Here is a 56,353-nt window from a genome sequence, read left to right on the forward strand (position 1 = left end):
CGATCAGCTCCCGCCAGCCGCCGGTCGCGCCGCCGCCGGTCCCGGCGGCGAGCCGCCGGCGGCGACGGCGCAGCCGCAGCAGCGCGGGGACGGAGAGCACCGCCACGACCGCGAGCGCGACCCCGCCGCCCGACGCGGGCCCGGCCGCGGTGCTCGGCGCGGTCGTCGGCTGCTCCTGCACCGGCGCCGACGCGGAGGCCTCGGCGGAGGCGGAGGCCGTGGGCGGCGGCGCGTAGGCGGGCACGGCCCCCTGGCCGGGCGTCGGCTCGAAGCGCACCCAGCCGACGCCGTCGAAGTAGAGCTCGGGCCAGGCGTGCAGGTCGTCGGTCGTCACCGTCCGCGAGGCGCCCGAGCCCTCCGCGTCGCCCGGCTGGTAGCCGACGACGATGCGCGACGGGATGCCGAGCACCCGCGCCATCACGGCCATCGTCGACGCGTAGTGGATGCAGTAGCCCGCCTTGACGCGCAGGAAGGTGGCGATGACGCCGAGCCCGTCCCCGTCGTAGCCGCGTTCCGCGGGCGTCGTCTCGTCGTACGCGAAGGGCGCGCTCCGCAGCCGGTTCTGGATCGCGAGCGCCTGGTCGTAGGCCGTGCCCGCGTCCGCAGTCCAGGCGCGCGCGGTGCTGGTGATGATCGCCGGCACGCGCGCGGGCAGGGCGGTCGACTGCTGGTCGCCGGCCGGGGCGGTCGTCGAGCTGCGCCGCAGCTCCTCCGGCGTCGCGTCCACCACGGCGCTCTCCACCGTGTAGGGGCCGACCCGGTCCCCGCCGTTCCGGATCAGCGTGAGGCCGCGATCCTCCCACCGGAAGTCGGCGCCGCCGAGCCCCGACACCGCCGTGGCCGGGTAGGGCAGGGGCAGCCGCTCGCCGACGGCCTCGGCCGTCGCGGGGGTGATCACGGTGGTGCGGGTGCCGGCGTAGGCGTTCGCGGACAGGCCCGCGGGGTCCGGCGGCTCGGACGAGCGCAGCGGGCGGCCGTCTGCGGGGTTCGGCTGCCAGACGTCGCCGGAGAAGTCCTCGAGCACCGCGAGCCGCAGGTACACGTCCTTGTCGGGCCCGCTCGTGCGGTAGGTGAGCACGTCCGTCGTCGCGCCGCGACGCAGGTTCTCGCCGAGCCGGACGAGCGGGTCGACGTTCGTCCCGAAGAGCGGCGCGGCCGGCCCCGCCGCGATCGACGCCTGCGGCGCCGGCAGCACGACCTGGGCCACGAGCGTGAGCACGACGGCGATCGCGCCGCCCGCGGCGAGCCCGCGGATCCGGGGCGGCGCCCCGCGCCGGCGCCGGTCGGCGGCCACCACCAGCAGCGCGGACGCGGCGACGGCGAGCAGCACCCAGCCGTTCGTGCCGGTCGCGAACGCCTTCCCCGGCACGATGGCGACCGCGAGCACCACGAGCATCCCGGCGATCGGTGCGCCGAGGCCGACCGCGACCGCGTCGACCACGATCGCCACGAGCGCCGCCCCGACGCCCATCACGAGCGCGAGCTCCGGGGTGCCCTGCGCGGGCACGGAGTCGAGCGCGATCTGCCGGAACCCCTGCGCGGACACGTCGAGCAGCGCGCTCGCGCTGCCCCGCGCGCCGAGGTCCAGCACGGTCGCGGGTCCGAGCGTCAGCAGCGTGGCCACGGGCAGCACCGCGGCGGTCGCCAGCATCGCGACGGCCGCGGTGGTCAGCCCGGCGCGGCGGGCGAGCGCCGCGACCGCGAGGACGACGACGACCAGCAGGAGTGAGCGCCACCACCAGAGCGAGCCCTGCACGACGGGAGCGAAGGACAGCATCGCGAGCATCAGCGCCGCGCCCGAGGCCGCGGTCACCGCGCCGGCCCGGTCAGCGCGCACGGGGATCACGCTCCACCGCGAGCACGCGGACGCGCCACCCGCGCGCCGCCTCCGGGGCGGCCGTGCCGACGTCGCCCGTCACGACGGTGATCAGCCCGTCCGCCCCGCGCGGGGGCGGGGCGAGCCGGCGCAGCGACTGCGTCTCCCCCGTGCCGGTGATCAGGTGCACCACCTGCACGTCGCCCGTGGCCGCGAGCGCGGCGGCCTCCGGCGGGTGAGGGTGCGCGCTGCCGCGTCCGACCAGGGCGAGCCGCACCAGCCCCGCCTCCGCCGTGGACGAGGGCGCCTGCCGCCGTCCGGCGACGACGCGGACGGGCGCCTGCCGCGAGCCGAGCTCCGCCACCAGCGAGGCGGCGTGCTCGACGGCCGCCTCGAACAGCGCTGCGCTCGGCCAGGCGGCCTGGCGCGTGTCGAGGACGAGGCCGGTCGCCGCCGTCGGCACCGCGGACTCGGTGCGCACCATCAGCTCGCCGCGGTGCGCGGTCGCCCGCCAGTCGACCGTGCGCAGCGGGTCGCCGCTGCGGTACTCGCGCGCCACGAGGTCGCGCTGGTCGCCGATCGCCCCGAGCACGGAGCCGGCACCGGCGTCCGGGTCCGACCGCCGCAGCGAGGTGGGCGCCTCGACGTCCGAGAGCCGCGGCAGCACGATCACCCGGTCGGTCGGGCCGACCCGGCGGCTGGAGACGACGAGGCGCAGCGGGTCCGTGCGGTGCACGCGCAGCGGGCCGATCGGCACCTCGCCGCGCACGCGGCCGCGCACCTCGTACTCGAGCAGCGTCGCCGGCCGGCCGGGGCGCAGGGCCGGCAGCCGGCCCGAGACGTGCCCCGTCACCGCGACCGAGTGCGGCAGCTGCTCGGACCACTCGAGCGCGCCCGCGGCCGAGCCGCGGAGGATGAGCCGCACCCGCACCGGCTCGCGCTGCAGCGCGATGCCGGGGTCGATCCGGCGCTCGACCTGCACGTCCGAAGGCGCGAGGACGACGACGACGAGCGCAGCGACGACGGCGCCGAGCAGGAACAGGGCGACCGCGAGCAGGGCGGACCAGCCGGACGCGTAGGCCGCGACCATGCCGACCACCCCGCCGGCGACGAAGACGCCGCCCCGGATGGTCGGCCGGGCCGCGCGCAGGCGGTCCAGCAGTGCCCCGCTCCGCATCTACTGCAGAGGGACGGGGACGCCGGCGACGATCTGGGTGACGAGCCGCTGCGCGTCCGCGTCGAGCGAGCCCTGCTGCTCGAAGCCGCTGCGGCGCAGCACGAGGCGGTGGGCGAGCACCGGGCCGGCCAGCGCCTCCACGTCGTCGGGCAGCACGAAGTCGCGGCCGTCCAGCACGGCCGCGGCCTTGGCGGCGCGCAGCAGCTGGAGGCTCGCGCGCGGGCTGGCGCCGAGGCGGACCTCGGAGTGCCGCCGGGTCGCGGCCGTGATGCGCAGCACGTACGTCTCGACCGCCGGCGAGACGAACACCTCGCGGGCGGCTCGGATCAGCTCGGACAGCTCGCCGGCCGCGAGCGCCGGCTCGAGCGCCTCCAGCGGCCGGGTGGCGCCGTGCGAGCGGAGCATCTCCCGCTCCGCCTTCTCGTCCGGGTAGCCCATCGAGATCCGCGCCATGAAGCGGTCCCGCTGCGCCTCGGGCAGCACGTAGGTGCCCTCCATGTCCACCGGGTTCTGGGTCGCGACGACCATGAACGGATCCGGCAGCGGCCAGGTGGCGCCGTCGACGGTGACCTGCGCCTCCTCCATGCACTCCAGCAGCGCCGCCTGCGTCTTCGGGGAGGCGCGGTTGATCTCGTCGCCGACGACGACGTTCGCGAAGACGGCGCCGGGCTTGAACTCGAACCGCGCGACCGACTGGTCGAAGACGCTGACGCCCGTGACGTCGGACGGCAGCAGGTCCGGGGTGAACTGGATGCGGCTGATCGTGCCGCCGGTGGCGCGGGCGAGCGCCTTCGCGAGCATCGTCTTGCCCACGCCGGGCACGTCCTCGAGCAGCAGGTGGCCGCCCGCCAGCATGACGGCGAGCGCCGAGCGGATGACGTCCTCCTTGCCGTCGATCACGGTGGCGACGGCGGCGACGATCCGTTCACCGGCGTCGCGGACCTCCTCCGCGGCTCGGGCGTCCAGCGTGGAGCGGTCCGTCATCGGTGCCTTCCTCGGGTAGCGCAGCCGTCCCACGATAAGCGAGCGGAGCCGCGCAGCGGTGCGGGCGCAGGGACTTCGTAGGTCGCGGGCGGCCGAGCGCGCCCGCGGGGGCGCCCCTAGGCTGACGCCGTGACCGACGCGGCAGGCACCCACCGGGTCCTCACCTTCGTCTGCGCCGACCGGCCCGGCATCGTCCACGCCCTGTCGGGCGCGCTCGTCGATGCGGGCGGCAACATCACGGAGAGCCAGCAGTTCTCGAGCGAGGACACCGGCCGGTTCTTCATCCGCCTGCAGGTGGAGGCGGACGCGACCGCGGAGCGCCTGGCCGCGCACCTCGACCCGGTCGCGCGCCGGTTCGAGGCGGAGTGGCGGATCGACGTCGTCGGGCGCCCGATGCGCACCCTCGTGCTCGTGTCGACGGCGGGCCACTGCCTGAACGACCTGCTGTTCCGCCGGCGCAGCGGCCAGCTGCCGATCGAGATCCCGCTCGTGCTCGGCAACCACCGCGACCTCGAGGGGCTCGCCGACTTCTACGGCGTCCCGTTCGAGGCGCGCGCGGTGACCTCGCCCGAGACGAAGCGCGCGTTCGAGCAGCGGGTCCTCGCCGCGGTCGACGAGCTCGGCATCGAGCTCGTCGTCCTGGCGCGCTACATGCAGATCCTGTCGCCCGAGCTGTGCGAGCGGCTCGCGGGCCGCGCGATCAACATCCACCACTCGTTCCTGCCCGGCTTCAAGGGTGCGAACCCCTACCGCCAGGCGCACGCCCGCGGCGTCAAGCTGATCGGCGCGACGGCGCACTTCGTCACGGCCGACCTCGACGAGGGGCCGATCATCGAGCAGGAGGTCGTCCGGGTCGACCACGCCTCCAGCGCGCGCGAGCTCGTCTCCATCGGGCAGGACCAGGAGAGCCGCACGCTGTCGCGGGCCGTGCGCTGGTTCGCGGAGCACCGGGTGCTGCAGGACGGCGCCCGCACGATCATCTTCCGCTGAGCGCGGCTCGATCCCCGTCCGCTCGGCGCCGTCGCGCTCGACGTCGTGGGCCGGCCGACGGGCGCGCCGCGCCTCGTCGGACGGAGGTCGTGACGCGCACCGGCGGCGAGCAGGCCGCGGTCGGGTCCGGACACCGCACGCGGAGGCCCGGGGTCGCGCTCCTTGCCTCCCTGCGGGCTTCACGGACCGGACCGCCGGCCGTCAACCGGTCGGCAGCGCGGCGTCGTCGTCCGGGTCCGCCAGACCGGGCCCGTCGGAGGCGGGGATCGGGAGCTCGAGGGACGCGATCCGGCGGCGCAGCTCCGCGACCGCGGGCGCGGCGTCGCCCTCGAACGGCTCGTCGTCCTCGTAGACCGTGATCTGGCTCGAGGGCCCGAGCAGCAGCGAGACCTCCTGCAGCCGACCGCCCTCCGGCAGCGCCAGGATCCGGACGGTGTCGGCCCGACCGAGCCGCGCGAGCCGCGCGGCGTAGTCGAGCACCAGCGCGGCCACCTCGCCGTCCGTGCCGACGACGGCGTCCGCGTACGCGATCCGCTTCACCGTCCCGGACCGTCCGGCTCCGGGACGAGGCGCAGCCCCGAGGGCTGGTTCGCCGCGTCCCGGAGCACCCGCAGCCACTCGCGGTTCACCGAGGGCTCCCGGCTGCCGGCGTACTTGAAGGTGATGGGCACGCCCGGCGAGATCCAGATCGACCCGTGGCCGTCGCCGACGCCGGGCTCGTCCTTCCAGCTGAAGGGGAAGGACTCGTGCGCCCGCAGCTTGCCGTAGATGACGAGCTGCAGGTGGGCCAGCGCCCGGTCGTCGATCGGGATCGGCTGGTTCGTGTTGTAGACCAGGGAGCCCATGATGGGGTCAGCCGAGTCGCTTCTGCAGGTTCTCGGCGAGGGTCGCGAGGAACTCCTCGGTGGTCTGCCACTGCTGGTCCGGCCCGACCAGCAGCGCCAGGTCCTTGGTCATCGCGCCGCTCTCGACCGTCTTCACGACGACGTCCTCGAGGGTGTCGGCGAACTCGATGAGCGCCTGGTTGCCGTCCAGCTTGCCGCGGTGGGCGAGGCCCCGCGTCCACGCGTAGATCGAGGCGATCGGGTTGGTCGACGTGGGCTTGCCCTGCTGGTGCTGGCGGTAGTGCCGGGTCACGGTGCCGTGCGCGGCCTCCGCCTCGACGACCTTGCCGTCCGGCGTGGTCAGGACGCTCGTCATCAGGCCGAGGGAGCCGAAGCCCTGCGCCACGGTGTCGGACTGCACGTCGCCGTCGTAGTTCTTGCAGGCCCAGACGTAGCCGCCCTCCCACTTGAGCGACGAGGCGACCATGTCGTCGATCAGCCGGTGCTCGTAGGTGAGCCCCTTCTCGGCGAAGCGGTCGGCGTACTCGGCGTCGAAGACCTCCTGGAACAGGTCCTTGAAGCGGCCGTCGTAGGCCTTGAGGATCGTGTTCTTCGTCGACAGGTAGACCGGGTAGTCGCGGGCGAGGCCGTAGTTGAACGAGGCGCGCGCGAAGTCGCGGATCGACTCGTCGAGGTTGTACATCGCCATCGCGACGCCGCCGCCGGGGCTCTGGAACACCTCGAAGGACTGCGCCTCGGAGCCGTCGTCCGGCTGGAAGCTGATGGTCAGCGTGCCCTGGCCCTCGAACTTGAAGTCCGTCGCGCGGTACTGGTCGCCGAACGCGTGGCGGCCGATCACGATCGGCTTGTTCCAGCCGGGGACGAGCCGCGGGATGTTCGAGATCACGATGGGCTCGCGGAAGATGACGCCGCCGAGGATGTTGCGGATCGTCCCGTTCGGGCTCTTCCACATCTTCTTCAGCCCGAACTCCTCCACGCGGGCCTCGTCCGGCGTGATCGTCGCGCACTTCACGCCGACGCCGTGCTTCTTGATCGCGTTCGCCGCGTCGATCGTGATGCGGTCGTCGGTCTCGTCCCGCTTCTCGATGCCGAGGTCGTAGTACTCGAGGTCGATGTCGAGGTACGGGTGGATCAGCGTGTCCTTGATCGACTGCCAGATGATCCGCGTCATCTCGTCGCCGTCCAGCTCGACGACCGTGCCCTCGACCTTGATCTTGTCCGCCACGCGAGCTCTCCTCTTCGTCATCCGCGCCGTTGCGCCGATCCACAGTACAAGCGGAGCCGATGCGCCTCCTGGGCCCGCGTGCCGCCGGGGCCGCCGCTCGGTAGCCTGAGGGCGTGCCGGACCTCCACCTCGAACCCCTCTCCGCCGCGACGGCCTCCGCGGCGAACGGCCTGACGCTGAAGCCGGGGCAGGAGCAGTACGCGACGCCGGTCTCGCACGTGGAGACCGAGGCGACGATCTCGCCCACCGCGGCGTGGCCGCGGGTGGTCCTCGACGGCGACGAGGTCGTCGGGTTCATCAAGGGCAGTTTCGACATGGACGAGCCGCGCCCGGAGTTCCGCTGCTGCATCTGGCAGATCAACGTGAAGGCCTCCGCGCAGGGCCGCGGCGTCGGCCGGTTCGCCGTGCACGGCCTCGCGGACGAGGCCCGCGCCCGCGGCTTCACGCGCCTGACGGTGATCTACGAGCCCGGCGAGGCCGGCCCGGAGGCGTTCTTCCACCACGTCGGGTTCCAGGACGTCGGCGAGACCGCGTTCGGCGAGACGGTCGCCGCGCTCGACCTCTGACCCTCCCCGCCCCGTGAGCCCGGTCTTCGAGACGAGCGGCGACTACACGGAGGCCGTGCTGCAGGTCGTCGCGACGATCCCGCCCGGCCGCGTCATGACCTACGGCGACGTCGCGTGGGTCTTCGGCCGCCCGGGCGCCCGGGCCGTCGGCATGGTGCTGCGCTACCACGGCAGCGGGCTGCCCTGGTGGCGCGTGATCCGAGCCGGCGGCCACCCGCCGACCGGGCACGAGGCCGCGGCCCGCGCGCACTACGAGGCCGAGGGCACCCCGCTGCTGCCGGCGACCACACCGGCCGGGTACCGCATCGACCTCCCCCGCGCCGCCTGGAACCCCCACGACCGCGCCCTCGAGCAGGAGATCCGACCCGCAGCAGGAGATCCGACGGGCGGATCTCCTGCTGCAGGGCCGACGTCCTGCTGACGGGCTCGCGCCGCGTCAGACGAGGGAGTCGCGCCAGGCCGCGTGCAGCGCGGCGAAGCGGCCAGTACCCGCGATCAGGTCCGCGGGCGGGCCGTCCTCGACGATCCGCCCGTGCTCCATGACGAGCACGCGGTCCGCGATCGCGACCGTCGACAGCCGGTGGGCGATGATCAGCGCGGTGCGGTCGGCGAGCAGCGTCTGCAGCGCCTCCTGCACCAGCCGCTCGCTCGGGATGTCCAGCGAGGCGGTCGCCTCGTCGAGGATCAGCACCGCGGGGTCCGCGAGGAACGCCCGGGCGAACGAGATCAGCTGCCGCTGCCCCGCCGAGACGCGGCCGCCGCGCTTGTTCACGTCGGTGTCGTACCCGTGCGGCAGCGAGCGGATGAACGCGTCCGCGCCGACGGCCCGGGCTGCGGCCTCGATCTCGTCCCGGGTCGCTCCCGGGCGCCCCAGCTCGATGTTGTCCGCGACGGAGCCGCTGAACAGGTAGGCCTCCTGCGTCACCATCACGATCGCGCGGTGCAGGTCCGCGGACGTGAGGTCGCGCAGGTCGACCCCGTCGAGCGTGATCCGCCCGTCGCTCGGGTCGTAGAAGCGGGCGATCAGCTTCGCGAGCGTCGACTTGCCGGCGCCCGTGGAGCCGACGAGCGCGATCGTCTGGCCGGCGGGGACGTCGAGGTCGAAGCGGGGCAGCACCTCGCGGTCGCTGCGGTACGCGAACCGCACCTCCTCGAAGCGCACGCGCCCCTGGCCCTCCCCCTGCTTCGCGAGCGGCACGGCGCGGATCGGCTCCGGGACCGTCGGCCGCTCCTCCAGCACCCCGCTGATCTTCTCCAGCGCGGCCGCGGCCGAGGAGTAGGAGTTGTAGAAGGTCGCGACGTCCTCCATCGGGTCGAAGAACCGACGGGTGTACAGGACGGCCGCGAGCAGCGCGCCGATCTCGAGGTCGCCCCCGAGCACGCGGAAGGCGCCGAACAGCAGCACGGCCGCCACCGCGAGGTTGCCGATCAGCGTGAGGCCCGGCTCGAGCACCGCGAACAGGCGGATCGCCCGAGCGTTGATCGCCCGGTAGTCCTCCGCGAGCGCGCCGTAGTCCTCGTCGTTGCGGCGCTCCTTGCGGAACGCCTGCACCGCGCGGATGCCGGTCATCGTCTCAACGAAGTGCACGATCAGCTTCGCCGAGGCGACGCGGGAGGCGCGGAAGACCGTCTCGCTCGAGCGCTGGAACCAGCGGACGAGGAAGAACAGCGGCACGAACGAGCACAGCAGCACGACCGCGCTGCGCCAGTCGAGCAGCGCGAGCGCGACGAAGGTGAACGCCATGTAGAGCACGCTCATCACGAGCTCGTTGATGCCGCCGTCGAGCAGCTCGCGCATCGACTCGAGGTCGCTCGTCTGCCGCGAGATGATGCGGCCCGACGTGTACTGCTCGTGGAACTCGAGGCTGAGCCGCTGCGTCTGCACGAAGACCCGCTCGCGCAGGTCGAGCAGGATCGCCTGGGCGATCCGCGCGGTCTGCACCGTGTAGGACGCGACCATCACCCCGGCGCCGACGCCCGCGACGAGGTACACGACCACCGCCGCGCCGAGCGGCATCGCGTTCCCGCGCACGAGCGCGGGCAGCCCGGTGTCGATGCCGAAGGCGATGATGGCGGGCCCGATCACCTGCAGCCCCGTGCTGACCACGACGACGAGCAGCGTCAGCGCGATCCGCCACTTCAGCGGCGCGAGCAGGCTGCCGAGCAGCCGCAGCGAGCGCCGGCGCAGGGCCTTCCGCTCGTCGCGGTCGAAGTCGCGCCGGTCCTCGCCGCGGACGCCCGTCACGGTGCTCATGCGTCCACCTCCTGCCGTTCCTGCCCGGCCTCGCGCTCGTCCTCGAGGCTGGAGATGACGAACCGGTAGCGCTCGCTGGTCGCGAGCAGCTCCGTGTGGGTGCCGACCGCGAGGATGCGGCCGTCCTCGAGCAGCGCGACCCGGTCGGCGAGCTGCACGGTCGACGGCCGGTGGGCGACGATCAGCGCCGTGGTCCGGGTCAGGACCCGCCGCAGCGCCGCCTCCACCAGCGCCTCCGTGTCCACGTCCAGCGCGGACAGGGGGTCGTCGAGCACGAGCACCGCCGGGTTCGCGGCGACGGCGCGGGCGAGCGCGAGCCGCTGGCGCTGCCCGCCGGACAGCGACAGCCCCTCCTCCCCGATGACGGTGTCGAGCCCCTGCGGCAGGTCGAGCACGAAGTCGGCCTGCGCGATGTCGAGCGCCTCCCGCAGCGCGTCCTCGCCCGCGTCCGGGCGCCCGAGCAGCACGTTGTCGCGCACGGAGGCGCTGAACAGCGTCGCGTCCTCGAACGCCAGCGCGACGTGCGTGCGCAGCTCCTGCCGGGTGAGGTCGCGGATGTCGACGCCGTCGAGCAGGACGCGGCCGCCGGTCACGTCGTACAGGCGGCCTGCGAGCTCGACCATCGTCGTCTTGCCGCTGCCGGTCAGCCCGACGAGCGCCATGGTCTCCCCCGGCTCGACCACGAGGTCGACGCCGTCGAGCAGCGGGGAGTCGGGCGCGTCCGGGTAGGCGAAGCGCACGCCGGCGAACTCGAGCCGCCCGTGCGCCTCCGCGATGCGCTTCGGCTGCTCGGGGTCGGCGACCGCGTTCTCCTCGTCGAACACCTCGTACAGGCGGTCGGTGGCCGCGCGGGTGTCGAACAGCATCGACAGCAGGAAGCCGATGGACTCGAGCGGGAACCGCAGCACCGTCGCGGTCGCGAAGAAGGCGACGAGGCCGCCCGCCGTGAGCGCCCCGACGCTCGCCTGCCACACACCGACGAGCAGGCACAGGGCGAACGCGACGTCCGGCACGAGCAGCAGCCACAGCCAGATGGAGGCGACGGCACGCGCCTTCTCCAGCTCCGTGCCGCGCAGCTGCTCCGCCTGCTCGATGAACTGCTTCAGCGCGGTCCGGCCGCGGCCGAACGCCTTCAGGACGCGGATGCCGTGCACCGACTCCTCGACGAGGGTCGCGAGGTCGCCCTGCTGGTCCTGGCTGCGGCGGGCGACCACGTGGTAGCGGCGCTCGAACCGGAAGCCGTTGATCCACAGCGGGATCGAGCAGACGGCGAACACGATCGCGAGCAGCGGGTTCAGGAAGCCGAGCACCACGATGCCGACGACGATCGTGATCACGTTCACGACGAGGTAGACGAGCCCGAACGCGATGAAGCGGCGGATCAGGCCGAGGTCGGTCATCGAGCGCGACAGCAGCTGGCCGCTCGGCCAGCGGTCGTGGAACGCCACCGGCAGGTCCTGCAGCTTGTGGTACAGCGCGCGGCGCAGGTCGATCTCGACACCGGTCGCCGGCTTGACGATCCAGAGGCGCCGGGCGGTGTACAGCGCGGCCTCGAGCACGCCGAGCACGGCGACGAGCCCGACGGCCCAGCCGATGGCGGCGACGTCGCGGTCGGCGAGCGGGCCGTCGACGAGGAAGCGCAGCACCTGCGGGATGGCGAGCGTGACGAGGGACGCCGCGAGCGCCATCACGGCGGACCCGATCAGCCGGCTGCGCGCGGGGCGGACGAACGGCCCGAGGCGCGCGAGCGCCTGGAGCGTGGAGGGAGGACGGACGGGATCGGACACAGGGGGTTCCCTTCGCGGCGGACGCCTGGTCGGCGGCCGTGGACGCGGTCGTTCGGGGGCGCGGCGATGACCGCGAGAGGGAGGCTGCGACGGACGCAGCCCGGGAGGGACCTGAGCGGGCGCGGGGTCAGACGACGCGCGGGCGGAGGGGGAGGGCGAGTTCGATGGCGGGCGTGATCACAGCGGCCTCCTGTCCCTCGACGGCCGGTGTCCCGGTCGGGCCGCGATCATCCCCGGCAGGACGCCGTGGACCGCGATCGCGACAGCCTTCGATCCTAAGCCCGTTCTCGGAGCCCGCACAATGGTCGATGTGAACGCGCACTCCCGCTGCGCGCCGCGCCGCGCGGCCCCGCCCCTCGCCGGTCGAGCCGCCGCCCCGCCCTCGCCGGTCGAGGTGCGACGCAGGAGCCTCGAGACCACCCGGCCCCGGGGGTGCCGGGCGGCCGCAGCGACCGCGGGGTCAGTGGAGGAAGTGGCGCTCGCCCGTGAAGTACATGGTGACGCCCGCGGCCTCGACCGCGGCGACGACCTCGGCGTCCCGCACGGAGCCGCCGGGCTGCACGATCGCCTTCACGCCCGCGCGCAGCAGCACCTCCGCGCCGTCCGCGAAGGGGAAGAACGCGTCGGAGGCGGCGACCGAGCCCGCGGCGCGCTCCCCCGCCCGCCGCACGGCGAGCATGCACGAGTCGACGCGGTTCACCTGGCCCATGCCGATGCCGACGGACGCGCCGCCGGAGGCGAGCAGGATCGCGTTCGACTTGACCGACCGGCAGGCGCGCCAGGCGAAGGCGAGGTCCGCGAGGGTCGCGTCGTCCGCCGCGGGCCCGGCGGCGAGGCGCCACGTCCCGGGATCGACGACGTCGAACCGGTCGGGCTCCTGCACCAGCATCCCGCCCGACACCTGCTTGACGTCGCGCCGCGGCCGCTCGAAGCCGTCCGGCAGCCGGAGGATCCGGAGGCTCTTGCGCTGCTGCAGCACGGTGATCGCCTGCGGCTCGTAGTCCGGCGCGACGATCACCTCGGTGAAGATGCCGGCGACCGCCTCCGCCATCCCGAGGGTGACCGTGCGGTTCGCCGCGATCACGCCGCCGAACGCGGAGACGGGGTCGCAGTCGTTCGCGAGCCGGTGGGCGGCGGCGATCGGGTCGACGGCCCGGGGCGGGGCCACGGCGATGCCGCAGGGGTTCGCGTGCTTCATCACGGCGACGGCGGGCTCGTCGAAGTCGAGCGAGGCGCGCACGGCGGCCTCCGCATCGACGAGGTTGTTGTAGCTGAGCGCCTTGCCGGACAGCTGCGCCGCCTGGGCGATGCCCCGGCCGTCCGGCTCGCGCTGCAGCACCGCCGCCTGGTGGGCGTTCTCGCCGTAGCGGAGCGGGGTCTCGGTGTAGCGCCGGGTCTCGGAGCGCAGGTCCGCGCCGCCCGCGAACCAGTCCGCGATGGCGCGGTCGTAGGCGGCGATCCGCTCGAACGCGGCGGCGGCGAGCGATCGGCGCTGCGCGAGCGTCGTCCCGCCCGCCTCGAGCGCGCCGCCGATCAGCGCGTAGTCCTCGGGGTCCGTGACGACCGCCACGTTCGCGAAGTTCTTGGCCGCGGCGCGCACGAGCGCGGGGCCGCCGATGTCGACCTGCTCGATCACGTCCTCGTCGGCGGCGCCCGAGGCGACGGTGCGCTCGAAGGGGTAGAGGCTCGAGACGACCAGCTCGAAGGGCGCGATGCCGAGCGCGCCCAGCTGCTCCGCGTGCTCCGGCCGGCGCAGGTCGGCGAGCAGCCCCGCGTGCACGGCGGGGTGCAGCGTCTTCACCCGCCCGTCCAGCGACTCGGGGAACCCGGTCACCTCCGCGACGTCGACCACCTCGAGCCCGGCCTGCCGGAGCGTCGAGGCCGTCGAGCCGGTCGAGACGAGCTCGACGCCCGCCGCGGCGAGGCGGGCGCCCAGCTCGGCGAGGCCGGTCTTGTCGCTGACGGACAGCAGCGCGCGGCGGACGGGGACGAGGTCGCGATCGGTCACGCGGACTCCTTCAGCTGGATGCGGCCGGTCGCGACGCCTTCGACGACGTCGGCGAGCAGCCGTCGCTCGACGGGCTTGATGCGCGCGTGGAGCGTGGACTCGGTGTCGCCGGGCAGCACGGGGACGCGCTCGCGGGCGAGGACGGGGCCGCTGTCGACGCCGTGGTCGACCGCGATGACGCTCGCGCCCGTCTCCGCCGCGCCGGCGGCGAGGGCGTCGCGGACGGCGTGCGCGCCGGGGAACTCGGGCAGGTAGGCGGGGTGGGTGTTCACGAGCCGGGGTGCCAGCGCGTCGACGACGCCCTCCGGGAGCAGCCGCATCAGGCCGGAGAGCACCACGAGGTCGGGCGCCCAGGGCCGGATGGCCTCGAGCAGCGCATCGCCCCACGCCTCCCGCGAGTCGTACTGCGGCCACGGGGTGACGAAGGACGGCACGCCGAACTCGTCGGCGTGCACTAGCCCGGTCGCGTCGCGGTCGGCGCCCACCGCCACCACGTGGGCGGGGAAGGCGGGGTCGTCGCAGCGCTCGAGCAGCGCCCGCAGGTTGCTGCCGCCGCCCGAGATCAGGACGACGAGGCGCAGCACGGTCGCCGAGCCTACTGGTCGGCCTCCGGCGGCTCCGGCGGCTCCGGCGCCCGGACCACGGCGGCGCCGAGGATCGCCGGCAGGCCGATCTCGACGGCGGCGAGCCCGGCGGCCAGCAGCGGGTCGGTGCCGACCACGCCGAAGCGCCCGGGCCCCGCGGCGCCGGCGGTGGCGAGCGCGAGCAGCCCCATCGCGGCGCCTGCGGTGAGGCCGGCGAGCGCGCCGAGCGTCAGCGAGGGGGTCCGCACGCCGGACCGCCGTGCGAGCACACCGGCCGCGAAGCCCGCGAGCACGGGCAGCAGCAGCGCGACCGCGGCGACCGGGCCGGGGTCGGCGGGGACGAGGCCGAGCACGGCCAGCCCGGGGAGGGGGCCGACCTGCGTGGCGAAGGCGCTGGTCGCCGAGCCCGCGCCGAGCGCGATCGGGGCGCCCGTGGTCCAGGCGGCGCCCCAGACCACCAGCGTCGGCAGCGCGAGCGCCTGCGCGGCCGTGAGCACGAGCCCGCCGAGCGGCCCGGCGTCGAGGCCCTCGTAGAGCGCGACCACGTCGGCGAAGCGGGCGAGGAGCAGCAGCGCCGTCCCCGCCGCGGCCGCGGCGAGCAGCAGGCCCGTCCCGGCGAGCCCCGCCCGCACCCCGGGGGGCAGCGGCGCCGCGGACCGGGTGCGCCGCAGGGCCGCCAGGGCGACCACTGCGACCAGAGCGCTCGGCAGCACGACCGCCTGCCAGGCGACCGGTCGCGCCTCCGGCGACGTCCCCACGAGCAGCAGCCCGGCTGCGCCCGCGGCGGTGCCGGCGACGACCCCGGCCCAGGCGGCGAGCGGCGCCGCGGTCCCGGCCGCGCGCCGACCCGCGCGCACCGCGGCGGCAGCGGTGACGAGCGCGGGGCCGAGCACGGCGACCGTCGCGGTGAAGCCGGGGAACCGCACGTCCACCCCGTGGCCCAGCAGCTGGAGGACCGCGGCGGCACGGATCCAGGTCGTCCAGTCCGTCGGCGCGCCGAGTCCCGCCCAGGCGAGCACGCCGAGCGCCGCCAGCACGGCGAACGGCAGGGCGATGCCGAGCGGGCCGTCGACGGCGCCGAGCAGCGCCGCGCCGACCACGCGCCCGCGACGGAGCGCGGGGCGCGGCGGCGCGGGCGGGGCCTCGAGGGTCGTGGTCACGATCGGGCGAGACTACGGTCGGCCCGCGCCCGCTCCGCGGATGCGCCGCGGCCTGTCCCGACCGCGGGGCGACCGCGTCAGCCGCCGACGACCTCGCGCATGAGCGCCGCGGTCTCGCTGGGGGTGCGGCCGACCTTGACGCCCGCGGCCTCCAGCGCCTCCTTCTTCGCCTGCGCCGTGCCCGCGGAGCCCGACACGATGGCACCCGCGTGCCCCATCGTCTTGCCCTCCGGCGCGGTGAAGCCCGCGACGTAGGCGACGACCGGCTTCGTCACATGGGCCTTGATGTACTCGGCGGCCCGCTCCTCGGCGTCGCCGCCGATCTCGCCGATCATGACGATCGCCTTCGTCTCCGGGTCCGCCTCGAACGCCTCGAGCGCGTCGATGTGCGTCGTGCCGATGATCGGGTCGCCGCCGATGCCCACCGCGGTGGAGATGCCGATGTCCGACAGCTCGTACATCATCTGGTAGGTCAGGGTGCCCGACTTCGACACGAGCCCGATCGGCCCGCTGCCGGTGATCGTCGCGGGGATGATGCCGGCGTTCGACCTCCCCGGGCTGATCACGCCGGGGCAGTTCGGGCCGATGATCCGCGTCGCGCCGCCCTTCTGCTTCGCGAGCGCCCAGAACTCGGCGGAGTCCTTCACCGGGATGCCCTCGGTGATCACGACCGCGAGCGGGATGCCCGCCTCGACGGCCTCGACCACGGCCGACTTCGCGAAGGCCGGGGGCACGAAGATGACGCTGGTGTCCGCGCCGGTGGCCTCCATCGCCTCGCGCACGGTGCCGAAGATCGGCAGGCTCTCGCCGCCGATCTCGACGGTCGTGCCCGCCTTCCGCGGGTTCACGCCGCCCACCACCTTCGCGCCGGAGGCGAGCATGCGCGTCGCGTGCTTGGTGCCCTCGGACCCGGTGAGGCCCTGGACGATGATCTTGGTCTCGTCGCCGATCAGGATCGACATGCTGCTGCTTCCTCTTCCTCGATCAGTGGGCGGCGAGCTCGGCGGCCCGGTCGGCGGCGGCGTCCATCGTGTCGACGACGGTCACGAGCGGGTGCGCGGCCTCCGCGAGGATGCGGCGCCCCTCCTCGACGTTGTTGCCGTCGAGACGGACGACGAGCGGCTTGTCCGCCTCGTCGCCCAGCTTGCCGAGCGCGCCGACGATGCCGTTCGCGACCGCGTCGCACGCCGTGATGCCGCCGAAGACGTTCACGAAGACGCTCCTCACCTGCGGGTCGCCGAGGATCACGTCGAGCCCGGCCGCCATCACGTCGGCCGACGCACCGCCGCCGATGTCGAGGAAGTTCGCCGGCCTCACGCCGCCGTGCTTCTCCCCCGCGTAGCTGACGACGTCGAGCGTCGACATCACGAGGCCCGCGCCGTTGCCGATCACGCCCACCTCGCCGTCGAGCTTGACGTAGTTGAGGTCGTGCTCCTTCGCCTTCGCCTCGAGCGGGTCCACGTCGCCCGCGTCGGCGAGCGCCTCGTGCTCCGGGTGGCGGAACGCCGCGTTGTCGTCGAGCGTCACCTTGCCGTCGAGCGCGATGACCTCGCCGGTCTCGGTGAGCACGAGCGGGTTCACCTCGACGAGCGTCGCGTCCTCGTCGCGGTACACGCTCCAGAGCGCCTCGAAGACGGGGGCGACCTTGTCGACCAGCTCCTCGGGGAACTTCGCGGCGACCGCGATCTCGCGGGCCTTCTCGGCGGTCACGCCCTCCAGCGGGTCGACCTCGATCCGGGCCAGCTCGTCGGGGCGCTCCACCGCGAGCTCCTCGATCTCCATGCCGCCGGAGTAGGAGGAGAGCGAGAGGTAGCTGCGGTTCGCCCGGTCGAGCAGCACCGAGAAGTAGAACTCCCGGTCGATGCGCGCGCCGGCGGCGATCATCAGGCGCTTCACGACGTGGCCCTTGATGTCGAGGCCGAGGATGGCGCGAGCCGCCTCCTCCGCCTCGTCGGGCGACTTCGCGACCTTGACGCCGCCCGCCTTGCCCCGCCCGCCGGTCTTCACCTGCGCCTTGACGACCGTCACGCCGCCGAGGCGCTCGGCCGCCGCACGGGCGTCCTCCGGCGTGTCGGCGACGACGCCGGCGAGGACCGGTACGCCGTAGCGCTCGAACAGATCACGGGCCTGGTACTCGAAGAGGTCCATCGACGCGCCTCATCTCCCTCGTGTCGCGGAACGGACCGACCCTACCGGGGGCTCATCGCGCGCTTCCTGACGCGGGACCGTTGCCGCGTCAACCCCGGCGGGGTTACGGTTCGAAGGTGGCGGGAGAGCTGACCAACGGCGAGGCGTCGACCTGGCGGCTCATCCAGCGCCTCGCGGACCTCGCGACCGGCATCGTCGAGCAGCAGATCCGCAGCGCGGCCGACCTGTCGACCGCCGAGTTCGAGGTGCTGCGCTGCCTGGTCGCGGCGCCCGACGGCCAGCTGCGGCAGGCCGAGCTCGCCGCGGGCCTCGGCTGGGACAAGAGCCGCCTCTCGCACCAGCTGACGCGGATGGAGCACCGGGAGCTGCTGGAGCGCCAGAAGTCCGGCCGGATCCACGCCGTGACGGTCACCCGCTCGGGCGTGCAGAAGTTCGAGATGGCGGACGGCGCCCACGTCGCGGCCGTGCGCATGCTGCTGCAGGAGCACCTGTCGACGGCGGAGCGCGAGGCCCTGCAGCAGACCGCCGTGCTCGAGGAGCCGGTGCCGGCCGTCACGGCCCGGGAGGAGACGGCCTCCCCCGAGCGCACCGCCGCGTCGCGCCCCGCGCTCCGCGTCCGCACGACCTGACGCTCCCCTCCGGCCGCCGCGTCCCGCCGCCCGACGACGAGGCGCTGAGGCGGCGCCACGGCGAGCGCTTCCTGCTGACGCACTCGCCCGGCGGCGGGGATCAGTCGTCGGGGATGAGGCGCTTGCCGAGCCCGACGGCGGCGTCCGCGGTGTAGCCGAGGCGCTCGTAGAAGGCGGTCACGGCCTCGTTGCCCGAGCGCACCAGCACGTTGGTCTTCGGGCAGCCGAGCGCGAGCAGGCGCGCCTCCACCTCCGCCATCAGCAGCCGGCCGATGCCCGTCCCCTGCCGGTCCGGCGCCACCGCGACGTAGTAGACCCAGCCGCGGTGCCCGTCGTAGCCGGCCATCGCGGTGCCGACGAGCGCACCGGCGTCCTCGGCGACCAGGAACAGGTCGCGCTGCACCCGCTTCTTGCGGTCGATGTCGCGGTGCGGGTCGTTCCACGGGCGCACCAGCCCGGCGGCGCGCCAGAGCGCGACGACCGCGTCCTCGTCGGCGTCGGCGAACGGCCGGATCAGCATGCGACCGCGGGCCGGGGTGGTCCCTTCGAGGGCCTCAGGACACCGCTCGAGGCTCGCTGCGCTCGCACCTCGACCAGCGGGAGGGGTCGCTGCGCTCGCACCTCGACCAGCGGGGCGGGCGGGGCAGGCGGTCTCGGGGTCACAGCTTCGTGATCGGGGCGACCTTGATCAGCAGGCGCTTGCGGCCGGCGGTGTCGAACTGCACCTCCGCGATCCGCTTCGCGGCCACGCCGGTGACCGCGCTGACCCGCCCCTCGCCGAAGTCGTCGTGGCGGATGCGGTCGCCCGGCGCGAGCTCCAGGTCCCCGTTGTCGCGGACCCTGCCCGTGACGCGGTTCGCGCCCCAGTCGGCCTTCGGCCGCTCCGCCGCCGCGCCCGCCCCGGAGGCCGAGGAGGAGCCCCAGGCGAGGCTGCCGGCCACCCGCCCTCCGGCGCCCGGCCCCGTCATCCCCGGCGACTGCCGCCACTCGATCAGGTCCGCCGGCACCTCGGCGAGGAAGCGGCTCGGCGCGCTGACCGACGTCTCGCCGTAGCTGTTGCGCGTCATCGCGAGCGACAGGTACAGCCGCTCGCGCGCCCGGGTGATGCCGACGTAGAACAGCCGCCGCTCCTCCGCCGCCCCGCCCGGCTCGTTCGCGCTCATCCGGTGCGGCAGCAGGTCCTCCTCGATGCCGGTGAGGAACACCGCCTTGAACTCGAGGCCCTTCGCCGTGTGGAGCGTCATCAGCGAGACCGTGCCGGAGGAGTCGTCGAGCTCATCGGCGGCGGCGACGAGCGCGGTCTCCGTGAGGAAGTCGATCAGCTGGCCGTCGGGGTTGTTCCGCTGGAACTCCTTCGTGACCGCGAGCAGCTCCTCGACGTTCTCCATCCGCGCCTCGTCCTGCGGGTCGCGGCTCGCGCGGAGGACGTCGATGTACCCCGACTTCTGCATCAGCAGCTTCAGGACGTCGAAGACCGGGATGGGCGCCATGTCCGGCTCGGGCGGCGCGGTCATCGCGGTCGCCTCGTCGAGCAGGTCGGACAGGTCGGTGATCGCCTTCGCGACCTTGGGGCCGAACCCGATCTCCTTCGCGTGGCGCAGCGCCGCGCGGAAGGTGATCCCGTTCCGCTCGGCGAACGAGGCGAGCTGGGTCTCGGTGGCGGGCCCGATGCCGCGCTTCGGGGTGTTCAGGATGCGCCGCACGGCGAGCGCGTCCGCGGGGTTCGCCACGGAGATCAGGTACGCCATCGCGTCCTTGATCTCGGCGCGCTCGTAGAACTTCGTGCCGCCGAGGATCCGGTAGGGCACGGCCGAGCGGATCAGGATCTCCTCGAGCGCGCGCGTCTGCGCGTTGGTGCGGTAGAAGACCGCCACCTCGCGGTACTCGGTGCCGTCGCGGTGCAGCTGCTCGATCTCGTCGGCGACGAACTGCGCCTCGTCGTGGCCGGAGTAGCCGGTGAAGCCGGTGATCTTCGCGCCCGGCCCGTCGGCTGTGAAGAGGTTCTTGGGCTTGCGGTCGAAGTTGTTCGCGATGACGGCGTTCGCCGCGTCGAGGATCGTCTGGGTGGAGCGGTAGTTCTGCTCCAGCAGGACGACGCGCGCCTGCGGGAAGTCCTGCTCGAACTCGACGATGTTGCGGATGTCGGCGCCGCGGAACGCGTAGATCGACTGGTCCGAGTCGCCGACGACGGTCAGCGAGGCGCCCGGCAGGTTCTGAGCGGGCTTCGTCAGCTCCCGGATCAGCGCGTACTGGGCGTGGTTCGTGTCCTGGTACTCGTCGACCAGGATGTGCCGGAAGCGCCGCCGGTAGGGCTCCGCGACGTGCGGGAAGGCGCGGAACAGGTAGACGGTCTGCGCGATGAGGTCGTCGAAGTCGAACGCGTTCGCCGCCTGCAGGGTGCGCGTGTACTCGCGGAAGATCGTGAGGAACATCGCCTCCTTCGGGTCGGCGAGGTTCACCTCCCGGCTGAACGTCTCCGCGTCCACCAGCTCGTTCTTCAGCTTCGAGATGCGGGCGCCGGCGTTCGCGACCGAGAAGCCGAGCACGTCGGCCTCGTGCTCCTTGATGATCCGCTTCAGCAGCGCGCGGGTGTCGCCGGAGTCGTAGATCGTGAAGCCGCTGGCGTACCCGAACACCTCGGCCTCGCGGCGAAGGATCCGCACGCAGGCCGAGTGGAAGGTCGAGATCCACATCCCGTCGGAGGCGTGCCCGACGAGCTGGCGCACCCGCTCGCGCATCTCGCCGGCCGCCTTGTTGGTGAAGGTGATCGCGAGCACCTGGCTCGGCCACGCCTCGCGCGTCTCGAGCAGCGAGGCGATCCGGTGCGTCAGCACCCGGGTCTTGCCGGACCCCGCGCCCGCGACGATCAGCAGCGCCGGGCCGCGGTGCAGCACCGCCTCCCGCTGCGGCGGGTTCAACCCGTCGAGCAGCGAGGAGGAGGTCGTCGGGAGGGACGTCTGCACCACCTGCACCATGATGCGTCCGATGTTAGGCGGGCCCTCCGACGGCGGCGCGGGCGCCGCCGAGCACGGTCCGCACGAGGTCCGGGTGGTCGGCGAAGACGCCGGTCAGCCCGGCGTCCGCCAGGCGTCGCCAGTGCGCCGCGTAGCGGCCGAACGGGCCGGCCGCGCGGCGGTGCGGCGGCAGGAAGCGGTTCTCGGGGCGCAGCGTCCAGGCCCACACGTCGAGGCCCCGCTCGCGGAGCGGGTGGACGACCCGCGGCCGCGCGAGATGGGTCCGCAGGCTCACGCCGGCGAAGCGCGCGAGCGCGGCCGGGTCGGCCAGGAGGGCGTGGTCGCGCAGGGGCCGGTGGCCGACCAGCGCCACCAGCGGATGGGGCAGGCCGTCGGCGGCGAGCGCGTCGAGGACGTCGTGCTCGAAGCTCTCCACCGTCACCGGCGGCAGGGCCGGAGCCGCGGCGAGCGCCTCCTGCAGCAGGGCGGGCAGCGGCAGCCCGAGCGCGGCGGAGCGGGCCGAGTGCTTCAGCTCGATCACGAGGCCGACCCCGCCGGCACGGGCGATCCCGAGGGCCTCGCCGAGCGTCAGGACGCCCTCGCGTCCGTCGTGGGCGGCGCTGCCGGGGCGCAGCCGCGGCAGCCGCTCCCTGGCGCGCAGGGTCCGCACCTCGGCCAGGGTCAGGTCCTCCGCGAACCACCCGCGCCGGCGCCGGCCGTCGACGACGCGGACCCGCAGCCGGTCTGCCAGCTCCGGCCGGCGCGCCGCGTCGGTGGTCCCGCTCAGCTCCGGCTCGTGCCGCACCACGAGCGCGCCGTCCGCGGTCGGCACGACGTCGACCTCCAGCGCCTCGGCGCCCTGCTCGATCGCGAGCAGCAGCGCGGACCGGGTGTGCTCGGGGCGGTAGCCGCAGGCGCCGCGGTGGGCGATGAGGAGCGGAGCGGGCACGCGCGCGAGGGTACGCCGGGTTCCGCGGATCCATAGGAAGCGCATAGCACGGCGGGCCGCGGCGCGCCGCCCGGATCCGTAGAATCTTGGGCCCGGCGCAGCCTGTGCCGGACCTCACGAGACGGAAAAGGAACCATGGCGAACCCCGCCCTCTCCAACAACCCCGCCTTCAAGAACGGCGACGTCGCCAGCGCGGTCGAGCTGCAGGACCTCTACGAGCGCCCGTCCGCCACCGGCTCCGAGATGGGCCGCATGACCTACGAGGACACCGCGGTCAAGACCGTCGTGCTCTTCGCGGTGCTGCTGGCGACCTCCGCGGTCGGCTGGTTCGTGCCGATCCTCGCCCTGCCGGGCGCCATCGTCGGCTTCGTGCTGGCGATGGTCAACACCTTCAAGCGCGAGCCGTCCGTGCCGCTGATCGTCGCCTACGCGGCGGCGCAGGGCCTCTTCGTCGGCGGCATCTCGGCGATCTTCAACACGCGCTGGGACGGCATCGTCGCCCAGGCCGTGCTCGGCACGTTCATCACCTTCGGCGTGACGCTCGCGCTGTTCGCGAGCGGCAAGGTCCGGGCGTCCAAGCGGGCGACCAAGATCTTCCTGATCGCGATGGTCGGCTACCTCGTCTTCAGCCTGGTCAACGTCGGCCTGCAGCTGTTCGGCGTCACCGGCTCCGCCGAGTTCGGCCTGCGCAGCTACCCGGTGTTCGGCGTGATCCCGCTCGGCGCCCTGCTCGGGGTGCTGGTGATCCTGATGGCGGCCTACGCGCTGGTGCTGGACTTCGACCAGATCCAGCAGGGCGTCCGCCGCGGCCTGCCGGCCAAGTACGGCTGGACCGGCGCCTTCGGCCTGATGGTCACGATCGTGTGGCTGTACGTCGAGTTCCTGCGGCTGATCGCGATCCTGCGCGGCAGCAACTAGCGCCACCGCCTCAGAAGGGGGCCGGGTCCCAGAGGGGACCCGGCCCCCTTCCGACGTCTCCGTGCACCGGATGCGCGGCGCACGGAGCACGTCGCCGCGTCGCCCGCCGGAACCGCCCCGCCCCGGCGACCGGCTCCATACGCTGACGCCCTCCCGCAACGAGAGGCTCCGCGTGACCATCCCCGATCTGCTCATCCCGATCGCCGCCCGGTGGGTGCGGCGGGTGCAGCGCGAGCTCGACCTCGTCCCGACACCGCTCGACTCGCCCCGCCGCTCCGTCGCCGGCCTGCGGGCGGACCGCGTGCTCCTCATCGGCAACGGCCCGGTGATCGGCTTCGGCGTGCGCACCCAGGCCCTGGCCCTGCCCGGCCACCTCTCCCGGCGCCTCGCGACCACGACCGGCCGCGGCGCCGTCGTGGACGTCGTCGCGGAGCGCGGGCTGCTCGTCGATCGCGTGCCGCGGCTGCTGCGGGAGCACCGGCTGTCGGAGTCCGACGCGGTCGTGCTCAGCGTCGGTGCGACGGACGCCGCCGCCCTGACGCCCGTCGACCGCTGGACGGCGGACCTCGAGCGCGCGCTCGACGAGCTGCTCGCCGCCGCCAGCGCGGGCACGGTCGTCGTGGTGCTGCCCGTCGTGCCGCTGCAGCGGACCCGCGGGACGGAGGGGCCGCGCCGGCTGCTCAGCGACCGGCACGCGGCGACGCTCGACCGGGCCACGCGCGACGTGTGCGCACGCCGCGGCGACGTCGTCCTGCTCGAGCCCGCCCCGGACGAGCGGGCACCCCGCACCTCCGGCGACTACGCCGCGCTCGCCGCACGGCTCGCCGCGACGCTCGCGCCCCGCCTCGACGCCCTCGCCGTCGCGGACTCGCCGTCGACCGCCCGACGCCGGCGCCGCGCGCCGGACCCCGAGCTGCTGCGGCAGCAGGCGGTCGACGCCTCCGGCCTCGCCGGCAGCGGCAGCAACGCCGTGCTCGAGCGCCTCCTGCAGCAGGCGCAGGACGTCTTCGGGGCCCAGGCGGCGGCCGTCACGCTGGTCGACGGGGACGACGTCGTGTACAAGGCCGCCGCCGGTCTCGACCGGCGCTCCGCACCGCGCGACATCGCGCCGTGCAACCGCGCGATCCGCCAGGAGGGCCCCTACGTCGTGCCGGACCTCGCCGGGCAGCCGCTCGCCGACGACGGCTGGCGGTTCTACGCCGGCCACCCGCTCGAGGCCCCGAACGGCTACCGGATCGGCACGCTGTGCGTCCTCGGCCGGACCCCGCGCCCGGACGACCTGAGCGCGCTGGAGCAGGTCGCGCTGATCGACCTCGCCGCTCGCGCCGAGGCGGAGCTGTGGCGCCAGATCGAGGAGGGCGCCGAGGGCGCGACGGTGCAGCGGGAGGTGCCGGCGCCGGGGGCTCCGACGCCCGCGGCGCTCAGCCGCGGCTGAGCGCCGCCCGCGTCACTCCCACTCGATGGTGCCGGGCGGCTTGCTCGTCACGTCGAGGACGACGCGGTTGACCTCGGCGACCTCGTTCGTGATGCGGTTCGAGATGCGGGCGAGCAGGTCGTGCGGCAGCCGCGTCCAGTCGGCGGTCATCGCGTCCTCGCTCGACACGGGCCGCAGCACGATCGGGTGCCCGTAGGTGCGCCCGTCCCCCTGCACGCCCACGCTGCGGACGTCCGCCAGCAGCACGACGGGGCACTGCCAGATCTCCTCGTCCAGCCCGGCCGCGGACAGCTCGGCGCGAACGATCGCGTCCGCGCGGCGCAGCGTCTCGAGCCTGTCGCGGGTGACCGCGCCCACGATCCGGATGGCGAGGCCGGGCCCCGGGAACGGCTGCCGCCCGACGATGACCTCCGGCAGTCCGAGCTCGCGGCCGATCGCGCGCACCTCGTCCTTGAACAGGGTCCGCAGCGGCTCGACCAGCTCGAACTCGAGGTCCTCCGGCAGTCCGCCCACGTTGTGGTGGCTCTTGATGTTCGCGCTGCCGGTGCCGCCGCCGGACTCGACGACGTCCGGGTACAGCGTGCCCTGGACGAGGAAGCGGACCGGCTCCCCCGACTCGGCGCCCTCCGCGACCACCTCGGCGGCCGCGCGCTCGAAGGCGCGGATGAACTCGCGGCCGATCGTCTTGCGCTTCGTCTCGGGGTCGGACACGCCGTCGAGCGCGGCGAGGAAGACGTCGGCGGCGTCCACGACCTTCAGGTTGACGCCGGTCGCCGCGACGTAGTCGCGCTCCACCTGCTCGGCCTCGTCCTGCCGCAGCAGCCCGTGGTCGATGAAGACGCACGTGAGCCGGTCGCCCACGGCGCGCTGCACCAGCGCGGCCGCGACGGCCGAGTCGACGCCGCCGGAGAGCCCGCAGACCACCCGCGCGTCGCCGACCTGCGCACGGATGCGCTCGACCTGCTCCGCGATCACGTTGCCCGGGTTCCAGTCTGCCCCGATCCCGGCCGCGGCGTGCAGGAACCCCTCCATCACCCGCTGGCCGTGCGCGGAGTGCCGCACCTCGGGGTGCCACTGCACGCCGTAGATCCCGCGCTCGGGGCTCGCGAAGGCCGCCACCGGCGTCGTGGCGCTCGAGGCGAGCACCGCGAAGCCCTCCGGGGCCTGCGTGACCGAGTCCCCGTGGCTCATCCAGACCGTCTGCTCGTCCGGCTGGCCGCCGAGCAGCGGGCCGTCCGTCGCGCCGTCCGCCAGCCGCACGGCGGTGGAGCCGTACTCGCGCGCCCCCGTCCTCGCGACGGTGCCGCCGAGCTGCTGCGCCATCACCTGGAAGCCGTAGCAGATGCCGAGCGCGGGCACCCCGAGCTCGAGCACGCCCGGGTCGAGGGAGGGCGCGCCGTCCTCGTAGACGCTGGACGGGCCGCCGGACAGCACGATGCCGGCGGGCTGCCGCGCCGCGACCTCGGCCGCCGTGATCGTGTGCGGCACGATCTCGCTGTAGACGCCGGCCTCGCGCACGCGCCGGGCGATCAGCTGCGCGTACTGCGCCCCGAAGTCCACCACCAGGACCGGGTGGGCCTCGCCGGGCGGCCGCTCGGGCGGAGGGACGGAGGAGTCGCTGCTCGTCACTCCTGCAACCCTACGGCGACCGGGATCGAGTCGGTCGCACCCGAAGTGCTAGGCTCGCGCGGGTTCGAGTCAGGCGCACACGAAGGGGCGGGCCATGACGGAGGCGCAGCCGGTCGCGGTCGCGGTGTCGACCGTGATCTTCGGCCTGCGCGAGGCGGACGGCGAGCCCGCGCTGCACCTGCCGCTCGTCCGCCGCGTGCGGGAGCCGCACCTCGGTCGCTGGGCGCTGCCGGGCGGACCCCTCGCCCCGGAGGAGTCGCTGCGCGAGGCCGCGCGCCGGAACCTCGCCGCCACCACAGGGCTCGACCCACGGCACCTCGAGCAGCTGTACACCTTCGGCGCGGTCGACCGGGGCGGTGCCGAGCGCCTCGTCTCGATCGTGTACTGGGCGCTCGTGCGGACCGACGAGGCCGACCGCACCCTCGACGACGTCAACGTCGCCTGGTTCCCGGTCGAGGCGCTGCCGCCGCTCGCGTTCGACCACGACGAGGTCGTCGGCTGGGCGGTCAAGCGCCTGAAGGCCAAGCTCGAGTACACCCGCATCTCGCACGCGCTGCTGCCCGAGGAGTTCACGCTCGCCCAGCTGCGCGAGGTGCACGAGGCGATCCTCGGCCGCCGCCTCGACCCCGCGAACTTCCGCCGCCGCGTCGAGGCCACGGGCACCGTGACCCGCACCGGCGGCCTCCAGTCCGGCGTGCGGCACCGCCCGCCCGCCCTCTACCGGTCCACCGCACGACAGGAGCTGCTCACATGACCGCCACCCAGCCCACCGCCTCGCCGGCGGCGCCCGCGGGCGTCGAGGCGAACGGCCTGAACACCATCGCGGAGTCGGAGCGGAGGGGACGGCCCCGCGACCTCTTCTGGCCGTGGTTCGCGGCGAACGTGTCGGTGCTCGGCATCGGCTACGGCTCGTTCATCCTCGGGTTCGGGATCTCGTTCTGGCAGGCGACACTCGTCGGGGTGATCGGCGTCGTGATCTCGTTCGCGCTCTGCGGCCTCGTCGCGCTCGCCGGCCGGCGCGGATCCGCGCCGACGATGCTGCTGTCCCGCGCCGCGTTCGGCGTCCACGGCAACCGCCTCGCCGCCGCGATCTCCTGGATCCTGCTCGTCGGGTGGGAGACCGCGCTGACCTCGCTCGCGGTGCTCGCGACCTCCACCGTCTTCACCGAGCTCGGGATCGACCTCGGGCCGGTGACGGGCGTCGTCGCCCTCGTGGTGGTCGCGGCGCTCACCGTCGGCGCCGGCGTGCTCGGCTTCGACGCGATCCTGCGGCTGCAGAAGTGGATCACCGTGATCACCGGCGTGCTCACGGTCGTCTACATCGCGCTGACCGCCGGCGACATCGACCTCGGCACCGTCGCGTCGCTGCCCTCCGCACCGGCGACGGCGGTGATCGGCGCCCTCGTGTTCGTCATGACCGGATTCGGCCTCGGCTGGGTCAACGCGGCTGCGGACTACTCCCGGTACCTGCCGCGCAGCGCCAGCGGCAAGGGCGTCTTCGGCTGGACCACCTTCGGCGGCGCGGTCGCGCCGATCATCCTCGTGGTCTACGGCCTGCTGCTCGCCGGCTCCTCCCCCAAGCTGTCGGAGGCCATCGGCGCGGACCCGGTCGGCGCGCTCACGACGCTGCTGCCCACCTGGTTCCTCGTCCCGTTCGCGATCGTCGCGATCCTCGGCCTGGTCGGCGGCAGCGTGCTGAACATCTACTCGAGCGGGCTCGCGCTGCTGTCCGCCGGCGTCCCGGTCCCCCGCTTCGTCGCGGCCGGCATCGACGGCGTGCTGGTGATCGCCGGCACGATCTACGTCGCCTTCTTCGCGCCGGACTTCGTGACGCCGTTCCAGAGCTTCCTGATCACCCTCGGGGTGCCGATCGCCGCCTGGTGCGGCGTCTTCGTCGCCGACGTGGTGCTGCGCCGGCGCCCGTACGCGGAGGCCGACCTGCTCACCGCCCGCGGCCGCTACGGCGCCGTGCGCTGGTCCGCGGTGCTGCTGGTCCTCGGCTCGACCGCGCTCGGCTGGGGCCTCGTGACGAGCGACACGCCAGCCTTCGCCTGGCAGGGCTACCTGCTGGGCCCCATCGGCGGGCGCACCGGCGCCTGGCAGTACGCGAACCTCGGCGTGCTGCTCGCGCTCGCGATCGGCTTCGTCGGCACGCTGCTCGCGACCCGCGGTGCGGTGCGGCGGCAGGAGGCCCAGCCGCTGCCGAAGCGCGCATGACCGGCGGGACGGCCCTCGTCGTCATCGACATGCAGCGCGTGTTCGCGGAGCCGGGCAGCGCGTGGGCCACGCCCGGCTACGCGGACGCCGCCGCGGGCGTCGCACGACTGCTGCCCGCCTTCGCCGGCCGCACCGTCTTCACCCGGTTCGTCGCGCCGCCCACCCCGGAGGGCGCCTGGGCGCCGTACTACCGCGCCTGGCCCGACCAGCTGCGGCCGGCGGACGACGCGATGTGGGACCTCACGATCGAACCGGGCGAGGCGCCGGTCGTCTCGGCCACGACCTTCGGCAAGTGGGGTGAGGACCTCGACGCCGCGACCAGCAGCGCCGAGCGGCTGGTGCTCGCCGGGGTGTCCACGGACTGCTGCGTGCTGTCGACCGCGCTCGCCGCGGCGGACGCGGGCCGCTTCGTGCAGGTCGCGGCCGACGCCTGCGCGGGGGTCTCGGAGGCGGACCACCGACGCGCCCTCGACGCGATGCGCCTGTACGCCCCGTTGATCGAGGTCGCCGAGGTGGGCGGACTGCTGCTTCCATAGGTCCCGTGGACCGCAGCGATCGCGCCCTGGGGGCGCTGGTCGGGCTCGCGATCGGCGACGCGCTCGGCATGCCGACGCAGACCCTGTCGCGGGACGAGATCCGGGCCGCCGGCGGCGTGACCGGCTTCCGGGACGCGCCGGCGGAGCACCCGCTCGCGCACGGCCTGCCCGCCGGGCACGTCACGGACGACACCGACCAGGCGCTGCTGCTCGCCGACCTGCTGGTCGAGGGCCGGGGCCGCGTCGATCCCGCCGTGCTCGCTGAGCGCCTGGGCGAGTGGGAGGACCGCATGCGGGCGGCCGGCTCGCTCGACCTGCTCGGCCCGTCGACCCGCGCCGCGGTGCAGGCGGTGCGGCAGGGCGTCCCGCCCGAGTTCGCCGGCGCGAAGGGGACCACGAACGGCGCGGCGATGCGCATCGCCCCGGTCGGCGTCGCCTGCGCCCCGGACGACCCCCGGCTGCTGGAGCGGGTCGAGGCCGCCTGCCTCGTCAGCCACCACACCTCCGTCGCGATCAGCGGGGCCGCGGCGGTCGCGGCGACCGTGAGCGCCGGCGTCGAAGGGCTCGCCCTCGCGCCCGCCTTCGCCTTCGCGCTCGACGTCGCGCGCGAGGCCTCGAGCCTCGGCCGCTGGACCGCGGGGGCCGAGGTCGCGGCGCGGATGCTCTGGGCCGCCGACCTCGCGCTGAACGAGGACGCGGCCCGCGCCGTCGACGGGGTCGTCGCCCTGATCGGCACCAGCCTGGCGACGCAGGAGTCCGTGCCGGCCGCGTTCGCGATGCTGCTGCTGCACCCGGACGACCCGTGGGCCGCGTGCTGCGCCGCCGCGGAGCTCGGCGGCGACACCGACACCATCGCGGCCATGACCGGCGCGATGGCCGGGGCGCTGCACGGCGCGAGCGCCTTCCCCGCCGAGGCGGTGAGCACGGTGCTCGCGGTGAACGGGCTCGACCTCGCCGGCCGGGCCGACGCCCTGCTCGCGCTGCGATGAGCCGTCGTGTCGTCACCGTCGGCAACGCGATGGTCGACGTCGTCGCACGGGTGCCGCACCTGCCGGACCGCGGCGGCGACGTGCTCGCGCGCGGCGGCGGGATCGAGGTCGGCGGCGGCGGCTTCCGCGCGGTCGTCGCGGCCGCCGTCGAGGGCGTCCCCGCCGTGTACGCGGGCCGGATCGGCAGCGGGCCGTTCGGCGCGCTGGTGCGCGCGGCGCTCGACGCCCACGGGATCGAGGTGCCGCTGCCGGCGGTACCGGGCATGGACACCGGCCACGTGCTGACCATGGTGGAGCCGGACGGCGAGCGCACGTTCGCCACCGTGCCCGGCGCGGAGTCGGCCGCCCCTGCCCTCGAGGGGCTGCGCTGGGCGTCCGGCGACCACCTGCACGTCCACGGCTACGGCCTCGTCGCCCCCGGCAGGGCCGCTGCCGTCGTCGACGCCGTCGTCGCGCTGCCGCAGGACGCCGTCGTCCTGCTGGACCCCGGCCCGTTCGGCGCCGACGCACCGGCGGAGGCGCTCGCCCGGCTGCTCCCCCGGCTCGACTGGTGGAGCGGCAACGAGGCCGAGGCGAGGGCCGCGACCGGGCTCGGCCAGCCGGCGGACGCGGCGCGGCTGCTCGCCGGCACCGCCCGCCGGGGTGCGGTCGTCCGGCTCGGCGCCGCCGGCTGCCTGCTCGCGCTGCGCGGCGCCCCCGTCGAGCACCTGCCCGCCCCCGCCGTGCGCGCGGTCGACACGAACGGCGCCGGCGACGTGCACGTGGGGACGTTCCTCGCGCGCCTCGCCCTGCAGGACGACGCGCGCACGGCCGCGATCCGGGCGAACGCGGCCGCCGCGGCCCACGTCGCCCGCGCACTTCCGTTCTGAAGGTGATCCGGCTTCGCCGGATCACCTTCAGAACGGACTCAAGGGAGGGTCAGACGGCGGCGCGCTCGCGCTCGGCCAGGTAGGCCGCGACCTCGTGGTGGACGCGACGCTCCATCACGAAGGACAGCCCCGGCACGACGCCGCCCGCCGCGATGACGATGAAGCGGGTGATCGGGTAGCGCATCACCGTGATCAGCACGAAGTCGGCGATCAGGTAGGCGATGAAGAGGTAGCCGTGCGTGATCAGGACGGCGAGCCCCAGGTTGAAGCCGCCGACGGACTGCGCCTGCGCCTGCGACACGAGGGCGACCGGGCCGAGCGGGCCGCCGATCAGCACCTCGGTGTTGAACACGTAGCGGACGACGACCTCGAGGCAGACGAGCAGCAGGAAGGTGCCCGTCGCGTACGCGAAGACCTTGTAGAAGGTCAGGCTGCGTCGGATCGTCGGGAAGTCGCGGGTGGGTGGCACCCGCAGCGGTCGCGTCGGCACGATCGTCGATGCTAGGCGTCGACGGGGACGCGCTCGTCCTCGTCGACCGGCTGCTGGCGGGCCTCCCAGCGGTCCCGCACCAGCCGGTACCAGATGTAGAGCGCGAACACCGCGAACAGCGCCCACTCCACCGCGTACAGCACGTTGAGCAGGTTCAGCTCGACCTGCTCGCCCGGCTTCGGCGACCAGATCGCGGTGAGGCCCGCCGGCGCCTGGCGCAGCGTCATCACGCCCTCGTACACGGGTGCGTCCGCCGGCAGCGTCCAGAGGTTCACGAGCCGCGCGGTCGAGACCCCGACGAGCGCGCGAGGGTCGCCGGAGGCCGTCGGCTCGGCGCCGTCGCTGTCGACGTACCGGCCGACGAAGTCGCGCGGCTCGGCGGGGGCGGCGCGGACCTCGTCCGCCGCCCGGCGCGCGGCCTCCTCCGTCGGCGCCCAGCCGAGCCCGAGCGCGAGCTGCGACCCGTCGTCGAGGGCGGCGTGGCCGACCACCCACCAGCCGCGCTGCCCCCGGTTCAGCCGGTCGCCCACGACGAAGGTGTCCTGCGGCACCAGCCGCCCCTCGGCCGACACCGACTGCCCGACCGACGCATCGGTCTGCTGCGCGTCCGGGCGCGCGACGCTCGACAGCGACACGACCTGCTCGGTCGCCCGACGTTCGACGACGCCGCGGTCGACGGCGCGGGACAGCTGCCACTGCATCAGCCCCGCGAACACGCCCGCGAGCAGCAGGAACACGACGAGCAGCCCGAGCGACCGCGGGGTCAGGTACTCCCGCGCGAGCGTCCGGTCCGCGGCGACGTCGTCCGTCACACGGCCTGCACGATCTCCGGCGCCTCGAGCCGCACCCGGTCGGCGGACTCGTCGTCGGGCATGGTCTGGCTCTCGCGCTCGGCGCGGACCCGCTCGAGGTACGTCGCGACCTCGCGCTCCTCGTGCTCCGCGTCCCAGCCGAGCACCTCCGCCATCAGCGCCGCGGCGACCGGGGCGGCCGAGACCCCGCGGTCCCACGCCTCGATCGAGATCCGGGTGCGGCGCGCGAGCACGTCGTCGAGGTGCAGGGCGCCCTCGTTCGCCGCGGCGTAGACCAGCTCGGCCCGCAGGTAGTCGTCGGCTCCGGGCACCGGCTCGCCGAGCTCCGGCCGCTGCTCGATGAGCGCGAGCACGTCGTTCGCGAGGGTCCCGTACCGGTTCAGCAGGTGCTCGATCCGTGCCGGGTGCACCCCGGTGCGCTTCGCGGTGACGTGGCGCTGGTTCCAGGCCGCCTCGTAGCCCTCGGCGCCGACCAGCGCGACGTTCTCGGTGACGGACTCGGGCACCCGGTCGTCGAGCGCGCTCGCCGCCTCGTCGATCGCGTCCTTGCCCATCACGCGGTAGGTCGTCCACTTGCCGCCCGCGATGATGACGAGCCCCGGCACCAGGTGGGTGACGAGGTGCTCCCGCGACAGCTGGCTGGTCTGCTCGCTCTCGCCCGCCAGCAGCGGGCGGAGTCCCGCGTAGACGCCCTCGACGTCGTCGCGGGTCAGCGGGACCGCCAGCACCTCGTTCACGTGGTCGAGGATGTAGTCGATGTCCGCGGCGGTCGCCGCCGGGTGCGCCTTGTCGAGGTTCCAGTCGGTGTCCGTCGTGCCGACGAGCCAGTGCCGGCCCCACGGGATCACGAACAGCACGCTCTTCTCCGTGCGCAGGATCATGCCCATCGACGAGCGGATGCGGTCGCGCGGCACGACCAGGTGCACGCCCTTCGAGGCGCGGACGTGGAACTCGCCCCGCTCGCCCGCGAGCGCCTGGGTGTCGTCGGTCCAGACGCCGGTCGCGTTCACGACCTGGCGCGCGCGGATGCGGAACCGCTCGCCGGTCTCGAGGTCGACGACGTCGGCGCCGACGACGCGCTCGCCCTCCTTGGCGAAGCCCTCGACGCGCACGCGGGTCGCGACCTCGGCGCCGTAGCGCGCGGCGGTGCGGGCGACCATGGTGCCGTAGCGCGCGTCGTCGACCTGCGCGTCGTAGTAGGTCATCCCGCCGATCATCGCGCCCTTCTTCAGGGCGGGGATCGCCTTGTAGAGCTGCCTGCGCGACAGGTGGCGGTGGTGCGGGACGCCGGGCGGGCGGCCGCCCGTCCAGCTGAACGCGTCGTACATCGCCATGCCGGCGCCGATGTAGGCCCGCTCCCACACCCGGTGCGTGAGCGGGAAGAGGAACTTCACCGGCTTCACGAGGTGCGGCGCGATGCGCTGCAGCAGCAGCCCGCGCTCGATCAGCGCCTCGCGCACCAGGCCGAAGTTCAGCTGCTCGAGGTACCGGATGCCGCCGTGCACCAGCTTCGAGGACCGGCTGGACGTGCCCGCCGACCAGTCCCGCGCCTCGACCATCGCTGTCGAGAGCCCGCGCGTCACCGCGTCGAGCGCCGACCCCGCGCCGACGATGCCGCCGCCGATCACCAGCACGTCGAACTCGCGAGTCCTCATCGCCTCGATCGCCGCGCTCCGCTGAGCCGGACCCAGGTCTCCCGTCGCCGTCATCGCCGCTCCTCCCGTAGACCGGAGAGGCTACGCGCGCCCCCCGAGGGCGCCCTTCCGATCACGGGGATCTGCACGGATGTTCAGCGTCCGAAGGAGTCCGCGACGACGACCTCCACGCGCTGGAACTCCTTCACGTCGGAGTAGCCGGTCGTCGCCATCGAGCGCTTCAGCGCGCCCGCCAGGTTCACGGTGCCGTCCGGCAGGTGCGCCGGGCCGTACAGCACCTCCTGCAGCGGCGCGACGGTGCCGACCCGGACGCGGCGGCCGCGTGGCAGCTGGTCGTGGTGCGCCTCGGCGCCCCAGTGCCAGCCGCCGCCCGGCGCTTCCGCCGCGCGGGCGAGCGTGCTGCCGAGCATCACCGCGTCGGCGCCCATGGCGATCGCCTTGACGATGTCGCCGGAGTTGCCGAGCCCGCCGTCCGCGATCACCTGCACGTAGCGACCGCCCGACTCGTCGAGGTAGTCGCGGCGCGCGCCCGCGACGTCGGCGACGGCCGACGCCATCGGCGCGGCGATGCCGAGGCTCGTGCGGGTGGTCGTCGCGGCGCCCCCGCCGAAGCCCACGAGCACGCCGGCGGCGCCGGTCCGCATCAGGTGCATGGCGGCGGTGTAGGTCGCCGCGCCGCCCACGATGACGGGTACGTCGAGCTCGTAGATGAACCGGCGGAGGTCGAGCGGCTCGCTGCGCTGGGAGACGTGCTGGGCCGAGACCGTCGTGCCGCGGATCGCGAACAGGTCGACCCCCGCATCGAGGACGGTCTGGAAGAACTCCTGCGTGCGCTGCGGCGAGAGCGCCGCGGCGACCGGGACGCCGGCGGCGCGGACCTCCGCGACCCGCGCCGTGATCAGCTCGGCGCGGATCGGCGCCCGGTAGATCTCCTGCATCCGGGCGGTCGCGCGGTCGTCGGGCAGCTCGCGGATCTCCTGCAGCAGCGGCTCGGGGTCCTCGTAGCGCGTCCAGATGCCCTCGAGGTTCAGCACGCCGAGGCCGCCGAGCCGGCCCATCGCGATCGCGGTCGCCGGCGAGGTGACGGAGTCCATCGGCGCGGCGAGGAAGGGGACGTCGAAGCGGTAGGCGTCGATCGACCACGCCGTCGACACGTCCTCCGGGTCGCGCGTGCGCCGCGACGGCACGACGGCGACGTCGTCGAAGGCGTAGACCCGCCTGGCCCGCTTCGCGCGGCCGATCTCGAAGTCCATGCTCACGGTGCGCAACTGTATCGACGCGTCCTGCGGCCCCGACCGCGTCCGGCGGGGGACCGCCCGGCGCGCCCCGGCGTCCCGCGGGCCTCCGCGCTGCCACGGTGGTGCCGTGCGCCGCGTCCTCGTCACCAGCGCGCGCCAGGACGGGTTCGTGCTGCCGATGCTGCGGCTCGTGCGGGCGATGACCGCCCGGGGCGACGCCGTCTGGTTCCTCGGTGGCGAGACCTACCGCGAGCGCGTCGAGGCGGCCGGGGCGACGTTCGTCCGCCTGCCCTACGACGAGGCGGTGCCCGCGTCCCGCGTCTCGGACCCGGATCGGCGCAGCGGGGTGCGGGAGCTCGGCCGGGTCCTCCGCACCCTGTTCCTCGACACGGTGGAGGCCGACCACCGCGCGGTCCGCGCCCTGCACGACGAGCTGCGGTTCGACCTGGTCGTCACGGAGCCGCTCTTCGTCGGGGCCGTCGCCATGAGCCTGCTGCCGCGCGAGGAGCGCCCCGCCGTGCTCGTCGTCGGCTTCTTCCCCCTGCCGTTCCGCAGCGTCGACACCGCGCCCTACGGCAGCGGCCTGCCGCCCGCGCCGGGCGCGCGCGGCGTGCTCCGCAACGCGGCGCTGTGGGCCGCCGCGGAGGCGACCGTGCTCGGCGGGGTGCGGCGCGCGTTCCACGCCGAGCTCGAGCGGCTCACCGGCTCCCGGCCGACCGGGTCGCTGTTCGACCTGCCGCTCGTCGCGGACGCGTACGCCCACACCACTGTGCCGGGGTTCGAGTACCCGCGCCGGGCGCTGTCGCGGAAGGTGCGGTTCGTCGGGCCGCTGCCGCCGCCGCCGGGGTTCGCGCTGCCGTCGTGGTGGGACTACGGCGACGCCCGGCGGATCGTCCACGTCACGCAGGGCACCTACGCGAACGGCGACCTCACCGAGCTCGTCGTCCCGACCCTGCGCGCCCTCGCCGACCGGGACGACCTGCTCGTGGTGGCGACGACGGGCGGCCCCGCGCCCGACGTCGTCGAGGCGGCCTACGGCGGCCCGCTGCCCGCCAACGCGCGCGTCGAGCGCTTCATGTCGTACGAGCACCTGCTGCCGAGCTGCGCGGTGATGGTGACGAACGGCGGCTTCGGCTCCGTCCACCACGCGCTGCGCTGGGGCGTGCCGCTCGTGGTCGCCGGGACGACCGAGGACCGGGCGGAGGTGAACGCGCGGGTCGCCTGGACCGGTGCGGGCCTCGACCTCCGCGCGCAGCGACCCGCGCCGGAGCGCATCCGGGAGGCGGTGCTGCAGGTGCTCGACGACCACGGCCGGCACCGCCGCGCCACCGCGCGGCTCGCCCGCGCCATCGCCGCCACCGACGCCGAGCGCAGCGTGCTCCGGCTCGCGGACGAGCTCTGCTGCGGCGCGCCGGCCTCGACCTGACGCCCCGCGGCGACCGGGGTCAGCCCAGCGGGCGGAAGCAGAGCGTCCCGACGACCTCGCGGGGACCGCTCACGGTGCGGCCTCCAGGGCGACGAGCAGCGCGTGCTCCGGGTTCAGCACGGGCATCGGCAGCCCGAGCAGCGCGAGAGCCGTGCCGGACATCACGACGCCGTCCTCGAGCCAGGCGGGTGCGAGCCGCTGGGTGACCTCGTGACCGCCGACCGGCAGCGCGAGGCGCACGCGGTAGCGCCGATCCGGGTCGAGGCCCGGGATCGTCAGCGGCAGCGGCGTCTCGAACTCGGAGGTCGTCAGCTGCGCCCACGAGAACAGGGCGCGGTCGCCCTCCGCCGCGACGACGCCGGTGATCTGCACCGACGGGTCCGGCGAGTCGGCGCGGACCAGGCGGCCCGTGTGGAGCACGGAGCGCCACTCCTTGTAGAGCCGGATCGCCTCGGCGAGGCCGCGCCGCTCGTCCTCCGTCGCGGTGCGCACGTCCCACTCGATGCCGAGGTGCCCGAAGAGCGCGGTCGCCGTCCGGAAGCCGATGTCGTGCGTGCGACCGGTGCTGTGCGAGGTGGTCGGCCCGACGTGCGCGCCGACCAGCTCCGGCGGCAGCAGCAGCTCCGTCCAGCGCTGGATCGCCTGCCGCTCGAGGGCGTCGTTCGTGTCCGACGTCCACACGCGGTCCGTGCGCGCGAGGATCCCGAGATCGATCCGGGCGCCGCCCGACGAGCAGGACTCGATCTCGACGGCCGGGTGGCGCCGCTTCAGCTCGTCGAACAGGCGGTAGGCGGCGAGGGTCTGCGCGTGCGCGGACGCCCGGCCGTCGTGCCCGAGCTCGAGCTGGTCGCGGTTCTGGTCCCACTTCAGGTAGGCGATGTCGTGCTCGGCGAGCAGCGCGTCGAGCCGCCCGAGCACGTGCGCGAACGCCTCCGGGTGCACGAGGTCGAGCACCTGCTGGTGCCGCCACTCGAGGGACGTCCGCTCGCCCGGGCGAGCGATCCAGTCCGGGTGCTCCCGGGCGAGGTCCGAGTCCTCGTTGACCATCTCCGGCTCGACCCAGAGGCCGAACCGCATGCCGCGGGATCGGACGTGGTCGATGAGCGGGGCGAGGCCGTCCGGCCAGACGGCGGGGTCCACCCACCAGTCGCCGAGCCCGGCGCGGTCGTGCCGGCGGTTGCCGAACCAGCCGTCGTCGAGCACGAACCGCTCGACGCCGAGCTCGGCCGCGGCGTCCGCGAGCTCGCGCAGCACGTCGAGGTCGTGGTCGAAGTAGACCGCCTCCCACGTGTTCAGCACGACGGGGCGAGGGGTCGACGGATGCTGCGGCCGGGAGCGGATCCAGGCGTGGAGGCGGTCGCTGATCCCGTCCAGGCCGCCGGAGGACCAGGCCGCGTAGGCGGTCGGGGTCGCGTACCGCTCCCCCGGTCCGAGCACGATCTCGCCGGGCTCGAGCAGCTCGCCGGCACCGATGGCGGTCCGGCCGCTCGGCAGCCGGTCCACGAAGGACTCGTGGCCGCCGCTCCAGCCGAGGTGCAGCGCCCACACCTCGCCCCGACGCCAGCCGAAGCGCGCCTCCCCGGCGGCGATGACGGCGGGCGCGTCGTGGCCCGTGCGCCCGTGCCGACCGCTGCGGACCCAGGTGCCCTGATCGATGCGGCGCCGCTGCGGGTGCTTCTCGCGCGCCCAGCGTCCCGTCGTGTCCAGCGACTCGCTCGCGCGGGGCGGCACCGGCAGGGCGAGGTCGAACCGCTCGAGGCCGTACGCGTCCGCACCCGTGTTGTGCAGCGCGCCGTCGAGCAGCAGCACACCGGAGTCCGTCAGCACGAGTCGCAGCTCGACCGCGATCCCGGCCTCGTCGTCGGCGAGCCCGAGCGAGAGGCGCGTCCGGTCGCCCTCGTTGCCCGTCAGCACGAGCCGCGGCGAGAAGCCGGTGCCGTCGGCGCGCGCCCCGCGGATCGCGGGACGCCCGCGCCAGCCGCGGGACCGCTGCGGGAGCAGCGACTGCCGGACCGGAGCGTCGAAGCTCGACGGCGGCACGGCGGTCGCCTGCAGCAGCGCCGCGTCGGGCAGGTCCGCGCCGAGGGGCGCGCCCCAGTGCACGATCGCGGGGTCGCCCTCGGCGAGGTCGACGAGGACGCCGACCCCGCCGGCCTCGAGGTAGTGCTGATCGGCCATGCCCCCAGCCTGCCGTGCGGGCTCCGGCTCGGGCTCAGCGGCGGTAGTTCGGCGCCTCCACCACCATCTGCACGTCGTGCGGGTGCGACTCCTTCAGCCCCGCCGCGGTGATGCGCACGAAGCGGCCGCGCTCCCGCAGCTCCGGGATCGTGCGGCCCCCCACGTAGAACATCGACTGCCGCAGGCCCCCGAGCAGCTGGTAGACCACGCTGCCGACCGGCCCCCGGTAGGGCACCTGGCCCTCGATGCCCTCCGCGATCAGCTGCTCGTCCGAGGGGACGTCGGCCTGGAAGTACCGGTCGCGCGAGTAGGAGGTCTTCTTCCCGCGGGTCTGCAGCGCGCCGAGCGAACCCATGCCGCGGTACGTCTTGAACTGCTTGCCGTTCACGTAGATCAGGTCGCCGGGGCTCTCGTCGGTGCCGGCGAGCAGCGAGCCGAGCATCACGGACTCGGCACCCGCCACGAGCGCCTTCGCGATGTCGCCCGAGTACTGCAGGCCGCCGTCCGCGATCACGGGCACCCCGGCCTCGCGCGCCGCGAGCGACGCCTCGTACACCGCCGTCACCTGCGGGACGCCCACGCCGGCCACGACGCGGGTGGTGCAGATGGAGCCCGGCCCGACGCCGACCTTGACCGCGTCGACGCCGGCGTCGATCAGGGCCTGCGCACCGCTGCGGGTCGCCACGTTGCCGCCGATGACGTCGACGCCGTTCGCCCGTGGCTCCGCCTTCAGGCGCCGGATCATGTCGAGGACGCCGGCGCTGTCGCCGTTCGCCGTGTCGACGACGAGGATGTCGACACCGGCGTCGACCAGGGACATCGCCCGCTCCCAGGCGTCGCCGAAGAAGCCGATCGCCGCGGCGACCCGCAGCCGGCCGGCCTCGTCCTTCGTCGCGTTCGGGTAGCGCTCGCTCTTCTCGAAGTCCTTGACCGTGATGAGGCCGGTGAGCCGGCCCTCGTCGTCGACGAGGGGCAGCTTCTCGATCCGGTGCTGCGCGAGCAGGCCGATCGCGTCGTCCGGGTCGACGCCCTCCTTCGCGGTGACGAGCGGCTGCTTCGTCATGACGTCCGCGACCTTCGTCGTCTCCTTCTCGAACGGCGAGACGAAGCGGATGTCGCGGTTCGTGACGATGCCGACGAGGTGCCCGCCCTCGTCGACGACGGGCAGGCCGCTCACGCGGAAGTGCCCGCAGAGCCGGTCGACGTCCGCCACGGTCGCGTCGGGCGTCGTGGTGACGGGGTGCGTGATCATGCCCGACTCGCTGCGCTTCACCTGGTCGACCTGGCTCGCCTGGTCCGCGATCGACAGGTTGCGGTGCAGCACGCCGAGCCCGCCCTGGCGGGCCATCGCGATCGCCATGCGGGACTCGGTGACCGTGTCCATCGCGGAGGAGATCAGCGGCGACGCGATCCGGATGTTCCGCGTCAGCCGCGTCGACGTGTCGGCCTCGCTCGGGATGACGTCGGTGTGCCCGGGCAGCAGCATCACGTCGTCGTAGGTCAGCCCCAGGAACCCGAACGGATCGTCAGCCATGGATGCTCCCAACTCGCGGATCGGCGGGGATCTTCCCGCCCTCCCATGCTAGGAGCGCGCGCGGCCCCGGCCGCCCGCTCCGGGGCGGCCCCCACAGGCCCCGACGTGCGGCCTGAGCGCCAGTCGGCGCCCGCCGCTCGTCGCCGATCGGCGCTCAGGGCGCCGACAGCCAAGCCCGGCCACGGCGCCAGCGGAGGGAGCGGAGCGACCCGCCGCGAAGCGGCGCCCGGCGGCGCGGCGACGGAGGAGCCGCTTGCCATCGGCCCACGAGGGGGCCGCGAAGCGGTCGCCGAGCGGACCGATCGCCGGGTCACGACCAGCACAGTCGATCCGCCGGATCCCGACGAGCACAGCCCTCAGGCGCTCTTCGGCTCCTCGTCGAGGTCCTTCGCCAGGGTGCCGAGGTACAGCTCGATGACCTTCGGGTCGTCGGCCAGCTCGCGGCCGGTCCCCGTGTAGCTGTTCCGCCCCTGGTCGAGCACGTAGCCGCGGTCGCAGATCTGCAGGCAGCGGCGCGCGTTCTGCTCGACCATGATCACGGTCACGCCGGTGCGGTTGATCTTCCGGGTGCGGATGAAGGTCTCGTCCTGCCGCACCGGCGACAGCCCCGCCGACGGCTCGTCGAGCAGCAGCACGGACGGCTCCATCATGAGCGCCCGCGCCATCGCCACGGACTGCCGCTCGCCGCCCGAGAGGCCGCCGGCGCGCTGGCTGCGGCGCTGCCCGAGCACCGGGAAGAGGTCGTAGATCGCCTCGAGCCGCTCCGACAGCCTGCGCGGCCGGAGGTACAGCCCCATCTGCAGGTTCTCCTCGATGGTGAGCGAGGGGAAGACGTTGTTCGTCTGGGGCACGAAGCCGACGCCGGCCTGCACGAGGCGGTTCGCCTTCTGGTTCGTGATGTCCTCGCCGTTCAGCGTCACGGTGCCGCTGCGCACCGGCACGAGCCCGAAGAGGGACTTCAGCAGGGTGGACTTGCCGGCCCCGTTCGGGCCGATGATGCCGATCAGCTCGCCCGGGTACGCCTGCAGGCTGCAGTCGTTCAGGATGTTGATCCCCGGCAGGTAGCCCGCGTCGAGGTGCTGCGCGTCGACGACCGGCGCACCGGTCCCGGTGTACTCGACCATCAGGCAGACCCTTCCGCGCGCTCGGCGGCCTCCTCGGCCGCCGCCTTCTCGAAGTCCTCGTCGAGCACGCTGTCGTCGCCGAGGTCCTTGTCGTGGTGCGAGCCCAGGTAGGCGTCCACGACGGCCTGGTGCTCCATGACCGTGGCGGGCGGCCCCTCGGCGACGATGCGCCCCTCGGCCATGACCACGACCCAGTCGGAGATGTGCCGGACCATGTGCATGTCGTGCTCGACGAACAGCACGGTGGTGCCGCGGTCGCGCAGGTCCTGGATGTGCCCGAGCAGCGACTGCGTCAGCGCCGGGTTCACGCCCGCCATCGGCTCGTCGAGCATGATCATCGCCGGGTCGCTCATGAGCGCCCGGGCCATCTCGAGCAGCTTGCGCTGCCCGCCGGACAGGCTGCCCGCGTAGTCGTCCTTCTTCGCGTCCAGCTTGAAGCGGGCGAGCAGCTCGTCGGCCTTCTCGCGGATCTCCGCCTCGCGCTTGCGCCAGGCCGGCCGCGCCAGCGATGTGAGCAGCCGCTCCCCCGGCTGGCTCTGCGAGCCGATGAGCATGTTGTCCATGACCGTCATCGCCTCGAGCGCCTTGGTCAGCTGGAAGGTCCGCACCATCCCGGACTCGGCGACCTTGTACGCGCTGGTGGCCGTCAGGCTGCGGCCCTGGAACCGCCAGCCCGCGAAGGGGCCCGCGCCGCCGCCGAAGCGCGGCTTCGCAGAGTTCGGCCGGTCGAACCCGGTGATGAGGTTGAAGAAGGTCGTCTTCCCCGCACCGTTGGGGCCGATCAGCGCGGTGATCGCCCCCCGCTGCACCTCGAGGTGGTCGACGTCCACCGCGGTCATGCCGCCGAAGCGGCGCACCACGTGGTCGACCGCCAGGATCGGCTGCGGCTTGGCGCTGCCGGGCTCCTGCGGCACCTGGTCGAGCTCGGCGCGCAGCGCCTGCCGGTCGTACGGGTAGTCCGCGTCGGACGCGCGGACGGCGGTCTCGGTCATCGGAACGCTCCCTGCCGCTGCGGTTCAGTCACCGAACCGCAGCTCCTTCTTGTTCCCCAGGATGCCCTGCGGGCGGAAGATCACGAGCAGCATCAGCCCGATCCCGACCAGGATGAACGTGATCTGCGGGATCTGCTGCGCGCTGACGATGGTCGTCGGCACGAACTCGCCGACGAACGCCTGCAGCGCCGAGATGATGATGAAGTACAGGATCACCCCGACGACCGGCCCGAAGACCGTCGCGGCGCCGCCGAGCAGCAGGCCCGTGTAGAGCAGGAACGTCGTCGTGCGACCGAGCGAGTCGGGCTGCACGGACGCGGACAGCACGTAGACCATCCCGCCGAGCGCGCCGATCGCGCCGCCGAGCACGAGGCTCTGCATCTTGTACAGGTAGACGTTCTTGCCGAGGCTGCGCATGGCGTCCTCGTCCTCGCGGATGCCGCGCAGCACCCGGCCCCACGGGCTGTGCATGAGCAGCAGCACGAGCACCACGGCCAGTCCGACGAGGCCCCAGCCCACGATCCGCAGCCACCAGCTGTCACCGGCGCTGAGCGGGTAGGTGTACGGGCCGATCGTGAACGTGCCGGACGGGCCGAACGGCGACAGCGCGGTGAAGGCCGGCTGGTACTGGCTGCCCTGGATGCCCGCGACGCCGCCGGTGACCGGCGCGAGCGCCTGGTCGCCGCCGACGATCCGCACGATCTCGGCCGCGGCGATCGTCACGATCGCCAGGTAGTCGCCGCGCAGCTTCAGCGTCGGCAGGCCGAGGATGAACGCGAAGATCACCGCCGCGAGCACGCCCGCGATCACCCCGAGCACGAAGCTGCCGGTGTAGCGGATCGTGAGCGCGAGCCCGTAGGCGCCGAGCAGCATGAAGCCGGCCTGACCGATGTTCACGAGGCCCGTGTACCCGAAGTGGATGTTGAGGCCGATCGCCGCCAGCGCGAAGGCTGCGGTCACCGACGACAGGATCTGCGCCCCGAAGCCGACGAAGAGGTCTGAGATGAACATGGGACGCCCTTCAGCCGACGCGTTCCTTCCGGCCCAGGATGCCCTGGGGCCGGAAGATCAGGACCACGATGAGGATCAGCAGCGCGGTCGCGTACTTGACGTTGTTGGACAGGAACAGGGTCGACAGCTGCACGACCAGGCCGATCACGAGCGACCCGACCAGAGCGCCGAACGCGGTGCCGAGTCCGCCCAGGGTGACCGCCGCGAAGAGCAGCAGCAGCAGGGCGACGCCGGTGCTCCAGGAGACGCCGCCGTACACGAGGCCGTAGAGGACGCCGGAGAGTCCCGCGAGCCCCATCGCCACGGTCCAGATCACGCGGATGACGAAGTCCACGTCGATACCGGAGGCGGCGGCGAGCGCCCGGTTGTCGGCGACCGCGCGGGCCGCCCGGCCGAGCCGGGTCCGCTGCAGCGCGAGACCGACGAGCACGAGCACCACGATCGAGACGAGCATCGACCAGTACGCGGCGGGCGTGATGTCGAGCGGTCCCGTGTTGCGCTGGATGCTGTTCGACACCGGCAGGACCTGCGGGCCGAACAGGTACTGGAACAGGTACTGGGCCGCGAGCGACAGACCGATGGTGACGACCATCAGCTGCGTCAGGGGCAGCCCCTTGCGTCTGAGCGGCGACCAGAGCAACCGGTCCTGCACGTAGCCCGTCGCGGCGCAGCAGATCACCGCCAGCACGGTGGCGAGCACGAAGGGCAGCCCGAGCTGGATGGCGAAGAGGTAGCCGAGCAGGCCGCCGAGCGTCACCTGCTCCGCGTGCGCGAAGTTCGACAGGCCCGTGGTGCCGTAGATCAACGACAGGCCGATCGCGGCGAGGGCGAGCAGCAGGCCGAGCAGCAGCCCCTGCGACACCTGGCGCCAGGCGCGGGCGAGGAACGAGTTGTTCTGCTGCGTCCCCGTCGCCTCCGAGCCGCTGAAGGTGCCCTCGAGCGGGAAGAAGGCGGCGCGGAGCGCGCCGACGACGGCCTGGACCTGGCGGGTGTTCTCCGGCGCGGTGACCCCGTTCGGCAGCGTGCCGCGGTTCACCGTGAGGTTGTAGGTGCCGCTCTCGCTGACCTTGAAGGCGAACTGCCCGGTCGCGGTGGAGGTGGCGGTGGCGGTGTCGCCGGAGGAGGTGCTCACGGCCACCCGCACGCCCTTGACGGCGTTCCCGTTGCCGTCGCGGAGGGTGCCGGCGATGCAGCCCGACCCCGCGTCGACGCGGCAGGGCGGTGCGACGGCCTGGATGGTGGCGTTCTCGACGACGCTGGCCGAGGGGCTCGGCGTCGGGCTCCCCGTCACGGACGAGCTGGGCGTCGGCGACGGCGTCGTCGCGGCGGTGGCGGGGGCCGCTCCGGTCAGCACCGCGAGCGCGGCGCCGAGCAGGGCGAGCAGGAGGATCAGCGGGTTGGCCCGGCGGGTGCGGGCGTTACGGACGGAAGAAGGCACGGCGGCGCTCCGCTCGGTCGTGGACGGGCAGGACCGGGATCGGGGCCGGGCCGGCGTGATGCCGGCCGGGCCCCGTGTTCATCCCCTGATCAGCCCTTGACGGCCTGGAGGAACTTGCTGGGCGACTTGCCCTCGTACTGGTAGATCGAGATGTAGCCGGTCGAGGGGTCGTGGTCCTCGTTCAGCGGACCGATGCCCGAGTAGCCCTGGAACCAGATGTTCTTGGTCCCGCCCTTCAGCAGGTCGAGGCAGTCCTTGTAGGTCTTGCAGACCTTGCCGTTCTCGGAACCGGTGACCGGCAGGATGTTCTCCTGGATCGTGGCCGGGTCGGAGGAACCGCCCCGCTGGGCGGCGAGCGCCATGATCATCGTGGCGTCGTAGGACTCGGCGCCGTACCCGAAGGCCGTGATCGGCTTCGCGTTCGGCTCGTTCTTCTTGTACCAGCCGGTCAGCAGGTTCTTCAGGTCCTCGGAGGGGTTCGCGCCCTGCGTGGCGCCCTTCGCACCCGTCAGGTCGGGCTGGCTGGAGGTGTCCTTGCCGTTCGCGTCCTTCGAGTAGTCGTTCAGGTTGCCGTCCACGAAGTAGGCGTTCTTGAAGTCGAAGTTCGCGGAGGCCAGCGCCGGGAGGATCTGGTACGTCTGCGCGAAGGCGATGATGACGAGCGAGTCGGGGTTCGTCGCGAGGGCGTCGGAGACGATGCCGCTGAAGTTGGTCTCGGTCGACGGGAACTCCTGGCCCTTGCCCTTGGCGCCGTAGACGACCGAGCCGCCGGCCTCCTCGATCGCCTTCTGCGTCGCGTCGCGGAGGTTGGTGCCGTACGCGTCGTTGAAGACGAGGATCGCGGTCTTGCTGTGGCCGTCGGTGACGATCTGCTGGCCGAGCGCGTTGCCCTCGACCGTGTTGTTCGGCGCGTCGCGGAAGTACCACTTCGAGGCGCCCGACAGCTCGTCCGCGGTGTTCGCCGGGGAGAACATCACGGTGCTCTGCGCCTCGACGGTCGGCAGCACGTTCAGCGTGACGCTGGACGACTCCGCACCGAGGATCGCCGACACGTTCGCGGCGAGCAGCTTCTTGACGTTGTTGAGCCCGATGGTCGGGTTGTCGGTGTCGCTCGAGTCGACGCCGAGGACGCAGGGGGCCTCGCCGTTCACCCCGCCGGCGGCGGCGATCTCGGACAGCGCCTGGCCGGAGCCGGCCACGGCGGCCGGGCCGAGGAAGGCGAGCGAGCCGGTCAGCGGCAGGAAGGTGCCGAGCTTGAAGGTCGTCTTCTCGTCCTCGTTGCCCGTGCAGGTCGCAACGGCCGGGAGCGCCTCGGCGCTGGTGGACGCCGAGGAGGACGCGCCGGTGGACGGAGCGGCGCTGTTGCCGCTCTGGGAGGTGCCGGAGCAGGCGGCGAGACTGATCGCGGCCGTGGCGCCGATGGCGAGGGCGGCGAGGCGGCGGCCCTGACGCAGGTGTCCAAGCATTCGGATCCTTCAGTTCTGTCGTGTGATGGCAGACGCGCCCTGGGGAGCACGGTGCGGCAACCGTAGGGATGCCGTGTTCCAAGCATGTTTCCAGAATGGGCGGATACGGCCCATCGTTAGCAATCCGTGACCCTCGAAGCAGGGGTCACGCGATCGGGACGGGCGCCGCCCTGCGGCGGAGTCCGCCGTGCAGGAGGGTCTCGCCGACGAGCAGCACCAGTGCCGTCCAGACCAGTGCGAAGCCGGCCCAGCGCCCGGGCGACATCGGCTCGTGCAGCAGGAACACGCCGGTCGCGAACTGCAGGATCGGCGCCAGGTACTGCAGGAAGCCGGCGACGGACAGCGGCAGCCGTCGCGTCGACGACGCGAACAGCAGGAGGGGCACCGCGGTCCCGACGCCCGCGGAGGCCAGCATGAGGCTCGGGTACCACCCCGCCGTCCCGAACGCGAGCCCGGAGCCGAGGCCCAGGACGAGCAGCTGCACGACCGCCACCGGCGCGAGCCAGACCGTCTCGAGCGTCAGCCCGGACAGCGGGTCGACGCGGGCGCCGGCCCGCTTCTTCACGAGGCCGTAGAGCCCGAACGAGAAGGCGAGGCCGAGCGAGATCAGCGGCGGCGTGCCGCCTTCGACGCCGAGCACCACGACGGCGATCGCGCTGACGGCGACCGCGGCCCACTGCCCGGGGCGCAGCCGCTCCCGCAGCACCACGACGCCGAGCAGCACGGTGACGATCGGGTTGATGAAGTAGCCGAGGGCCGCCTCCACGACGTGCCCGGTGGTGGTGGCGCCGACGTAGATGGTCCAGTTGATGTAGACGAGCGCACCGGCGAGCCCGAAGAGCAGCGCCGCTCGCCGGTCGTGCAGCACCGCGCGGAGGCGCTGCCAGGATCGCGTCGCGACGATCAGCAGCGCGCAGAAGACGAGGGAGAAGAGGATGCGCCAGCCGACGATCTCGAACGGGCCGGCGGGGCGCATCTGCAGGAAGTAGACGGGCATCGCGCCCCAGAGGGCGTAGGCGCCGATCCCGTAGGCGAGACCGGCTCGTCGCGAGCTGGTCTCGTCGGGCACCGGACGACGCTACTGCTGCGGGACGACGCCGGCCGTCCGCCGGCGCGCGCCGTCGTCATCGGGCGACGCGGACCGGCGGGAACGCGAGAAGGGGCCCGCGCCGTCGGCGCGAGCCCCTTCCTGCTGATGCGTCGTCAGCGGACGACGACCGCCAGCACGTCGCGGGCGGAGAGGACCAGGTAGTCCTCGCCCGAGACCTTGACCTCGGTGCCGCCGTACTTGGAGTAGATGACGCGGTCGCCGACGGCGACGTCGAGCGGCACGCGGTTGCCGTTGTCGTCGATGCGGCCGGGGCCCACGGCCACGACCTCGCCCTCCTGGGGCTTCTCCTTCGCGGTGTCCGGGATGACCAGGCCCGAGGCCGTGGTCTGCTCGGCGTCGACCTGGCTGATGACGATGCGGTCCTCGAGCGGCTTGATGGAGACCGGCACGGTCCACCTCTGCTTTCCGTGTATGGCGTGAACGTTCGTCGGCGCCCGGCTGGAGGCCGTTCGCCGGTCAGCGATCCTACGCACCCCGCCTGGCACTCGTCCAACCCGAGTGCCAGGTACGGTGACGGCCGTGGAGCAGGCGGAGGCGGACCTCCTGATGAGCCCGCGGGGAGCCGCCGCGCTCGAGGCCGAGGCCGCGCTGCCGGGGACGCCCGATCCGTTCGCCCGCTCCGCGGCGCTGCGCCGGGCGGGCTTCTCGGCCGGCGAGACCGCCGCCCTGCTCACGCAGGCCGACCTGCGTCGGCGGGCCGCCGGGCGGCTCGGCCCGGATGCGGCGCGACTGCTGCTGACCCGGGCCGGGCTCGAGCAGGCGACCCGCCGCGAGGTCGCGGCGGAGCACGCGGCACGGGTGCGGGCCGCCGGCTTCGACGACGTCGTCGACCTGGGCTGCGGGATCGGGGGCGACGCGCTCGCCTTCGCGGCCGCGGGCCTCGCGGTGCGGGCCGTGGAGCGGGACCCGGTCACCGCTGCGCTCGCCCGGCACAACCTCGCCCCGTTCCCGGGCGCCCGCGTCGAGGTCGGCGAGGCCGAGACGACGGAGGCGGCGGACGGCGCCGCGGTCTGGCTCGACCCGGCGCGACGCACCGCCGGGCACTCCGACACCCGTCGCCTGCGCCCGGACGACTGGTCCCCGTCCCTCGACTTCGTCGCCGGGCTCCTCAGCGAGCGGGCCGCCGGGGTCAAGCTGGCGCCGGGCCTCGACCACGAGCTGATCCCGCCGGGCGTGGAGGCGCAGTGGGTGTCGAGCGGGCGCGAGGTCGCCGAGCTGGTGCTCTGGTCCGGCGGTCTCGCGCGGCCCGGCACCGGTCGCGCCGCGCTCGTGCTCGGCCGTGCCGGCGCCGCGGAGCTGACCGGGCCGGGTCCCGCGGTCGACGTGCCGCCGGGGCCGCTCGGCGGGGTCGTCGCGGAGCCCGACGGCGCGGTGATCCGGTCGGGCCTGCTCGGCGACCTGGCGCGGGCCACGGGCTCGCACCCGGTCGGGCCCGGCATCGCCTACCTGACCGGCGATGCGATCGAGGCGTCGCCGTTCCTCGACCGCTTCGCCGTGGAGGCGGTGCTCCCCCTCGACCCGCGCCTCATCGCCCGCGAGCTGCGGGCGCGCGGGATCGGGCGGCTCGAGGTCAAGAAGCGCGGCGTGGACCTCGAGCCGGCCGCGTTCCGGCGCCGGCTCGGCCTCAAGGGCGACGGCGAGGCGGTGCTCATCGCGACGCGGACGATCAAGCGCCGCGTCGCGCTGCTGTGCCGCCGCCTCCGCTGAGCCGATGCCCGGGGGCGCGGTCAGGGGCTGGTCGAGAATCCGGAGTTGTTGACCGCGACCGCGAGTGCGACGAACCCGACGAACAGCAGCACGTAGCCGATCGTGAAGACGTAGCCGAGGATCGTGCCGGCGAGCGCGAGGCCGCGGCCCTGCTCCCCCGTGCGCTTGATCTGGCTGAGGGCGATGTGGCCGCAGATGATGCCGCCGGGCGCGACCACGAACGCGAGGACGAGCGCGATGATCGCGAGCACGTTCGTGCGCCCCTGGGTGGACGGCGCCCCGGTGTAGGGGGTCGAGCTCGGGGGCGTGGGCTGGTAGTCGCTCATGGCTTCCTCACGTGGGGACGGTCCGTCATGGTCCCAGCGCACGGAGCGGGGTGTCAACGGACCGAGGGGCCGTGTCCAGCGCGATCCGCGCCCGGTCCCGGGCGGAGCGCCGGCGTCAGACCTGGACGACCGGGACGGGCAGGGTCGAGTCGACGCCGAAGCCGAGGGGGCTCGGCGCGACGCCCGCGGCGACGAGCCGGGCGCCGAGGCCCGCGATCATGGCCCCGTTGTCGGTGCACAGCGAGAAGGGCGGGATGCGGAGCGCCACGCCGGCCGCCGCGCACCGCTGAACGGCGACGTCGCGGAGCCGGCGGTTCGCCACCACGCCGCCGCCCAGCAGCAGCCGCGGCACCCCCGTCTCGGCGCAGGCGTCGAGCGCCTTCGTCACGAGGACGTCGACGACCGCCTCGCGGAAGCCCGCCGCGACGTCGGCGACGCGCAGGTCGTCGCCCGCCGCCTCCACGTGCCGCGCGACCGCGGTCTTCAGTCCGGAGAAGGAGAAGTCGAAGCGGTGCCGCTGCCGGTCCTTGCCGCTCGAGAGCCCGCGAGGGAAGCGGATCGCGGCCGGGTCGCCGTCGGCGGCCGCCGCGTCGATCGAGGGGCCGCCCGGGTAGGGCAGGCCGAGCAGGCGGGCGGTCTTGTCGAACGCCTCCCCCGCCGCGTCGTCGAGGGTCTCGCCGAGGGGCTCGACGTCGGTCAGCAGGTCGCGGACCAGCAGCAGGGAGGTGTGGCCGCCGGAGACGAGCAGCGCCACGGTCGGGAGCTCCTCCGGCTGCGGCTCCGCGCCGCGGGCGTGCAGCAGGTCGGCGGTCACGTGGCCGACGAGGTGGTTCACGCCGTGCAGCGGCAGCCCGGTCGCGGCCGCGAGCCCCTTGGCCGCGCCGACGCCCACCATCAGCGCGCCGGCGAGCCCGGGCCCGGCGGTCACCGCGATCGCGTCGAGGTCGCCGAGCCCGACGCCCGCCTCCGCGAGCGCCGCGTCGAGCGTGGGGCGGAGCGCCTCGAGGTGCGCCCGGGCGGCGATCTCGGGCACGACGCCGCCGTAGCGGGCCTGCTCCGCCATCGAGCTCGCGATGGTGTTCGCGAGCACCTCGCGGCCCCGCACGATCCCGACGCCCGTCTCGTCGCAGGAGGTCTCGATGCCGAGGACCAGCGGCGCGGCGCTCATGCGGCGGCCGCCAGGTCGAGGCGCATCACGATCGCGTCGACGCCGTCCGGCTGGTAATACCGGGGACGCCGGCCGACGGCCCGGAAGCCGCGCGACTCGTAGAGGCGCTGCGCGACCGGGTTGTCGGCGCGGACCTCGAGGAAGAGGCGTCGCGCGCGGCGCTCCCGCGCCGTCGTGATCATCCGCTCGAGCAGCGCCGCGCCGGTGCCCTCGCGGCGGGCCCCCTCCGCGACGGCGATCGTGAGCACGTCGGCGTCGCCGCTGCCGGCGGGCGCGAGGACCGCGCAGTAGCCGACGACGCCGCGCGCGTCCTCGGCGACCGAGGCGTGGCCCGAGGCGAGCGCCTCCCGCATCATCGCCTCGCTCCAGGCGTCGGTCGGGAAGCTCGCGCGCTCGATCGCCATCACCGCCGGCAGGTCCGCCTCCGTCGCGGCCCGGATCGCGGCGCTCACGAGCCGACCCGCTTCGGCGTCGAGAGCGTCACGTCCGGGCTCCGGAGGTAGCGGGCCTCCGCGGGCTCCAGCGGGACGTCGGCGGTACGGCGCAGCGCGGCGATCCGGCCGAGCAGCGCGGCGTCCACCGCGCCCTCGGCCCGTGGCAGGGCCTCGGGCACCACGTCCGCGCCGACCGCGGGCTCCCCGGCCCGGCGAGGGAGCGCCGCGCCGTCCAGCTCGCGGTAGACCGTCGCGAAGCGCTCGCGCCGCTTCGCGACCGCGACGACCACGAGCGGCAGCCCGGTGCCCGCTTCGAGCGCCGCGAGCGCGAGCGCGTCGTGGCTGAGGACCGGCAGCTCCGGCACCCCGAGCGCGAGCGCCGCGGCGCGCGCGGCGGCCATGCCGACGCGCAGCCCCGTGTACGGCCCGGGCCCGACGCCGACCGCGACGCCGGTGATCGCGGCGCGGTCGAGGCCGTGCAGCACCTCGGCGAGCAGCGGTCCGATGGACTCGGCGTGGCCCCTGGGGTCGTCGCTCGACGCCGCCCGGACGACGGAGCCGTCCTCCTCGACCACGGCGACGGAGGTCGCACCAGAGGTGTCGACCGCCAGCAGCACGCCCGCAAGCCTACGAGCGCGCGAGCCGACCACCTCCCGCTGGTCGAGGTACGACGGAGGAGCCCGAGACCGAGGCTCCCGCGAGCGTGGCCCGCTTCAGGCCCCGAGGAGCACGCCGGCGGCCCAGCGCGGACCCGTCGGCTCCAGCTCGACCCGCCGCGTGTCGTCGTCCGCGCGCGCGATGCGGACCTCGAGCACGGAGTCGGCCATGCCGTCGACCATCCCCGCGCCCCACTCCACGACGACCACCGAGGCCTCCAGGTCGAGGTCGAGGTCGTCCAGCTCCGCCGGCGACGACAGCCGGTAGGCGTCGACGTGCACGAGCGGCGGCCCGCCGACGAGCGAGGGATGGGTGCGCGCCAGCACGAACGTCGGGCTGCTGACGGGCCCGCGGACGCCGAGACCCTCCCCGAGGCCCGTCGCCAGCGTCGTCTTCCCCGCGCCGAGCGGCCCGGTCAGCACGAGGAGGTCGCCGGCGCGCAGCAGGCCGCCGAGGCGCACGCCCAGCGCGTGCATCGCCTCGGCGTCGGGCACCTCGAGCCGCTCGGTCACACCGGCACCCGCCGGACGCGGGCGCCGATCCGCGTCACGATCTCGTAGTCGATGGTGTCCGCCCACCGCGCCCACTCGGCCGCGGACGGCGCCCCCGTCCGAGGATCGCCGAGCAGCACGACCTCCTGGCCGACCTCGATCGCGTCGTCGCCGACGTCGACGAGGAACTGGTCCATCGCGATCCGACCGCGGACCGGCCGCCGGCGCCCGCCGAGCAGCACCTCGGCCCGGTTCGACGCGGCCCGGGGCACGCCGTCCGCGTAGCCCATCGGCACGAGCGCGAGCGTCGTGGGGCGCTCCGCGCGCCAGACGTGGTCGTACGAGACCCCCGCGCCGGCCGCGACCCGCCGGACCGCCGCGACCTCGGTCACGAGGGTCATCGCCGGCACCAGACCGAGCGGGGCGCTCTCGCCGAGCCCGTCCGGCGCCAGCCCGTAGATCCCGATGCCGCAGCGCACCATCGTGAGCCCGGTCTGCGGCCGCCCGAGGGCGGCTGCGGTGCTCGAGAGGTGGACCAGCGCGGGGTCGAGCCCCGCGTCACGGGCCGCGCGGACGCCGTCGGCGAACCGCCGCTCCGCCCGCGCGTCCTCCTCGGCCGACGTGTTGGCGAGGTGGCTGAAGACCCCGCGGACCCGGATCCGGCCCGCCCGCTCCAGCTCGGCCGCGCGCGTGCAGGCCGCCGCCCAGGCCTCCGGCGCGAACCCGTTGCGGGACAGCCCCGTGTCGAGCTTCAGCTGCACGACCGCACCGGGCGCCGTCGCGGCGACCCGCTCCAGCTGCCGCTCGTTCGACACCCCGAGGTCGATCCCGGCCGCGGCGACGGGGCCGAAGTCGGCGTCGGCGTGCAGGATCCAGGCGAGCAGCGGCGCGTCGATCCCCGCGGCCCGCAGCGCGAGGGCCTCGTCCGGATCCGCGATCCCGAGCCAGGTGGCGCCGCCGTCGAGCGCCGCCCGCGCGGCGATCTCCGCGCCGTGCCCGTAGCCGTCGGCCTTCACGACCGCCATGAGGTCCGGCGTGCCCGCCACCTCGCGCAGGTGCCGCACGTTCGCCGCGATCGCGGCCCGGCTCACCCGCGCCTCGCGCACCGGCGCCGCCGACCCGTGTCCGCGCCCGGGTCCGCGCCCGGGCCGGGCGACGCTCACGGCCCCTCGAGCACCACGAAGGCGCTCGCGATGCCCGCGTCGTGGCTGAGCGACAGGTGCGTCGACGTCACGCCGATGAGGGCGAGCCGGCGCGCCACCTCGCCGCTCGTGACGAGCACGGGCCGGCGCGACGGGTCGCTCTTGACGACCATGTCGTGCCAGGTGAACCCCGTGGAGTCGCCCGACGCCTTGATCAGCGCCTCCTTCGCCGCGAAGCGAGCGGCCAGCGACGACAGCGGCAGGTCGCGCTCCGACCGGGCGAAGAGCCGGTCCTTGAGCGGAGGCGTGCGCTCGAGCGACCGGCCGAACCGGGCGATGTCGACCACGTCGACCCCGATGCCGAGGATCATCCGCCGCACCGCTGCATGCGCACCTACTCGACCGTGACGGACTTCGCGAGGTTGCGGGGCTGGTCGACGTCGAGGCCCTTCGCCGCCGCCAGCTCCATCGCGAACTGCTGCAGCGGCGCGACGGCGAGCAGCGGCTCGAACATCGGCCCCGCGAGCGGGATGCGCAGCACCTCGTCCGCGAACGGCAGCACCGCCACGTCCCCGGCCTCCGCCACCGCGAGCACGTAGGCGCCGCGGGCGCGGATCTCCTGGATGTTCGAGACGACCTTCGGGTGGAGGCTGTTCGAGTCCCGCGGGCTCGGCACGACGACGAAGACGCGCTGTCCCGGCTCGATCAGGGCGATCGGACCGTGCTTCAGCTCGCCGGCCGCGAAGCCCTCGGCGTGGATGTAGGCGAGCTCCTTCAGCTTCAGCGCGCCCTCGAGCGCGACCGGGTAGCCGACGTGGCGGCCGAGGAACAGGACGCTGCGGGTGTCCGACATCTGCCGGGCCATCTCGCGCACCTCCCCGCCCTGCGCGAGGACCTCCTGCAGCTTGGCGGGCAGCGCCTGCAGCTCCGCCACGAGCCCGCGGGAGTCCGCGTCGGAGAGCGCGCCGCGCACCCGCCCGAGGTGCAGCCCGAAGAGGTACAGCGCCACGACCTGCGCCGTGAACGCCTTCGTCGAGGCGACGGCGACCTCCGGCCCGGCGCGCGTGTAGAGCACGGCGTCGGACTCGCGGGCGATCGTCGCGCCCTGCGTGTTGCAGATCGACAGCGTCCGCGCCCCGCGCTCCCGCGCGTACTTGACCGCCATCAGCGTGTCCATCGTCTCCCCGGACTGGCTGATCGACGCCACCAGGGTGTGCTCCGACAGCACCGGGTCGCGGTAGCGGAACTCGTGCGCGAGCTCCACCTCCACCGGCACGCCCGCCCACTTCTCGATCGCGTACTTGCCGAGCAGGCCCGAGTACGCGGCCGTGCCGGCGCCGAGCAGCACGATCCGGTCGACGCCGCGCAGGACGTCGTCCGGGAACCCGCCCTCGATCTCGTCCAGCACCACGAGCCCGTCGTGGACGCGGCCGAGCAGGGTCGCCTCCAGCGCCTCGGGCTCCTCGCTGATCTCCTTCGCCATGAACGAGGACCAGCCGCCCTTGTCGGCCGCCGAGGCATCCCAGGCGACCTCGTACTCCTCGCCCTCGACCGGCTCGCCGTCGAAGGTGGTGAGCGCGATGCCGTCGGGGCGGATGGCCACGATCTGGTCCTGCCCGATCGCCACGGCCCGGCGGGTGTACTGGACGAAGGCCGCGACGTCGGAGCCGAGGAACTGCTCCCCCTCACCGAGCCCGACGACCAGCGGGGAGTTGCGGCGCGCGCCGACGACGAGCCCCGGCTCGTCCGCGTGCACCGCGAGCAGCGTGAAGGCGCCGTGCAGGCGGCCGACGACGGCCCGGAACGCGGCGAGCAGGTCCTTCGTGCGGCCGTACTCGCGGCCGAGCAGCACGGCAGCGACCTCGGTGTCGGTCTCCGACTGGAACGCGTACCCGTCCGCGAGCAGCTCGTCCTTCAGCGCCGCGAAGTTCTCGATGATCCCGTTGTGGATCAGCGCCAGCCGGCCGTCGTCGCCGAGGTGCGGGTGCGCGTTGCCGTCCGTCGGGCCGCCGTGGGTCGCCCACCGGGTGTGGCCGATGCCCGTCCGCGACGCGGGCAGCGGCGAGCGGTCGAGGTCGCGCTCCAAGACGCCGAGCTTGCCCGCCCGCTTGTGCGTCGTGAGCGCGCCGTCGTCGCCGATCACGGCGACCCCGGCGGAGTCGTACCCGCGGTACTCGAGGCGCCTCAGCCCGCCGAGCAGCACCTCCACGGAGTCACGAGGGCCTGCGTATCCGACGATCCCGCACATCGGGCCGAGTGTATCCGGGCCGCGTCGCGCCCTCCCCACCCGCGGGGGCGGGCTCCCCCGTGCGCGGCCGGCACGGCGGCTACGCTCGTGCGACGTGACGGACCGAGGCGCGCACGGTCCGAGCCCGTTCGTCGAGATCGAGCGCGCCGAGTGGGCCGCCCTCGCCGCGGACATGCCGCAGCCCCTCGCACCTGCCGAGCTGCAGCGGCTGGCCGGGATCGACGAGCCGCTCGACGCGCACGAGGTCGCCGAGGTCTACCTGCCGCTCAGCCGCCTGCTCAACCTGTACGCCACCGGCGCCCGGCAGCTGCACGCGCGCACGAGCGCCTTCCTCGGCACGCGCTCCGCGACCACGCCCTTCGTGATCGGCGTCGCCGGGTCCGTCGCGGTCGGCAAGTCGACGGTCGCCCGCCTGCTGCGCGACCTGCTCGCCCGATGGACGGACACGCCCCGGGTCGAGCTCGTGCCGACGGACGGGTTCCTGCTGCCGAACGCCGAGCTGGAGCGGCGGGGCATCCTCGATCGCAAGGGCTTCCCGGAGTCGTACGACCGGCGCGCGCTGCTCCGCTTCGTGACGGCGGTGAAGAGCGGGGCCGACCAGGTGTCCGCGCCGGTCTACTCGCACGAGGCCTACGACATCGTCCCCGACCGCGAGGTCGTCGTGCACCGGCCGGACATCCTCATCGTCGAGGGGCTGAACGTGCTGCAACCGGCGCAGCGGCAGGGCCTCGCGGTCAGCGACCTGTTCGACTTCGGCATCTACGTCGACGCTCGCACGTCCGACATCGAGGAGTGGTACGTCCGCCGCTTCCGCAGCCTGCAGACGGCGGCCTTCGCGTCGCCCAGGTCCTACTTCCACCGGTTCGCGTCGTTGAGCCCGGACGAGGCCCGCACGACGGCCTCCCGGATCTGGGCGGAGATCAACGAGCCGAACCTGCGCGAGAACATCCTCCCGACGCGGTCCCGAGCGACCCTCGTGCTGCGCAAGGCGGAGGACCACGCCGTCCGAACCGTGCTGCTGCGGAAGATCTGAGGC

At 74.2% G+C, this 56,353-nt stretch carries 52 protein-coding genes; 14 read left to right on the forward strand and 38 right to left on the reverse strand.

The genetic code is table 11. The annotated features are described in order from the left end of the window. From ACFSBI_RS05865 to ACFSBI_RS05875, 3 genes are all read right to left on the reverse strand, one after another. Positions 1–1,837, reverse strand: a 1,837-nt coding sequence (locus ACFSBI_RS05865; protein ID WP_377932981.1) for a transglutaminase TgpA family protein, incomplete at its 3' end; no start/stop codon positions are given. Further along, positions 1,827–2,993 carry a DUF58 domain-containing protein gene (locus tag ACFSBI_RS05870; protein WP_377932983.1) on the reverse strand — a complete coding sequence of 389 codons (1,167 nt, stop codon included), beginning with the start codon at positions 2,991–2,993 and terminating at the stop codon, positions 1,827–1,829. The genes ACFSBI_RS05865 and ACFSBI_RS05870, both read right to left, overlap by 11 nt. After that, positions 2,994–3,977, reverse strand: a complete 984-nt coding sequence (locus ACFSBI_RS05875) for an AAA family ATPase (protein WP_377932985.1) — start codon at positions 3,975–3,977, stop codon at positions 2,994–2,996. It lies immediately after the preceding gene. Positions 3,978–4,106: 129 nt separating this feature from the next. On the opposite strand from ACFSBI_RS05875, the gene purU reads away from it, so the two are divergent. Continuing rightward, positions 4,107–4,967, forward strand: coding sequence for a formyltetrahydrofolate deformylase (gene purU, locus ACFSBI_RS05880; protein ID WP_377932987.1), 861 nt, complete (start codon positions 4,107–4,109; stop codon positions 4,965–4,967). A gap of 201 nt (positions 4,968–5,168) precedes the next feature. Here purU and ACFSBI_RS05885 read toward each other — a convergent pair whose 3' ends face one another. The 3 genes from ACFSBI_RS05885 to ACFSBI_RS05895 are packed head-to-tail and all read right to left on the reverse strand — an operon-like array spanning position 5,169 to position 7,037. Then, positions 5,169–5,507 (reverse strand): hypothetical protein, encoded by a 339-nt coding sequence (locus ACFSBI_RS05885; protein ID WP_377932989.1) that lies wholly within the window; start codon positions 5,505–5,507, stop codon positions 5,169–5,171. After that, a complete protein-coding gene (locus tag ACFSBI_RS05890; protein ID WP_377932991.1) occupies positions 5,504–5,812 on the reverse strand; it encodes a DUF7882 family protein in 309 nt (102 codons plus the stop codon). The genes ACFSBI_RS05885 and ACFSBI_RS05890 overlap by 4 nt, the downstream gene beginning before the upstream one ends. A gap of 7 nt (positions 5,813–5,819) precedes the next feature. After that, positions 5,820–7,037, reverse strand: a complete 1,218-nt coding sequence (locus tag ACFSBI_RS05895) for an NADP-dependent isocitrate dehydrogenase (RefSeq protein ID WP_377932993.1) — start codon at positions 7,035–7,037, stop codon at positions 5,820–5,822. Between the two features lie 113 nt (positions 7,038–7,150). Here ACFSBI_RS05895 and ACFSBI_RS05900 point away from each other — a divergent pair, with 113 nt between their 5' ends. Together ACFSBI_RS05900 and ACFSBI_RS05905 are read left to right on the forward strand one after the other, a co-directional pair. After that, entirely contained in the window at positions 7,151–7,603 is a 453-nt protein-coding gene (locus ACFSBI_RS05900; protein ID WP_377932995.1) for a GNAT family N-acetyltransferase, read from the forward strand. A gap of 13 nt (positions 7,604–7,616) precedes the next feature. After that, positions 7,617–8,024: an MGMT family protein gene (locus ACFSBI_RS05905; RefSeq protein WP_377932997.1), complete on the forward strand. Its 408-nt coding sequence runs from the start codon at positions 7,617–7,619 to the stop codon at positions 8,022–8,024. 15 nt (positions 8,025–8,039) lie between these two features. Here the strand turns inward: ACFSBI_RS05905 and ACFSBI_RS05910 are convergent, their stop codons facing one another. The 7 genes from ACFSBI_RS05910 to sucC all read right to left on the reverse strand — a co-directional run bounded on the left by ACFSBI_RS05910 (position 8,040) and on the right by sucC (position 17,544). Next, on the reverse strand, positions 8,040–9,857 hold the full coding sequence (locus ACFSBI_RS05910) for an ABC transporter ATP-binding protein (protein ID WP_377932999.1): 1,818 nt from the start codon (positions 9,855–9,857) through the stop codon (positions 8,040–8,042). Beyond that, positions 9,854–11,644 carry an ABC transporter ATP-binding protein gene (locus tag ACFSBI_RS05915; RefSeq protein WP_377933001.1) on the reverse strand — a complete coding sequence of 597 codons (1,791 nt, stop codon included), beginning with the start codon at positions 11,642–11,644 and terminating at the stop codon, positions 9,854–9,856. Before ACFSBI_RS05915 ends, ACFSBI_RS05910 begins: the two co-directional genes overlap by 4 nt. Positions 11,645–12,104: 460 nt before the next feature. After that, positions 12,105–13,652, reverse strand: coding sequence for a bifunctional phosphoribosylaminoimidazolecarboxamide formyltransferase/IMP cyclohydrolase (gene purH / locus ACFSBI_RS05920; RefSeq protein ID WP_377933003.1), 1,548 nt, complete (start codon positions 13,650–13,652; stop codon positions 12,105–12,107). After that, complete coding sequence (gene purN / locus ACFSBI_RS05925; protein WP_377933005.1) at positions 13,649–14,236, reverse strand: phosphoribosylglycinamide formyltransferase; 588 nt, start codon at positions 14,234–14,236, stop codon at positions 13,649–13,651. The genes purH and purN overlap by 4 nt, the downstream gene beginning before the upstream one ends. Before the next feature lie 11 nt (positions 14,237–14,247). Then, a complete protein-coding gene (locus tag ACFSBI_RS05930) occupies positions 14,248–15,396 on the reverse strand; it encodes a cell division protein PerM (RefSeq protein ID WP_377933006.1) in 1,149 nt (382 codons plus the stop codon). 77 nt (positions 15,397–15,473) lie between these two features. Continuing rightward, a complete protein-coding gene (gene sucD / locus ACFSBI_RS05935) occupies positions 15,474–16,358 on the reverse strand; it encodes a succinate--CoA ligase subunit alpha (protein ID WP_377933008.1) in 885 nt (294 codons plus the stop codon). Between the two features lie 22 nt (positions 16,359–16,380). After that, positions 16,381–17,544, reverse strand: a complete 1,164-nt coding sequence (sucC, locus tag ACFSBI_RS05940) for an ADP-forming succinate--CoA ligase subunit beta (RefSeq protein WP_377933010.1) — start codon at positions 17,542–17,544, stop codon at positions 16,381–16,383. A gap of 116 nt (positions 17,545–17,660) precedes the next feature. Between sucC and ACFSBI_RS05945 the strand changes: the two genes are divergently transcribed. Continuing rightward, on the forward strand, positions 17,661–18,173 hold the full coding sequence (locus ACFSBI_RS05945; RefSeq protein WP_377933011.1) for a MarR family winged helix-turn-helix transcriptional regulator: 513 nt from the start codon (positions 17,661–17,663) through the stop codon (positions 18,171–18,173). 100 nt (positions 18,174–18,273) lie between these two features. Here the strand turns inward: ACFSBI_RS05945 and ACFSBI_RS05950 are convergent, their stop codons facing one another. From ACFSBI_RS05950 to ACFSBI_RS05960, 3 genes are all read right to left on the reverse strand, one after another. Further along, positions 18,274–18,693: a GNAT family acetyltransferase gene (locus ACFSBI_RS05950; protein WP_377933013.1), complete on the reverse strand. Its 420-nt coding sequence runs from the start codon at positions 18,691–18,693 to the stop codon at positions 18,274–18,276. 139 nt (positions 18,694–18,832) lie between these two features. Beyond that, positions 18,833–21,148 carry an ATP-dependent helicase gene (locus tag ACFSBI_RS05955; RefSeq protein ID WP_377933015.1) on the reverse strand — a complete coding sequence of 772 codons (2,316 nt, stop codon included), beginning with the start codon at positions 21,146–21,148 and terminating at the stop codon, positions 18,833–18,835. Between the two features lie 13 nt (positions 21,149–21,161). Continuing rightward, a complete protein-coding gene (locus ACFSBI_RS05960; RefSeq protein ID WP_377933017.1) occupies positions 21,162–22,076 on the reverse strand; it encodes a glycerophosphodiester phosphodiesterase family protein in 915 nt (304 codons plus the stop codon). A 135-nt stretch (positions 22,077–22,211) separates the two neighbouring features. Between ACFSBI_RS05960 and ACFSBI_RS05965 the strand changes: the two genes are divergently transcribed. Together ACFSBI_RS05965 and ACFSBI_RS05970 are read left to right on the forward strand one after the other, a co-directional pair. After that, positions 22,212–22,994 (forward strand): Bax inhibitor-1/YccA family protein, encoded by a 783-nt coding sequence (locus tag ACFSBI_RS05965; RefSeq protein ID WP_377933019.1) that lies wholly within the window; start codon positions 22,212–22,214, stop codon positions 22,992–22,994. 172 nt (positions 22,995–23,166) lie between these two features. Beyond that, complete coding sequence (locus ACFSBI_RS05970) at positions 23,167–24,429, forward strand: GDSL-type esterase/lipase family protein (RefSeq protein WP_377933022.1); 1,263 nt, start codon at positions 23,167–23,169, stop codon at positions 24,427–24,429. Positions 24,430–24,441: 12 nt separating this feature from the next. On the opposite strand, the gene guaA is transcribed toward ACFSBI_RS05970, so the two are convergent. Beyond that, positions 24,442–26,058: a glutamine-hydrolyzing GMP synthase gene (gene guaA, locus ACFSBI_RS05975; protein WP_377933023.1), complete on the reverse strand. Its 1,617-nt coding sequence runs from the start codon at positions 26,056–26,058 to the stop codon at positions 24,442–24,444. 94 nt (positions 26,059–26,152) lie between these two features. Here guaA and ACFSBI_RS05980 point away from each other — a divergent pair, with 94 nt between their 5' ends. The 5 genes from ACFSBI_RS05980 to ACFSBI_RS06000 are packed head-to-tail and all read left to right on the forward strand — an operon-like array spanning position 26,153 to position 30,669. Beyond that, entirely contained in the window at positions 26,153–26,812 is a 660-nt protein-coding gene (locus ACFSBI_RS05980) for an NUDIX hydrolase (RefSeq protein WP_377933025.1), read from the forward strand. Further along, positions 26,809–28,275, forward strand: a complete 1,467-nt coding sequence (locus ACFSBI_RS05985; RefSeq protein WP_377933027.1) for a purine-cytosine permease family protein — start codon at positions 26,809–26,811, stop codon at positions 28,273–28,275. Before ACFSBI_RS05980 ends, ACFSBI_RS05985 begins: the two co-directional genes overlap by 4 nt. Then, complete coding sequence (locus ACFSBI_RS05990; RefSeq protein WP_377933028.1) at positions 28,272–28,811, forward strand: cysteine hydrolase family protein; 540 nt, start codon at positions 28,272–28,274, stop codon at positions 28,809–28,811. Before ACFSBI_RS05985 ends, ACFSBI_RS05990 begins: the two co-directional genes overlap by 4 nt. 5 nt (positions 28,812–28,816) lie before the next feature. After that, positions 28,817–29,800: an ADP-ribosylglycohydrolase family protein gene (locus ACFSBI_RS05995; RefSeq protein ID WP_377933030.1), complete on the forward strand. Its 984-nt coding sequence runs from the start codon at positions 28,817–28,819 to the stop codon at positions 29,798–29,800. Next, complete coding sequence (locus tag ACFSBI_RS06000) at positions 29,797–30,669, forward strand: PfkB family carbohydrate kinase (protein WP_377933032.1); 873 nt, start codon at positions 29,797–29,799, stop codon at positions 30,667–30,669. Before ACFSBI_RS05995 ends, ACFSBI_RS06000 begins: the two co-directional genes overlap by 4 nt. Positions 30,670–30,718: 49 nt before the next feature. On the opposite strand, the gene ACFSBI_RS06005 is transcribed toward ACFSBI_RS06000, so the two are convergent. From ACFSBI_RS06005 to ACFSBI_RS06020, 4 genes are all read right to left on the reverse strand, one after another. Next, positions 30,719–31,159, reverse strand: coding sequence for a DUF3817 domain-containing protein (locus ACFSBI_RS06005; RefSeq protein WP_377933034.1), 441 nt, complete (start codon positions 31,157–31,159; stop codon positions 30,719–30,721). Between the two features lie 11 nt (positions 31,160–31,170). Beyond that, positions 31,171–31,971 carry an SURF1 family cytochrome oxidase biogenesis protein gene (locus ACFSBI_RS06010; RefSeq protein WP_377933036.1) on the reverse strand — a complete coding sequence of 267 codons (801 nt, stop codon included), beginning with the start codon at positions 31,969–31,971 and terminating at the stop codon, positions 31,171–31,173. Then, positions 31,968–33,680 (reverse strand): glycerol-3-phosphate dehydrogenase/oxidase, encoded by a 1,713-nt coding sequence (locus ACFSBI_RS06015; protein WP_377933038.1) that lies wholly within the window; start codon positions 33,678–33,680, stop codon positions 31,968–31,970. The genes ACFSBI_RS06010 and ACFSBI_RS06015 overlap by 4 nt, the downstream gene beginning before the upstream one ends. Positions 33,681–33,760: 80 nt before the next feature. Next, complete coding sequence (locus ACFSBI_RS06020; RefSeq protein WP_377933221.1) at positions 33,761–34,879, reverse strand: GuaB3 family IMP dehydrogenase-related protein; 1,119 nt, start codon at positions 34,877–34,879, stop codon at positions 33,761–33,763. Positions 34,880–34,991: 112 nt separating this feature from the next. Here ACFSBI_RS06020 and ACFSBI_RS06025 point away from each other — a divergent pair, with 112 nt between their 5' ends. Then, positions 34,992–36,290 carry a nucleotide disphospho-sugar-binding domain-containing protein gene (locus ACFSBI_RS06025; RefSeq protein WP_377933040.1) on the forward strand — a complete coding sequence of 433 codons (1,299 nt, stop codon included), beginning with the start codon at positions 34,992–34,994 and terminating at the stop codon, positions 36,288–36,290. A gap of 69 nt (positions 36,291–36,359) precedes the next feature. Here ACFSBI_RS06025 and ACFSBI_RS06030 read toward each other — a convergent pair whose 3' ends face one another. The 9 genes from ACFSBI_RS06030 to groES form a co-directional block, all read right to left on the reverse strand. Further along, entirely contained in the window at positions 36,360–38,468 is a 2,109-nt protein-coding gene (locus ACFSBI_RS06030) for an alpha-galactosidase (RefSeq protein WP_377933042.1), read from the reverse strand. Between the two features lie 34 nt (positions 38,469–38,502). Next, complete coding sequence (gene guaB, locus ACFSBI_RS06035; protein ID WP_377933044.1) at positions 38,503–40,002, reverse strand: IMP dehydrogenase; 1,500 nt, start codon at positions 40,000–40,002, stop codon at positions 38,503–38,505. Positions 40,003–40,358: 356 nt separating this feature from the next. After that, a complete protein-coding gene (locus ACFSBI_RS06040) occupies positions 40,359–41,126 on the reverse strand; it encodes an ABC transporter ATP-binding protein (RefSeq protein ID WP_377933046.1) in 768 nt (255 codons plus the stop codon). Next, a complete protein-coding gene (locus ACFSBI_RS06045; protein ID WP_377933048.1) occupies positions 41,126–42,118 on the reverse strand; it encodes an ABC transporter ATP-binding protein in 993 nt (330 codons plus the stop codon). The genes ACFSBI_RS06040 and ACFSBI_RS06045 overlap by 1 nt, the downstream gene beginning before the upstream one ends. A 24-nt stretch (positions 42,119–42,142) precedes the next feature. Beyond that, positions 42,143–43,129, reverse strand: a complete 987-nt coding sequence (locus ACFSBI_RS06050) for a branched-chain amino acid ABC transporter permease (RefSeq protein WP_377933050.1) — start codon at positions 43,127–43,129, stop codon at positions 42,143–42,145. Between the two features lie 10 nt (positions 43,130–43,139). After that, positions 43,140–44,567: a branched-chain amino acid ABC transporter permease gene (locus ACFSBI_RS06055; protein ID WP_377933052.1), complete on the reverse strand. Its 1,428-nt coding sequence runs from the start codon at positions 44,565–44,567 to the stop codon at positions 43,140–43,142. An 89-nt stretch (positions 44,568–44,656) separates the two neighbouring features. Beyond that, positions 44,657–46,033: an ABC transporter substrate-binding protein gene (locus ACFSBI_RS06060; protein WP_377933054.1), complete on the reverse strand. Its 1,377-nt coding sequence runs from the start codon at positions 46,031–46,033 to the stop codon at positions 44,657–44,659. Positions 46,034–46,178: 145 nt separating this feature from the next. Next, positions 46,179–47,102 carry an EamA family transporter RarD gene (rarD, locus tag ACFSBI_RS06065; RefSeq protein ID WP_377933056.1) on the reverse strand — a complete coding sequence of 308 codons (924 nt, stop codon included), beginning with the start codon at positions 47,100–47,102 and terminating at the stop codon, positions 46,179–46,181. 134 nt (positions 47,103–47,236) lie between these two features. Then, positions 47,237–47,533, reverse strand: coding sequence for a co-chaperone GroES (gene groES / locus ACFSBI_RS06070; RefSeq protein ID WP_377933058.1), 297 nt, complete (start codon positions 47,531–47,533; stop codon positions 47,237–47,239). Positions 47,534–47,663: 130 nt separating this feature from the next. On the opposite strand from groES, the gene ACFSBI_RS06075 reads away from it, so the two are divergent. After that, the gene (locus ACFSBI_RS06075; protein ID WP_377933060.1) at positions 47,664–48,851 is read left to right on the forward strand and encodes a THUMP-like domain-containing protein; all 1,188 of its coding nucleotides are present in this window, start codon (positions 47,664–47,666) and stop codon (positions 48,849–48,851) included. A gap of 20 nt (positions 48,852–48,871) precedes the next feature. Here ACFSBI_RS06075 and ACFSBI_RS06080 read toward each other — a convergent pair whose 3' ends face one another. The 8 genes from ACFSBI_RS06080 to glmS form a co-directional block, all read right to left on the reverse strand. Beyond that, the gene (locus ACFSBI_RS06080; protein WP_377933062.1) at positions 48,872–49,177 is read right to left on the reverse strand and encodes a DUF4190 domain-containing protein; all 306 of its coding nucleotides are present in this window, start codon (positions 49,175–49,177) and stop codon (positions 48,872–48,874) included. 115 nt (positions 49,178–49,292) lie between these two features. After that, a complete protein-coding gene (gene tsaD / locus ACFSBI_RS06085; protein WP_377933064.1) occupies positions 49,293–50,345 on the reverse strand; it encodes a tRNA (adenosine(37)-N6)-threonylcarbamoyltransferase complex transferase subunit TsaD in 1,053 nt (350 codons plus the stop codon). Further along, positions 50,342–50,797: a ribosomal protein S18-alanine N-acetyltransferase gene (gene rimI, locus ACFSBI_RS06090; protein WP_377933065.1), complete on the reverse strand. Its 456-nt coding sequence runs from the start codon at positions 50,795–50,797 to the stop codon at positions 50,342–50,344. Before rimI ends, tsaD begins: the two co-directional genes overlap by 4 nt. After that, entirely contained in the window at positions 50,794–51,396 is a 603-nt protein-coding gene (gene tsaB / locus ACFSBI_RS06095; protein ID WP_377933067.1) for a tRNA (adenosine(37)-N6)-threonylcarbamoyltransferase complex dimerization subunit type 1 TsaB, read from the reverse strand. The genes rimI and tsaB overlap by 4 nt, the downstream gene beginning before the upstream one ends. A 96-nt stretch (positions 51,397–51,492) precedes the next feature. Continuing rightward, positions 51,493–51,912 carry a tRNA (adenosine(37)-N6)-threonylcarbamoyltransferase complex ATPase subunit type 1 TsaE gene (gene tsaE / locus ACFSBI_RS06100; protein WP_377933223.1) on the reverse strand — a complete coding sequence of 140 codons (420 nt, stop codon included), beginning with the start codon at positions 51,910–51,912 and terminating at the stop codon, positions 51,493–51,495. A 32-nt stretch (positions 51,913–51,944) separates the two neighbouring features. After that, on the reverse strand, positions 51,945–53,033 hold the full coding sequence (alr, locus tag ACFSBI_RS06105; protein ID WP_377933069.1) for an alanine racemase: 1,089 nt from the start codon (positions 53,031–53,033) through the stop codon (positions 51,945–51,947). Positions 53,034–53,086: 53 nt separating this feature from the next. After that, the gene (locus tag ACFSBI_RS06110) at positions 53,087–53,440 is read right to left on the reverse strand and encodes a holo-ACP synthase (protein WP_377933225.1); all 354 of its coding nucleotides are present in this window, start codon (positions 53,438–53,440) and stop codon (positions 53,087–53,089) included. A 23-nt stretch (positions 53,441–53,463) separates the two neighbouring features. Continuing rightward, positions 53,464–55,317 (reverse strand): glutamine--fructose-6-phosphate transaminase (isomerizing), encoded by a 1,854-nt coding sequence (gene glmS, locus ACFSBI_RS06115; protein ID WP_377933071.1) that lies wholly within the window; start codon positions 55,315–55,317, stop codon positions 53,464–53,466. 94 nt (positions 55,318–55,411) lie between these two features. Here glmS and coaA point away from each other — a divergent pair, with 94 nt between their 5' ends. Further along, a complete protein-coding gene (gene coaA / locus ACFSBI_RS06120) occupies positions 55,412–56,350 on the forward strand; it encodes a type I pantothenate kinase (protein ID WP_377933073.1) in 939 nt (312 codons plus the stop codon). The last annotated feature ends 3 nt before the right edge of the window (positions 56,351–56,353 follow it).

It is taken from the genome of Amnibacterium endophyticum (genome assembly GCF_042680685.1).
GTDB classification, from domain to species: Bacteria; Actinomycetota; Actinomycetes; order Actinomycetales; family Microbacteriaceae; genus Amnibacterium; species Amnibacterium endophyticum.

Bases quoted from the DNA above. Each gene is read 5' to 3' on its own strand.
- ACFSBI_RS05870 (WP_377932983.1), bottom strand. From the start codon at position 2,993: ATGCGGAGCGGGGCACTGCTGGACCGCCTGCGCGCGGCCCGGCCGACC.
- ACFSBI_RS05875 (WP_377932985.1), bottom strand. From the start codon at position 3,977: ATGACGGACCGCTCCACGCTGGACGCCCGAGCCGCGGAGGAGGTCCGC.
- ACFSBI_RS05890 (WP_377932991.1), bottom strand. From the start codon at position 5,812: ATGGGCTCCCTGGTCTACAACACGAACCAGCCGATCCCGATCGACGAC.
- ACFSBI_RS05910 (WP_377932999.1), bottom strand. From the start codon at position 9,857: ATGAGCACCGTGACGGGCGTCCGCGGCGAGGACCGGCGCGACTTCGAC.
- sucD (WP_377933008.1), bottom strand. From the start codon at position 16,358: ATGTCGATCCTGATCGGCGACGAGACCAAGATCATCGTCCAGGGCCTC.
- sucC (WP_377933010.1), bottom strand. From the start codon at position 17,544: ATGGACCTCTTCGAGTACCAGGCCCGTGATCTGTTCGAGCGCTACGGC.
- ACFSBI_RS05950 (WP_377933013.1), bottom strand. From the start codon at position 18,693: ATGCTGATCCGGCCGTTCGCCGACGCCGACGAGGACGCGGTCGTCGCG.
- ACFSBI_RS05955 (WP_377933015.1), bottom strand. From the start codon at position 21,148: ATGGTGCAGGTGGTGCAGACGTCCCTCCCGACGACCTCCTCCTCGCTG.
- ACFSBI_RS05965 (WP_377933019.1), top strand. From the start codon at position 22,212: ATGGCGAACCCCGCCCTCTCCAACAACCCCGCCTTCAAGAACGGCGAC.
- ACFSBI_RS05980 (WP_377933025.1), top strand. From the start codon at position 26,153: ATGACGGAGGCGCAGCCGGTCGCGGTCGCGGTGTCGACCGTGATCTTC.
- ACFSBI_RS05985 (WP_377933027.1), top strand. From the start codon at position 26,809: ATGACCGCCACCCAGCCCACCGCCTCGCCGGCGGCGCCCGCGGGCGTC.
- ACFSBI_RS05990 (WP_377933028.1), top strand. From the start codon at position 28,272: ATGACCGGCGGGACGGCCCTCGTCGTCATCGACATGCAGCGCGTGTTC.
- ACFSBI_RS06000 (WP_377933032.1), top strand. From the start codon at position 29,797: ATGAGCCGTCGTGTCGTCACCGTCGGCAACGCGATGGTCGACGTCGTC.
- ACFSBI_RS06015 (WP_377933038.1), bottom strand. From the start codon at position 33,680: ATGACGGCGACGGGAGACCTGGGTCCGGCTCAGCGGAGCGCGGCGATC.
- ACFSBI_RS06020 (WP_377933221.1), bottom strand. From the start codon at position 34,879: ATGGACTTCGAGATCGGCCGCGCGAAGCGGGCCAGGCGGGTCTACGCC.
- ACFSBI_RS06030 (WP_377933042.1), bottom strand. From the start codon at position 38,468: ATGGCCGATCAGCACTACCTCGAGGCCGGCGGGGTCGGCGTCCTCGTC.
- guaB (WP_377933044.1), bottom strand. From the start codon at position 40,002: ATGGCTGACGATCCGTTCGGGTTCCTGGGGCTGACCTACGACGACGTG.
- ACFSBI_RS06040 (WP_377933046.1), bottom strand. From the start codon at position 41,126: ATGGTCGAGTACACCGGGACCGGTGCGCCGGTCGTCGACGCGCAGCAC.
- ACFSBI_RS06045 (WP_377933048.1), bottom strand. From the start codon at position 42,118: ATGACCGAGACCGCCGTCCGCGCGTCCGACGCGGACTACCCGTACGAC.
- ACFSBI_RS06050 (WP_377933050.1), bottom strand. From the start codon at position 43,129: ATGTTCATCTCAGACCTCTTCGTCGGCTTCGGGGCGCAGATCCTGTCG.
- ACFSBI_RS06060 (WP_377933054.1), bottom strand. From the start codon at position 46,033: ATGCTTGGACACCTGCGTCAGGGCCGCCGCCTCGCCGCCCTCGCCATC.
- ACFSBI_RS06080 (WP_377933062.1), bottom strand. From the start codon at position 49,177: ATGAGCGACTACCAGCCCACGCCCCCGAGCTCGACCCCCTACACCGGG.
- tsaD (WP_377933064.1), bottom strand. From the start codon at position 50,345: ATGAGCGCCGCGCCGCTGGTCCTCGGCATCGAGACCTCCTGCGACGAG.
- tsaE (WP_377933223.1), bottom strand. From the start codon at position 51,912: ATGCACGCGCTGGGCGTGCGCCTCGGCGGCCTGCTGCGCGCCGGCGAC.
- ACFSBI_RS06110 (WP_377933225.1), bottom strand. From the start codon at position 53,440: ATGATCCTCGGCATCGGGGTCGACGTGGTCGACATCGCCCGGTTCGGC.
- glmS (WP_377933071.1), bottom strand. From the start codon at position 55,317: ATGTGCGGGATCGTCGGATACGCAGGCCCTCGTGACTCCGTGGAGGTG.